Consider the following 57,671-nt stretch of genomic DNA (forward strand, 5'->3'; position numbering starts at 1 on the left):
CCGGCGCATGAGGCCACTCAGCCCGGCCAGCGTTTGAGGCCACTCAGCCCCGCCGGCGTTTGAGGCGAACCCAGCCCGGCCGGCGCATGAGGCCAAGCCGACCAAGACCACCCGTCAGCTCGCCAGCGACTCCGCACGAAGCGCGTCCAGCAACCGCTGCGCCTTGGCCGCGACATCGGCCGGCCCGTGCGCGACCGCCGGCCCACACCAATGCTCCGCATCGGCCAGGTCCCCACGCCGCAGCGCCAGCACCACCAGCCGCAGCGCCGCCCGCCCGTGCCCACCACTCGCGGCCACCTTCAGCCACGGCTCCGCGCCGTCCGGATCCTCGTGCCGCAGGTGCAGCAGCGCCAGGTTCCACGCCCCGGACACGCTGCCCGCCTCGGCCGCGACCTTGAACCGCCGCGCCGCCGACTTGTCCTCACCACGCCGCGCGCACAACACCCCGCACCGCAGTGCCGCCGTCACGTGCCCCGCGTCCGCGGCCACCGCGTACCAGCGCTCCGCCTGCTCGGCCGCCCCCGCGTCGGCAAGCATCGCCCCGAGCCGGAACGCCGCCGTCGGCCGATCAGCCCGCGCAGCCGTCTCGTAGGCGCGCGCCGCCCCCTCGGCATCCCCCCGGCGCTCCAGCAACAGGCCCATCTGCAGCGCCGCGTCCGCGTGTCCGGCCTCCGCCGCCCGCCGCCAGCACGTCTCGGCGGCATCGTCGAGACCGCCGCGCGCGTGCAGGATGCCCAGGTTGTACGAACCGTCCACGCTGCCCGCCTCGGCGGCCCGCGCGAACCATATCCGCGCCTCCTCGTCGTCCCCGCGCTCCAGGAGCAGCCCCGCCAGCGCGTTGGCCGCGTCCCCGTGACCCGCGTAGGCGGCCATCCGGAACCAGCGCTCCGCGCCCGGCGCGTCCTCGTGCTCGGCGTGCAACAGGCCGAGGTTGAACGCCCCGTTGCACTCGCCGGCCGCTGCGGCCCGCTCGTACCACCGGGCCGCCTCGCTCGATCGCCCGCCGGCCGCGAACCACGCCCCGAGCGCGTTGGCCGCCGTCCCGTCACCGGCCTCCGCGGCGACCTGCCACCACCGCACCGCGCCCTCGACGTCGCCCGCGTCCTGCAACAGGAACCCCAGCGCACGCGCGCCCTCGGCGTCCCCCTCCTCGGCGGCGAGCCGGTACCACCCGATCGCCTCGGCGGTGTCCCCCGCCCGCTCCAGCGAGGTCGCCAGCCGTACCGCGGCCCGCACGTGCCCGCACGAGGCCGCGCGCAGGAACCACGTCGACGCCGCACGCTCGTCGTCGCGTTCCTGCCCCATCCGGCCGAGCCGATAGGCCGCCTCGGGGTGCCCGGCCTCGGCCGCCCGGCGATACCACCGCTCGGCCCCGGCCCGCCCGGTCAGCTCGAAGAACTCGCCCAGCGTGAGCGCCGCCCGCACATGCCCGGATTCGGCCGCGTTGCGCAGCCAATAGACGCCCTGTCCGGACAGATCGTGGTACGCGTCCATGCTCGCGCCGGCTCCCGCACGCGCCGCGTCGGCCTGATCCAGCAGCAGCGCGCCGAGCGAGAACGCCGCGATCCGACTGCCCGCCTCGGCCGCCCGGTGCCACCACAACGACGCGGCGTCGTCCCGCCCCTGACGGTGCATCAATACGCCGAGATTGGTCGCGGCACCGCGATGTCCCGCCTCCGCGGCCCGACGCAACAGCTCGGCGGCCTCGTCCTGTTCGCCGCGCTCCAGCAACATCAGCGCGAGGCTGTTCGCGGCGGAGGGGCTGCGGCCGGCCCGCTCGCGATAGCGTCGTTCGAGTTCGGCCGACTCGTGCCGATCCAGCGCCTCGTGTCCTTCGACGCTGCCGCTCGGGCTGCGCCGACGCGGCCGGAACGGGACCAAGACCGCATAGTCGTCGGGGTGCGCGGGGCTCGTGGCGGCGGCCGCCCGGCCGCGGTCCAGGACCACCGTGTCGGGGCCTTCCGGCACCGCTTCGAAGACGTCTGCCTCCGGCGGTGGGTCGTCCCCCCGCCGTCCGCGATGTCCCTTCCACGCCCCCATGAGTCCATCGTGGCATCTCGGGCCACATCCATGCAGTCGCGATTCGGCAACAACGGGCCCGACTCCGGGCGAATTGTGGTGGAACACGCCTTGTCGAGGCATGCACGAAGGGCCCGGTCACAAAGACCAGGCCCTTCGATGTGGTAGCGGGGACAGGATTTGAACCTGCGACCTCTGGGTTATGAGCCCAGCGAGCTACCGAGCTGCTCCACCCCGCGTCGGTGAACACAACTGTACGGCAGCGCCCGGGGGCAGGCAAATCCGCTCGGCCCGTCCCCCGAACCGCCGCGCCCGATCGGCGGATCCGCGGGCGGCGCGCGGACCACCCGGGAGAGCGGCCGAATTCAGACCATGGAGTGAACCGGTTCGATCCGACCCCGATCCCGAATCCGATCCCCTTTGATACCAATTACCCCTGCTTGCACGGGAGTTCATTCCCGCCACAACGGGGTTCCCGGCCAATCGGGGACACGATCGAGTCTCGACATGGGGCCGGAAGCCGTCACGGCGTGCCCCCGATGGGGTACGGTCTGCGTCGTGGTCATATCAGGAATGGACCATCCGAGCATGCCGCGTCGAGTCCCGGTTCCGCCGATGGACGTCGGCCGAAGCGGCGTGGGCGAGCGCCTCGAGAGGCACCTCGCCCTCATTGGTCACGCCTCCACGCAGGAGACGGCGAACAGCCTCGAATCGGCCGCCATCATCCAGAGCCTGGCTCCGCGCAACGAACCGCGCGGCACCCACCGGCTGGCGCGCGTCACCCTGATGGCCCCGCTGCGCGCCAAGCGCCGCCGCCAGATCGCGCTCTAGTCCGCCACGCCCTCAGCCCGTGCGCCACACCCGACTCGCCGAGTCGGGTCACGCCCCGAACCGGGCGACATCCGGGTCGAGTGCGCCGAGCAAAGCCGACGCGTGAAAATGCACGAGAGGCCCGGTTCCGAAGAACCGGGCCTCTCGCGTATCTCCAAGTAGCGGGGACAGGATTTGAACCTGCGACCTCTGGGTTATGAGCCCAGCGAGCTACCGAACTGCTCCACCCCGCGATGCGTTGTGTCTTGAGCTTACGTGACCCGACGTCGCACACCAAATCGATAACGCGACGGGCCCGCCCCCCGAGAGGGACGGGCCCGTCGCGTACGTCACGCGCCGGCGATCACGGCTTGGGCGGCGTGGAGGCCCCCGGCGTCCCGGTCGCCGGTGGCGTTCCGTTCGCCGGCGGCTTGGTGCCCGCCTGCTCGGCCGCGATGGCCCTGTTCACGGCCGCCTGAAGCCGCTTCTGCGCCTCGCCGTACTTGGCGAAGTCACCCGCCTTCAAGGCCGCGTCCGCTTCCTTGAGCGCCTGGTTGGCCTCTTCCAGCGCCTGCTTGACCGTCGGGTTCTCGGTCGTCGGCGGCGGCGTGGTGCCCGTCGTCGGCGGAGTGCCGGTGTTCGGCGGAGTGCCGGTCTCCGGTGGCACCGTCGTGGTCGGCGAACCGCTGAACACCTTGCTCAGCGCCAGATCGAGGGTGTCCTCGAAGGCGATGCTGCCGCCGTAGGAGACCAGCACCTTCTGCAGGACCGGATACGAGCCGGGCGCATTGGCCCGGACGTACACCGGCTCGACGTACAACATGCCGCCGCCCACGGGCAGGCTGAGCAGGTTGCCGTAGACCACCACCGAGTCGCCGCGCTGGAGGATGTTGATCACCTGCGCGACCGCGGCGTTCGACTTGAACTGGTTCTGCATCTGGTCCGGGCCCAGGATCGCGGTGTTCGGCGGCAGACTCAGGAGTCTGATCTTGCCGTAGCCGGGTGATCCGGGTTCGGAGTTCACCGCCATGAAGGCGGCCAGGTTCTGCCGTTCCTTCGGCACGAAGGTGCTGGTGAGCTGGAACGACTGCTGCGCGTCGGGAGCGCCGCCCGGCGTCGCGGACGGCATCTTCATCGACAGGTAGTACGGCGGCTGGTCACCGGAGCCCGGTGCCTGGCCCGTCGGGTCCTTCGGGACCTTCCAGAAGTCCGAGCCGTTGAAGAACGTCCGCGGGTCGGTCACGTGGTACCGGGTCAGCAGATCGCGCTGCACCTTGAACAGGTCCTGCGGGTAGCGCAGGTGCTCCATCAGGGTCGGCGGGATCGTGTTCTTCTTCTTGACCGTGTCCGGGAAGGCCTTCATCCAGGTCTTGAGGACCGGGTCCTTCTCGTCCCACTGGTAGAGCTTGACCGAGCCGTCGTACGAGTCGACCGTCGCCTTCACCGAGTTGCGGATGTAGTTGACGTTGCCGGTGTTGCCGACCGCGCCGCGGGCGCGGTCCTCGGCGTTGAGCGAGTCCGCCGTGGCATCGCCCAGCGTGGTGCGCGTCGCGTACGGATACCCGTTGCTGGTCGTGTACGCGTCGACGATCCACTGCACCTTGCCGTCTATCACGGCCGGATACGGGTCACCGTCGATGGTCAGCCACGGCGCGACCGCCTCGACCCGTTCCTTGGGCGTGCGGTTGTACAGGATTCGCGAATCCTTGTTGATCGTGTCGGAGAGCAGGATGTTGCCCTCCTGGAACTTCGTCGCGTACAGCAGCTTGTTGAACATGCCGCCGATCGGGACGCCGCCCTTGCCGTTGTACGTGTAGGTGGCCTGACCGGACGCGGTGTCGGTCGGGTAGTCCACCTCCGTCGGCGTGGTGTTCTTCGGCGCACCCACGATCGAGTACTCGGTCGTGGACTCGCCGAAGTAGATCCGCGGCTGGTACGGCCCGAGCGCGCTGGGCGTCTCCGCCTCCTGCGCGTCGGTGCGGATGTCGCCCTCGATGTAGACGGGCTTGCCCTCGCGGTCCACCCGGGTGCCCTCGGCCGCGACGACGCCGTAGCCGTGGGTGTACTTGGTGTGGTCGTTGACCCAGTTGTGGGACTGACCACCCTTCGGGTTCAGCTCGCGCAGCGCGATCACGGTGTCCTGCATCTTGCCGGCGATCATGTAGCGGTCGACGTCAAGCGTGGTCTGGAAGCCGTAGTACTGCCGGAGCTGCTGCATCTGATTGAACGTCGGCGAGATGATGTTCGGGTCGAGCAGTCGGATGCTGGCCGTGTTCGCGGCCTGGTCCTTGAGCTCGGGCTTGGCCTCGACGTTGCCGTCGTACTTCTCCGGCTCCACCTTGTCGATGCCGTACGCGTCGCGCGTCGCCTGGATGTTGCGCTCGATGTACTTGGCTTCCTTGGCCTGCTGGTTCGGCTTGACCTGGAAGCGCTCGACGATCGCCGGGTAGAGCCCGCCGATGAGCACGGCGGACAGCACCATCAGGCCGAAGCCGATGATCGGCAGTGCCCAGGTGCGGCGGAAGACGTTGACGAAGAACAGCGTCGCGCAGATCAGCGCGACGATGAACAGGATCGTCTTGGCCGGCAATACCGCGTGCGCGTCGGTGTAGCGCAGACCGGTGAATTGCGAAGCCTGCTTGAAATCACCGGAGGAGACCGCGAGCGAATAGCGGTCCAGCCAGTACGCGACAGCCTTGAACAACACGAAAAGGCCGAGCAGCAGCGAAAGATGCGCCTGTGCGGCCGGTGTCGCCCGCGACCCCGGACTCTGGACCCGAAGCCCGCCGTAGAGGTAGTGCGTGATCACCGCGAGGACGAGGCCGACGACGACCGCGACGAACGCGAAATTGATCAGGAATCGATAGAACGGCAGGTCGAACGCATAGAACGACACGTCCTTGTGGAACTGCGGGTCCTTGGTTCCGAACGAGACGCCGTTCACGAACTGCAGCCACGTCTTCCACTGCCCCGACGCCGAGGTGCCGGCGATGATGCCGATGACGACCGAGAGGCCGATCAGCAACCACGTGCGGAACGGGGTGATGGCCGACCGGTAGCGGTCGAGACTCTGCTGCTCCAGCGACATCCCGCGGAACGCCGGTCGCAGCCGATAGGCGACATACACGTTGGCGCCGACGGCCGCGGCCATGAGCAGACCGAACACCAGGAACAACCCGATGCGCGTCCACAACTTGGTCGTGAATACGTTTCCGTAGCCGACCGACTTATACCAGAGCCAATCCGTCCAGAAATTCGCGAACAGCACCCACGCGACAACGATCACCACGAGGATGGCCAGCGTCAGGAGCAGGGTTCTGGACCTGCGGGACGGAGCTCCCATTCTGATCCGACGGCCACCTGAGCCGCCTCGTTCGGGCATCTGAAAAACCAAGGGTGCGCACCTCGATCATTACCTGGACGCGCCCGGTCGGCGCTCGATGGGTCAACTTACCGAGACAGGACGTGGTTCCCCACCGACACGGCCGATACAGGGTCGTGATCCGCCGTGGGGCGAAGACGGGAAGATGGGGTCATGACCGTTGCACTCACCCAGGCCCTCGTCGAGATCGAACGTCACGTGGCGGCGTACGGCTGGGACCAGCAGGCCCGCCTCTACGCGCTCGTGGACACCGCGGAATTGGCCCGTACCGAACCCGACCTCGCGGCACAGCTCGGCTTGTCCGCCGACCGTGACGCGCCCATCGACACCCTCACTCCGATCGAGCAGGAGGAAGTCCCCGAGAACGTCGCGATCGACGAATTCCTGGCGAGTATCGCCTGGCCCGAGGCCGTGCTCGGCTGCGCGCTGGTGGTCGAGCGGCTGATGTTGCCGCCGTCCGCCGAGGCGACCCTGCCCGCGGTGGGCACCGATCGCGAGATCCACGAGTGGGTCGCGTCGCACCCGCAGCGCCAGGAGGTCCGCCTCGCCGTCGGCGTGCTGCGCGACGGCTCGCGCGAGTCGGCCGTGCGGCTGCGGGACAAGGACGACGACTCCGAGGTGCTCTCCGGCGCGGATCTGGTGCCGGGGCTGGCCGAGGCGCTGCTGGCCACGTTCGGCGAGGGCGACGAGGAGTAGTCCTCGCCGCTGGGGTCCGCACCGGTCACGCATGACATTCCGTCAATGTGCCCTGGCCGGTGCGGATCGTCTCCAGCGCCTTGAGTGCGTCGTCCAGCGTCTCCACCTGGACCAGGGTCAGCCCGCCCGGCTTGGTCTGCGCGGCGGCGGCGCAGTTGGCCTTGGGCGTGAGGAAATACTTGGCGCCCTGGCGGCGGGCCCCGATGGTCTTCATCTGGATGCCGCCGATCGCGCCGACCTTGCCCTCGTCGTCGATGGTTCCGGTGCCCGCCACGAACTTGCCGCCGGTGAGGTCGCCGGGGCTGAGCTTGTCCACGATGCCCAGCGCGAACATCATCCCCGCGCTCGGGCCGCCGACGTCCTCCAGGTGGATCTCCACCTTGAAGGGGAACTTGGGCAGGATGCCCGGCGTGATGCCGACCAGGGCCCGGCCGTCGTCCTCGGCCTTCCCGGTGACCACCTGCACGTCGCGCCGGGTGCCGCGGGCGTCGGCGGGGTCGACGGTGAGCGTGACGGTCTCGCCGGCCCGGTGCTTGGTGATCGCCGCGGCGACGTCCTCGGCCTTGGTGATCGGCGTGCCGTCCACGGCCAGGATGATGTCGCCGGCGTGCAGCTTGCCGAGCGCGGGCGCGTCCTTGGCCACCGTGGCCACGATCACCTGCTTCTCGATCGGGATGCCGAGCGCCGCGAAGGCCGCCACCTTGGCGTGCTCCTGCGACGAGCTGAACTCCTCGGCGTTCTCCCGCTCGACCTCGGCCGCGGACTTGTCGTCGGGGTACAGCGACTTCTTGAGCACGACGTCCGCGTCGCCCTTGACCCAGCCGGCGAGCGCGTCGAGCAGCGGCATGTCGTAGGACTTGTTGGTCACCGACACGGTGGTCATGTTCAGGTGACCGCTCGTGGGATACGTCTCGTGGCCGGAGATCTCGATGACCGGCTTGCCGCCTTCGTCCCCGAGCGTGTTGTACGTGGGCCCGGGACTCAGCTCGGCGTAGGGCACCGGCGCGAACAGGACGGCGCAGGCCAGGGCCAGCAGCAACAGCCCCGAGACGACCAGTGTGGCGGTGCGGCGCGACATGCGCCCGACCCTACGGCACCCGGGATTTCCCGGTGCGGGCCGGGCCGTCACGGGCTTTCGAAGCCCGGTTCCGGGGCCGGTTCGGCGGTGGCGTCGTCAGCGGGTTCGGGCCGGACCGGGGTCGCCGCGCGAACCCGGTCCAGGGCCGCGCTCCATTCCGCGAAGGCGGACATCGAATCGTGCATGCTCGGCGTCCGAAACGACCGGCAGGTCCACGCGGCCCAGCTCACCGCGAGCACGAGCGCCACCCCCGGGATGGCCCACCACCATGCGACAGCCGCCATGACGTACTCCGTCCACAGAGGGGGAGACTCACGAGCCTAAATCATATGTATGGGGTTGAAATACTGCATTTCTGCGCTTCGCGGCGGGTGTGACGGGTGGCGGATGGAGCCCGCGTGGTGGTGGGGTGGATCTCAGCAGGCGCCGACCCAGTCCGAGTCGCCGTCCACGAAGTGCTGGAGCTTCCAGATCGGCACCTCGTGCTTGAGTTCGTCGATCAGCCGCCGGCACGCGGTGAACGCCTCCGCGCGGTGTGGGCACGAGACGGCGACCACGACGGCGAGGTCGCCGATCTCCAGCCGGCCGACCCGGTGTACCGCCGCCATCGCCCGCACGGGCAGGTCGGCCGCGATCTTCTCCATCACCCGACGCAGCTCGGCCTGAGCCGACGGGTGGGCGGAGTACTCGAGCGCGGTGACCGAGCGCCCGCTGTCGGCGTTACGGACCGTGCCGACGAACAGGTCCGTACCACCCGCGGACGGGTCGCCGACGGCGGCGAAAACCTCGTCGACGGACAGCGGCGTGTCGCGGATCTCGGCGATGCGGATGACGTCCATACCGGGCAGTATCGCGCGCGGCGGACCGGTGCCGAGCATCCCGGTCCCCCTTTCGCCCGAGTCCGCGACGCGCGGGCCCGCGAGTGCCGGCCTGTCGCCGGACGCTCGCGGACGGTGGCTCAGAAGCCGCGGCGCCGGCGCCGGACCTTGCGCACGATCGCGGCCGTGCCCACCAGGGCCACGGTCGCGCCCGCCGCACCGAGTGTGGTGGCGTCCTTGCGGCCGAGCCGGCGGGCCACCAGCGCATGCCGTCCGTCGACGTCCTCCAAGAGCACCGCGAAGGCCGCCTCGTTGGTCCACGCCGGACGCCAGCCCGCCGCGCGCAGCCGCTCGGAGGAGACCACCCAGCCGTGCATCGTGTACGCCAGGTCGCCCGCAGGGGCGGGGGTGATGCCCAGCCGGTGCAACCGTTCGGCGGTGCCCAGCGCCAGCGACGCGGGCAGCTCCATCCGGCGCATCCCGGACAGTTCCTCGATCTCCTCCTGCTCCAGCCAGCCCTCCGAGCCGACGGTGACCACACCCTCGACTCGGCCCAGCGCGGCGAATTCGAGCGCGGAGGCGAGGTCGTCCAGGTGGCAGAACTGCCAGCGGGGCTGCCCGCCGGAGACCACCAGCAGGCGCGGCGCCTCGAAGTGCCGGGTCATCACGCTGTCCGCCTCGGGCCCGCCGACCAGGGTCGCCGGGCGCACCACGGTGACCTTGACGTGCGGGTGGGCGCGCGGGGTGCGCTCGGCCAGTTCCTCGATCTCCAGCAGGTCGCCGACCAGCGAGGCGTCCGCCGTCGCGCGCAGCGGCGCGTCCTCGGCGAGCGGTACGGCATTGTCCGGCAACGCTCCGTAGACCATCGCCGAGGTGCACAGCACGACCCGGGGCACCCGGGCCGCGGCGGCGGCGGTCAGCACGGTCTGGGTGCCGCGCACGTTGCGCGCGCCGCGGGCGCGGGCCTCGGAATCGAGCGACATGTCGAGCGCGAGGTGCACCACCACGTCCACGCCCTCCAGCCGACCGGCCAGCGCGGGATCGCGGACGTCCATGATCCGCCACTGTGCGCCGGGAATCTCGCCGCGCCGCTCGTCGATCGCGATCAGACGTTTCACCTGGTCGTTCGCGGCCAGAAGCGAGGCGACGCGATGACCGAGCCCGGCCGCGGCGCCGGTGACCGCGACGACCGGGCGCACCTTGGGCACACTCTTGTCCGAGGGCTGGTCCGAGGCCGAGGCGTTGGGCTCCGGAGCGGTCTTTGAGGCATCGGTGCCGGTGCCATCGCTCGTGCTCTCCCGCCCGCTCCGCCCAGAGCGAACGCGTGGGGGCTGGGAACTCACTGGCGGTCTCCCGTGGTTAGTTTGGTACGAGCGGTTCGTCAAGAAAGGTACGCGCGACTGCTTGCCTTTCCTGTCAGTGTCCGCGATCCATCCTGCCGGAGGTGCTGTTGTGATCTTCACGCCAGGCGCGAATCGGCGCTCCTGCGGCGTTGCCTCCGGCCGGGACGGCGGGCAGGCCGAGCGAGACGAGGTAACCGTGAGTCAGCATCGAGTGGTCGGGCCCGAGGGCACCGCACACGTGGACAACGTAGAGGGGCCCAACCATGGCTGACTTCCCCTTCGGCTTCGGAAAGCCCTCGGGCGACGACGATCCCAATCGCCCCGGCGGCGGTTCCGGTGGTTCGAATCCGGGTAACCCGTTCGGCTTCGGCGCGGCGGGCGACCCCAACAATCCGTTCGGCGCGCTGTTCGGCCAAATGAACCAGGCCGATCTGGGCGCCGCGTTCCAGCAGCTGGGCAAGCTGCTGTCCTACGAGGGCGGCCCGGTCAACTGGGACCTGGCCCGGGACATCGCCCGGCAGACCGTGTCCCAGCAGGGCGACGCGTCGATCGGCGCGGTCGAGCGCGGGGGCGTCGAGGAGGCCGTGCGGCTGGCCGAGCTGTGGCTGGACGAGGCCACCTCGCTGCCCTCGGGCGTGAGCACAACCGCGGCCTGGAGTCGCTCCGAGTGGATCGAGGCGACGCTGCCGCAGTGGCGCGCGCTGGTCGAGCCGCTGGCGACCCGGGTGGTCGCGGCCATGGGCGAGATGATGCCCGAGGAGATGCAGAGCATGGCCGGGCCGCTGCTCGGCATGATGCGCGGCATGGGTGGCGCGATGTTCGGCGCCCAGGTCGGGCAGGCGCTGGGCGCGCTGGCCGGCGAGGTGGTCGGTTCGACCGACGTCGGGCTGCCGATCGGGCCCGCGGGCAAGGCCGCGCTGTTGCCCGCCAACCTGACCGCGTTCGGCGAGGGTCTGTCCCTGCCGCAGGACGAGGTCCGGCTGTATCTGGCCCTGCGCGAGGCGGCGCACCAGCGGCTGTTCGCGCACGTGCCGTGGCTGCGGCAACACCTGTTCGGCGCGGTCGAGGCGTACGCGCGGGGCATCAAGGTGGACATGAGCCGGCTGGAGGAGGCCGCGGGGCGGATCGACCCGAGCAACCCCGAGGCGCTCCAGGAAGCCTTCTCGCAGGGTTTGTTCGAGCCCGAGGAGACGCCGGAGCAAAAGACCGCGCTGTCCCGCCTGGAGACGGCGCTGGCGCTCGTGGAGGGCTGGGTGGACGCGGTCGTGCACAGCGCCGCCGAGCCCCGGCTGCCCTCGGCGGGCGCGCTGCGCGAGACGCTGCGTCGGCGGCGTGCGACCGGCGGCCCGGCCGAGCAGACGTTCGCCACGCTGGTCGGCCTGGAGCTGCGCCCGCGCCGGCTGCGCGACGCGGCGCGCCTGTGGGCCTCGCTCGCGGACGCGCGCGGGGTCGACGGCCGGGACGCGGTGTGGCAGCACCCCGACCTGCTGCCGACCGCCGACGACCTGGACGACCCGGACGGCTTCGTGCACCACGCCGAGCTGGACCTGTCCGGTCTCGACGCCGAGCTGGACGCGGACCTGGACGAGCTGGAGACGACCGGCGACAAGCCGAGCGGCGAGAAGCCGACGGGTGACAAGCCGGCCGACGAGCCCGGCCGCGGCGACGAGCCGGAGGGCCGGGACGGCGGGAAGGGACCCGACGCGTGAGCCTGCGGCTCGACGCGGTCGACATGCTGTCGAAGTGGGAGGCGCCCGACGACCGGGCGGACCGGCTGCGTCGGGCCTATCTGACGCACCTGGCCGCGCACGAGGACGGCATGCTCAAGGCGTGTCCGCAGGCACACGTGACGGCGAGCGCGGTGATCGTGGACGCGGCCCGGGAGCGGGTGCTGCTGACGCTGCACGCGAAGATCCGCAAGTGGTTGCAGACCGGCGGCCACTGCGAGCCGGTGGACCGCACGCCGGCCGAGGCGGCGCTGCGCGAGGCGCGCGAGGAGTCCGGGATCACCGGCCTGACCCTGCTCGCCGGCGGCGCGCCGGTGGGCCTGGATCGGCATCACACGCCGTGCGCGCTGCACCTGGACGTGCAGTACGTCGCGCTGGCCCCGCCCGGCTCGACCGTGCTGATCAGCGAGGAGTCGCTGGACCTGCGATGGTTCGCGTTCGACGCGCTGCCCACCGAGACGGACGACTCGGTCCGGGCACTGGTGGCCCGGGCCCGCGCGGTGCGCTGAGCGCGGCGACACCACGACCGGCACCACGAGGGGCGCCCGACCGATCGCCGGTCGGGCGCCCCTGGGCGGTGTGCGGCTGCCGACTACTGGCCCCAGGTGTTGCCCCGGACGCCGCCGTCCTGCCCCAGGCCCCGGTTGGCCAGGTAACCGCCGGCCGAGATGAACTCGGCGGGCGGCAACATCTCGCTGGGCTGGACCACGACGTAGCCCTCACCCATGAAGGCCATGTTCCAGCCCTCGCCGGTGCCCCGGCGGCGCCGGTAGATCCGCGCCGAGTTGGTCTGCGCCTGCATGCTGATCGACAGCCGGGTGCTCCACGCGATCACCGCGTCGGCGTCCGCGAACACCTCGGCGCCGTGGGTGACCCGCATGATCAGCGGCTTGCCGGAGGTCATCAGCGCGATCTTGCCGTTGCCGCTGATGTCCAGGTTGTAGGAACCGGCACCGGCGACCGACTGCGCGCTCTCGATCGCGACCACGTTCCAGCTGAGCGTGCTGTCCAGGGCCAGGACGTACTGCCCGTCCACGGTCAGGCCCTCGAAGTCGAGGTCGAGCACGTGGATCGACTGGGCCATGTTGGCCAGCCACATGGTGCCCGTGCCGTGGGCACGCATCAGGTTGAGCTGTTCGCCGGTGGCCGCGGCGGCCTGCTGCTCGGCGCCGGAGCGCATGTTTCCGTCGAAGTCGATCGCGCCCTGGTAGGCGACCATCGAGCCGACCCGGGCCAGGCAGTGGTCCGGCAGTCCGTTGCCGAGCTGCACCTTGAGCATGTGCGCGTTCTGCAGACTGAACCGCTCGGGCGTCTGCACGGGTGCGTGACCGAAAAGCGAGCTTTGCATGGTATTCCTCCTTCGCTCGCGGTCAGCCGCGCACGTGGAAACGGTCGGTGGCGTCCTCGGCCGGCTGCACGACGACGAAGCCGTTGCCCTTGAAGGACACCTGCATCGCCTCGCCGGAGCCGCGCCCCACGATGCCGCCGAGCCGCATCGAGCGCTTGGTGCCGACCTTGAGGCTGGTGCTCCAGGCGACCAGCGCGTCCGGGTCGACGTAGGTCTCACGTTCGGACGGGTTGAGCACGACCGGCGTGCCGCGGGTGGTGATCGCCACCCAGCCCTGGCCGGACAGTTCCATGTTGAACAGGCCGTTGCCGCTGAACTTCGCGGTGACCCCGCTCACCATCTTGATCCGGTGTTCCAGGTTCTCGTCGAACGCCAGGATGTTGCTCGCGTTGACCGACAGCCCCTCCCCCGGGTTGAGCTGCATGATGGCCACGTCCGCGCCGTAGTCGGCGAAGTACACGTCGCCCTGGCCGGTGCAGCTCATCAAATGCATGCGCTCGCCGGTGATGCCGCTGGTCACCCGGCGCTGCGCGCCCTGGCCGTGACCGGCGAACCGGATGTAGCCCTCGTAGGCGATCATCGCGCCCTGCTTGGCCAACACGCCGGGCGCGCCGGGCTGGATGTTGACCCGACAGATCTTGTTGCCGTGCGCGCTCATCCGAGCCTGAGGGGCGGTCTGCCCGTACGCGGCGATCAGTTGCTGATCCATGTTCCCCTCACACCTCGTAGGGCTGGACGACGATGAAGTTGTTGCTGCCCGGCGGGCAGCGGAACTGCAGGTTGACCGTCTCGCCGCTGTGCCCGGGGAAGGCGGTCCGGCGCAGCCGCATCTGGGTCGTGGTGGAGACGTCCATGTCGGTCCACGCCACGATCGCGTTGCTGTCCGCGAAGGTCGGCCCCTGGACCGGGAGCACCAGCGGAATGCCCTGGGTCTTGACCACCACCGTGCCCTGACCGCTGAAGGTCTGCGCGAACAGCGCGCCGCCGGGGATGCCCACACCCTCGACCCGGGCCGGCTCGATGGTCAGGCCCTCGTCGAAGGCGAGCACGTTGGCCACGTTGACGAACAGCTTGTTGCCCTGGAGTTCGACCAGGTGCAGGTGGGCCGCGTCCTCGGCGAAGAACACCTCGCCGTTGCCCTCGCAGCGCATCAGTTCGAGCGACTGGCCGGTCTGCCGGTTGTCGTACCGGCTGCGCAGGCTCTGTCCCTGGAACTTGAACTTCACGTCGCCCTGGTAGGCCACCATCACGCCCTGGCGGGCGATCACCTTGCCGCCGGATACGTCGACCCGGACCATCTTGGCGTTCTGCTGGGCCCAGCGACCGCCGGCGGGCACCTCGCGGTACTGCTCGATGCCGTACTGGAAGGCCGGCTCGGGCGAGGCGATGCCCACTCCCTGCATGCCGGGCGGCGGGCCCTGCATGCCGGGCGGCGGTCCGGGCGGGCCGCCGGGCACCGGCATCTGGAGCGTGGGCTGCATCTGGCCGGGCCCGCCCGCTCCCGGATAGCCGCCGGGGCCGGGCGGCGGCGGGTAGCCGCCGGGCTGACCCATGCCGGGCGGTGCGGGCGGCGCCATGTGGCCCTGGTGCGGCGTCTGGTTCGGGTAGCCGCCGGGGCCGGGCGGGCCGGGCGGCGGCGGGTAGCCTCCCGGCGCGCCGTGCGGCGGCGTGCCCGGGTGCTGGTTGTACTGCGGCGGGCCGGGCGGCGGCGGATACCCGCCGGGGGCGCCGTGCGGCGGTGTGCCGGGCTGGTTGTACTGCGGCGGGCCGGGCGGCGGGCCGCCATGGCCCGGCATCGCGCCGACCGGCTGGGGCGCGCCGGGCGGCGGGCCGAAGTGGGGGGTGGGAGCGGGCGGCGGCGGACCGCCTCCGGGCGGGCCGAACGAGGGTGCGGGCTGCTGCGGCGGCATCCCGCCGCCGCCCGGTGGGGCGAATCCGGGGGCGGCGCCGGAGGGCACCTGGTCCGGCTTGGGCGCCTCGTCCGGCTCGTCCTCGGCGACCTCGCCGCCGAAGTTCTCCAAGAGCGCGCGCAACCCGCCGTCGAAGCCCTGTCCGACGGCGGAGAAGCGCCAGACGTCCTTCTTGTAGATGTCCGCGATCATCACGGCACGCTCGGTGCTGAATTCGCGCCCGGTGAACGAGTAGCGCGCGACCTCCTGGCCGCCCGCGACTATCCGCAGGTAGCCGGAGGCGACCTGGGACATCACGCCGTCGCCGTCCACGGTCGCGGTGAACGCGAGCTTGTTGACGTTCGGCGGGACCCGGTCGAGCGTCACCCGGAAGGACTCGGTGTCACCGGCCTGCGCGCCCAGGAGCTGGATCGACTCCTCGGGCGACTTGGGCTGGTTGAAGAAGATGAAGTACCGATCGTCGGACAGCCGTTCGCCCGCGTCCAACCCGAAGCACGCGATGTCGAACGTCAGCCCGGGGCTGTCCAACTGCACCCCGACATACAGATCGGTCCCCGCGGTCAGGTCGGACAGCTTCGACTTCTGTCCCTTCCTGAACTCGACCACTGTGTGGCTCCCTTCCCCGCTTCTCCGCCACCGGCGGTGCGGGCGCCCACCACCTGGGTCCCCGCCGCGCTCGGCACGCTACAACATCGGATCCGCCCCGGTCCGGGTACGGCACAACGCTCGACGGCGCTCTCGTAGCGCCGACGAGCGATTCCCCACGACCGGTTCCCGGCTGCGTACGCGCCTCACGCTATACGCCCGAATCCGGCACCGCGACGACTCCCGAGAGCCGGATCCGGGTCAGCCGCGCGGCTTGCGACCGGTGCGATCGCGCGTAGTTCCGGCGCGCGTACCGTCCGCAGCGGCGGTGCCCTTTCGGGCTCCGCGGGTGGCCGGTGCGGGGCCTCGGCCGCGAGGGGTCGGCGCCGGTTCCGACTGCACCGCCTCCGGGGTGTCGGCCGCGGTTTCCACATCGTCCTTGTCGTCGCTCATCGCCAGGCCGCTCGCGGTCGCGACACCCTCCAGATATCCCCGCGCGCGTTCGGTGCGCGGATATGCGGCAAGCAGGGTCCAAAAGCGCGGCCCGTGACCGGGCACCAGCAAATGCGCGAGTTCGTGCAGCAATACATAGTCGACGACATACGTCGGCATGCCGCGCAGCCGGGTGGAGAGTCGAATCGTGCCGTCGATCGGCGTGCACGAACCCCAGCGGGTGTTCTGGTTGCCCACCCAGCGCACGCTCGCCGGCTGCGCGCGTGCGTCCAGGTAGCGGGCGGAGAGCTCCCGGGCCCGGACCGCGAGGTCCTCGTCGCTGGGCCGCCGGCGGCGCTCCTGGGCGGCCAGTCGCTCCAGCATCACGCCGACCCAGCGTTTCTCCTCGGTCTGCGTCATCCGGCCGGGGAGCAGGACCACGGTCCGATCCCCGTCTCGATAGGCCGACACCGTTCGTTTCCGTCGGGCGCTGCGACGCACCTCGACGGCACCCTGATAGGGGGCCCCGGACAGCATGTCGTGTCCGGCCCCGGGATCCGCGACCACAACCAGGACGTTAACCGACCGCACCGACAGGGCGCCCCCGCTTCGGGCCGGTCGGGGATATTCGCCGCCGCCGTTCTCATGCCGCAGCGCGGGCATAAGCACTATTCGTTCGATAACCCCCATTCCATTCTTCTCGGCCTAATATTTCCAAATAGCATATTCATACGCCACCTGTGGACGAGGGAATACCCGACGATCCGCGGCCGGGCACGCTGGAGCCGGCCGAGCCGTTCCCGCGGATCTCGGTCGCCGTTCCCGTTCCCGGTGTACCGCTCCTCGGAGGCCACCCATGCGCCCGCTCCTCAAGCCCGCCCTGCGTCGGTTGTGGCGCGATCGGCAGACCCTGCAGTTGGGCCTGGATCCGCACCGGGCGGTGCTGCTCGGCGGGCTGGACCCGACCACGACGCGCTTCGTCGAGCAGTTGGACGGCACCCGCGATCTGGACCGGACCTGGGAGCTGGCCGAACGGGTGGGGCTGGGCCGCGCGCACGCCGAGGCGGTGCTCGACCTGTTGGCCCGCGAGGGGGTCCTGGAGGACGCCTCCGGGCGGCCCACCCCGGTGCCCGCGCTGCCCCGCGAGCGGGCCCGGCTGGGTCCCGACCTGACCTCGCTCGCCCTGGTGCACGGCAGCGGCGACGCGGGTCTGGCCGCGCTGGAGCGACGAGCCCGGGCAGTGGTGGCGGTACACGGTGCCGGCCGGGTGGGCGCGGCGGTGGCCGGCCTGCTCGCCGCCGCCGGGGTGGGCCACGTGGTACCCGCGGACCGTCGGCCGGTGCGCCCGGGCGACGCGGGACCGGTGGCGTTCGGCTGGGACGAGGAGCGCCCGCGCCGGGAGACCACGGTGCGGGCCGCGCTGCGCCGGCTGGCTCCGGGGGTGCGATGTGCGCTGCCCGCCGGGCGCGGTACTCCCGACGTCGCGGTGCTCGTACCGGAGGGCCGCCCCGATCCGGCGCCGGGCGCCCGGCTGGTCCGCCAGAAGGTGCCGCATCTGTACGCGGACATCCGTGAGACGACCGGGGTGATCGGACCCTTCGTGCTGGTGGGGCGGTCGGCGTGCGGGCGCTGCCTGGATCTGACCCGCAGCGACCGCGATCCCGGCTGGCCGAGGCTGCTCGCCCAACTGGCGGCGGCGCCCGCGCCCGGCGACGCCCCGTGCGACGTGGTACTCGCCACCGAGGTCGCCGCCCGGGCCGCCCTGCAGGTGCTCACCTTCCTCGACGGCGCGCTGCCCACGACCGTGGACGGCACGGTGGAGATCGAGCTGCCGGACGGCCTGACCCGGCGCCGGAGCTGGTCACCGCATGCCCGGTGCGACTGCCGGGCCACCCGCCCGGCGCAAGAGGTGGGGCCCATCACACATGCCGGGGCGCCGAGTCGGACACAATGGTTCGCGTGAGCGATCTTCCGCGTAGGGCCGTGACCCGCACCGCCAAGCTCGCCTCCCTCCCGTTGGGGGTGGCCGGTCGGGCGACACTGGGCCTGGGCAGGCGCATCGGCGGCAGACCGGCCGAGATCGTCGCCGCCGAACTCCAGCAGCGCACCGCGCAACAACTCTTCAAGGTGCTCGGCGAATTGAAGGGCGGCGCGATGAAACTCGGGCAGGCCCTGTCGGTGTTCGAGGCCGCGCTGCCCGAGGAGGTGGCCGGGCCGTACCGCTCGGCGCTGACCAAGCTCCAGGACGCGGCGCCGCCGATGCCGGCCCGTACCGTGCACAAGGCGCTCGCCGACAATCTCGGCGGCGACTGGCGCTCGCTGTTCGAGGAGTTCTCCGAGGCCCCCGCCGCGGCCGCCTCGATCGGTCAGGTGCACCGGGCGGTCTGGCACGACGGGCGCACCGTCGCGGTCAAGATCCAGTACCCCGGGGCCGGCGACGCGCTGATCTCCGACCTCAACCAGCTCGGGCACGTCGCGCGCTTCGCCGGCGCGCTGATCCCGGGCATCGACGTCAAGCCGCTGATCGCCGAGCTCAAGGCCCGGGTCGCCGAGGAGCTGGACTACCAGCTGGAGGCGGAGGCGCAGACCGCGCACGCCGTGGAGTTCGACGGCGACCCGGACATCTTCGTGCCGCACGTGGTGCACCAGACCGAGCGGGTGTTGATCACCGAGTGGATGGACGGCAAGCCGCTGTCCCAGGTGATCGACAAGGGCAGCCAGGAAGAGCGGGACCGGGCCGGGCACATGCTCAGCCGCTTCCTGTTCTCCGGCCCCGCGCGCACCGGCATGCTGCACGCCGACTCGCACCCGGGCAACTTCCGCCTGCTCGCCGACGGGCGGTTGGGTGTCCTGGACTTCGGCACGGTCAACCGGTTGCCCGAGGGGCTGCCCGAGCCGATCGGCCGGGCGTTTCGACTCGCGCTCGACGGCGACGCGGAGAGCGTGATGCAGGTGTTGCGCACCGAGGGCTTCGTCAAGCCGTCGATTCGGCTGGACGCGGCCGAAGTGCTGGACTACCTGCTGCCGTTCCTGGAGCCGGCCGATGCCGAGGAGTTCACCTTCACCCGGGCCTGGATGCGCGAGCAGGGCGCGCGGGTCGGCGATCCGCGCAATCCGGCGTCCGCGCTGGCCCGGCAACTGAATCTGCCGCCGAGCTACCTGCTGATCCACCGGGTCACCCTGAGCACGATCGGCGTGCTGTGTCAGCTCGGCGCGACCGCGCCGTTCCGCGAGGAACTGGCCACGTGGTTGCCCGGCTTCGCCGAAGAGGACTTCGAGGCAGAGGAGTTCGACTTCTCCGTCGAGGATGTCGAGGGTGTCGAGGACGCCGAAGAGGCCGAGGAGACCGACGGGATCGGCAACTCCGGGGGCGCCGGCGGGCGTTAGCAACCCCGAAACGCCGAAGGGCGGGCACTCCCCTGGGGGAGTGCCCGCCCTTCGGCGTGCTGCGCACCGGCTCTGCTACATCACCGCGATGGCGAGGGCCCGGCGGGCGCGCATGGAGGCGACCTCCGCCCGGCGACGCATTTTTCGCGCCATCCGGACGTGGTACGCCCTGCGTTGGAGCTCCGCTTCACGGAGCTGTTGATCCATCTGAGCCCTCGCGAGGGCTTCGTTGATGAGATGCAACTCCCTGCTCCTGTCATTGGGCAAAACGGCGTTCGTATCGTGGATGTGCTTCATGGGTTCCTGCGCGTACGTGGTGCGTCGGGTGCTCGTGTGTCGGGGTCCTGCGGGCGGGGTCACGCGGCGACCTCCGTCTTGCGCGGACGGCCACGGGGACGCTTGCGGGCGACGACGACGCCCTGCACGAAGAGCTCGCCACCCCAGACGCCCCAGGGCTCGCGGCGCTCGAGCGCCCCCTGGAGGCACATCTCGCGCACGGGGCACTCACGGCAGAGGGCCTTCGCGTACTCGACGTCCTCGGGAGACTCGGCGAAGAAGACCTCCGGGTCGTAGGAACGGCAGGGGATCGTCGACTCGAGCTGCTCGACGTCCTCGAAAGCGGTGAGGGTCATCAGGTCTACCTCCGATGTCGCTGTGGCTGTGCTGCCGGGTGCGGGGGGTTTGCCGTGGGGCACGTGGTGCTCCTGTGATTCGTGGGACTCGTGTCCCCGGTGGTCGCTACTCGGTGCTGCTGACAGCCGACAAAAGACAAGGGCCGCGGATCCCGGTGTTCGGGATTCCGCGGCCCTGGAGGGTGCCGACCTGACGACTCGTCAGGTCCTGTTCCTCCAGGACGGATACCCGTTGTTACCGGCAAAACCGGCCATGGTCATTCCATTGGCCTGCTGCGTTTCCTGCTTCTGCGCCTGCTCGCAGACTGCCGCGCTCGACGGTCGCTCACTGCGACGCGTCGCGGCTGCCTGCTCGCCTTGCCACGGACCCTCGGCGCTGCCCGCCAGACCGACGAGACCTGAGGCACCCGCTGCTGCGGACACACCACTGCCGTTGCCGCGCAGTCGCGCGGAGGCGGTGATCAGGGCATCGGTCCCGGCATAGGACAGATCCACGGGGAGCCCGGCCAGGCCGGACTTGGGCAGGGAGAGATCGGCATGCGACAGCTTGGCGGAGCCCACCGACACCACGACCGAAGCGGCGGCGAACGCCTGACGCTGGGCTTTCAAGTTCCTGGTAATCACGACGTTCACCTCCTTTCGAGAGGGCTTCGGGGCAACACCGCAGGGGTGCTTCCAAGTTTCATGGACGAGCACGGTCGAACGTTCCGACCGTGCTCGTGAGCGTAGATGCGGTTTGGAGCGAGACGCAAACGATTTATTGCATGGCCCTCGTCACTTGAGGGAAACCCCTCGGAACTCACACCCCGTCAGGAGCATCCTCGTCCTCCGGGATGTGCTCGATCTCGTCCGGCGCGGGCTCGATGGCGAGGTCGTGACCGGCACACAGCGCGAGCACGTCGTCACCGAACCGTTCCAGTTTGGTTCGGCTCACCCCCGGGATCGCAGCCAGTTGGCGCTCGTTGAGCGGCCGGGTCTCCGCGATCGCGGTCAGCGTCGCGTCGGTGAAGATGACGAACGCGGGCTGGCTCTGTTCCCGGGCCCGCCCCAGCCGCCACTCGCGCAACTGCTCGAACAGGAACTCGTCGACATCCGAGGGGCAGTCCAGGCAGCGGCCGATCTTGCGCTCGGCGGCGTCCTGGAGCGCCCGCGCGCAGACCCGGCAGCGCACCGGTCCCACATTGCGCCGGAGCCGGGTCGTGCCGTCCGGACCGCGGCCCGGGCCCGCGGCGGCGCGGAACGCGTCGGGCCGCCCGGACCCGGTGCCGGCCGAGCCGCCGACACCGCGCAGGCCGTCCAGGAAACGGGAGACCTTGCGCGCACGCCCGCCGGGGGTGCGGGCCTGCGCCCAGGACAGGGACAACCGCTCACGAGCGCGGGTGACCCCGACGTAGAGCAGCCGGCGCTCCTCCTCGATCTTGTCCGGGGTGTCCGCGTAGGCGATCGGCATCATGCCCTCGTTGAGACCGACCAGGAACACCGCGTCCCACTCCAGGCCCTTGGCCGCGTGCAGCGACGCGAGCGTGACCCCCTCCACGGTCGGCGCGTGTTGCGCGCTCGCCCGCTCGGCCAGCTCGACGGTGAAATCGCGCAGCGTCGCCTCCGGCCGCTTGATCGCGAACTCCTCGGCGAGCCGCAACAACGCGGCCACCGATTCCCACTTCTCCCGAGCCTGGCCGGAGCCGGCGGGTGGCTCCACGCTCCACCCGGTGTTGCCCAACACCGCGCGCACCTCGCCCGCGAGCGAGCCGGTCTCCGGCTCGGATCCGCCCGAGATGGCGTGCGCGCGCAGGAAGTTCATCGCCTGGCGAACCTCGGCGCGCTCGAAGAATCGCTCGGCGCCCTTGAGCAGATACGCCACCGATCGCTCGGCGAGCGCCTGCTCGTACGCCTCGGACTGCGAGTTGGTCCGAAACAGCACGGCGATCTCGGCGGGTCGCACGCCGTCCTCGATCAGCGCGCTGATCTGCTTCGCGGTGCTCTCCGCCTCGGCCTGTTCGTCGGCGTGCTCGACGAAGCGCGGGGCCGGGCCCTCGCCGCGCTGCGAGATCAGTTTCAGCCGGTGCTTCGCGGCCTCGCCCGAGGCGTGTGCGAGCAGCCGGTTGGCCAGGCCCACCACCTGGGGGGTGGAGCGGTAGTCGCGGACCAGCTCGACCACCTCGGCGTCCGGATACCGGCGGCGGAAGCCGAGCAGGTAGGCGGGCGTCGCGCCGGTGAACGAGTAGATCGTCTGGCTCGCGTCGCCGACCACGCACAGGCTGCGCGCCTCGTTCGCCCACAGGTCCAGCAGCCGCTGCTGAAGCGGGTTGACGTCCTGGTACTCGTCCACGGTGAAGTGCCGGTATTGCGCCTGGACCGCCTCGCGCACCTCGGGCCGCTCGTCCAGCAGTCCGATGGTGAGCAGCAGCACGTCCTCGAAGTCCATCCGGCCCTTGCCGGACTTGAGCTTCTCGTAGGCCGCGTAGATGTGCGCGATCTCGGCGGCCGCGCGCGGCGGCTTGCGGCTCGCCGCGAGCACCGCGCGCGGATAGTCGTCCGGGGCGGTCTGGGTGGCCTTGGCCCACTCGATCTCGCCGGTGATGTCGCGCAGCTCGGCCCGATCGGCTCGCAGTCGGCAGTGCTGCACCGCGTCGCGGACCAGCATGATCTTGGTCTCCACCAGCTGGGGTGGCGCGCCGCCGAAGACTTTCGGCCAGAAGTAGGACAACTGGCGCAGCGCCGCCGCGTGGAACGTGCGCGCCTGTACGCCGGGCACGCCCAGGTCGCGCAACCGGCCGCGCATCTCCCCCGCGGCGCGCGCGGTGAAGGTGACCGCCAGGGTCTGGCCGGGCTGCATCGCGCCGGTCAGCACGCCGTACGCGATCCGATGGGTGATCGCCCGGGTCTTGCCGGTGCCCGCGCCCGCCAGCACGCACACGGCGCCGTCGACGGCCTTGGCCACCCGCCGCTGCTCGGGATCGAGCGCGTCCAGGACGTCGTCGGGGGAAGCGATCATCGACCCATCCTCTCAGGCATCCCGGCGACGCGAGGCCGGTTGTGCACAGGCGCCCGGGTCGTGCACCGGTGTGGAATCAAACCGATCGCACGCACGTTGTGCCGGTGTCGAAAGCCGTTCCCGGACCGGGCGAACAAAGGAGTGCATGACGATGTCGGCCCCCGTGACGATGTACAGCACGACGTGGTGCGGCTACTGCCGCCGGCTCAAGAGCCAGATGGAGCGCGAAGGCATCGCCTACACCGAGGTGAACATCGAGCACGACCCCGCGGCCGCCGACTTCGTGATGAGTGTGAACGGCGGCAACCAGACGGTGCCGACGCTGGTGATCCTGCCGCCGGACGGCGGGGAACCGCTGTGGACCGCGACCAACCCCAGCCTCGCCCAGGTCAAGGCCGCCGTCGCGGAGCTCGCCGCCTGAGCGCGAGCGACCCGACGAGTGCCGCGGCCCGCGACGCATTCCCGTCGCGGGCCGCGGCACGTGCGGGCGGGGATTACCAGTGGTTGCCCTCGTCCAATGTCTCGCCGTACCACTTCTCGATCAGGTATCGGGCGATGGAGAGCGTCCCGGGCAGCAGCACCTCACCCGTGTCGATCGCCTCCTTGAGCTGTGTCCGCGAGTACCAGTGCGCCTCGGAGATCTCCTCGCCGTCCACCCGCACCCGGTCGTCCTCGGCATAGGCGAAGAAGCCCAGCATCAGGCTGGAGGGGAACGGCCACGGCTGGCTGGCGTGGTATTCGGTGGACGCGGTGACGACCCCGACCTCCTCGTGCAGTTCGCGCGCGACGGCCTGCTCCAGCGACTCGCCGGGCTCGACGAAGCCGGCGAAGGTGGAGAACCGCCGGTCCGGCCAACTCGCCTGCCGGCCGAGCAGACACCGGTCGTCCCGGTCCAGCACCAGCATGATCACCGCCGGATCGGTGCGCGGATAGTGCTCGGTCCCGCAGGCCGGACAGCGGCGCACGTGCCCGGCCGCGGCGATCTCGCTCGGCCGCCCACAGCGCGCGCAGAACCGGTGGGTGCGATGCCAGTGGTGCAGCCCGGTGGCGTGTACGAGCAGTCCCGCGTCCCGGTCGTCCAACAGCGTGCCGAGTTCGCGCAGCGTGCCCTCGCGCACATCCGCCGCGGGCTCCGCCAACTCCTCCACCGTGACCGCGAAGTAGCTCACTCCGGCCGGGTCGACGCCGAGCAGGTAGCGCTCGCCCGCGGGTGCTCGGGCCGGTTCGACCAGGACCAGACGCGGCGCGCCGGTGTCGCCCGTCCACTGCGTCCGGCCGTGGGCCAGGACCAGGACGCGCGTATCGGGCCTGCGCCACGCCTGGTCCAACCAGACCTGGTCCAGGCGGTGTTCGGCCGCCCGGTCGAGAGTGGCTCGGGCCAGCGCCTGCCCGGCGACAGGCTTGGGGTGGATCAACTGACGTCCCTCCCGGATCGTGCTTCGTGCCAGGTCGCCGCGAGATCCGTCCAGAGGTACGCGGCGGCCTCCGCGCCCTTGAGGAGCAGCGGCTTCTCCACCTTCTCATCGACCGAATGCCAGCCGTCGTCGGGCAGCGAGACGCCCAGGAAGACCACCGGTGCGCCCAGCACCTCCTGCAGGTCCGCCTCCGGCCCGGAGCCGCCCTCGCGGGTGTACAGGATCTCCGTGTCGAACGCGCGGCCGAGCGCGCGGGCCACCGAGCGCAGCGCGGGATGGTCCAACGGCGTCAGGCACGGCCGTACGCCGGTGCCGAAGTCGAGTTCGCAGCGGATCCCGGCGGGCACCCGCCCGGCCACCCACGCGCGCACGATCCGCTCGATGTGCTCCGGGGCCTGCCGGTCCACCAGCCGGAAGGAGACCTTGGCGTGTGCGGAGGCGGGCACGATCGTCTTGCGGCCGGGGCCGGTGTAGCCGCCCCAGATGCCGTTGACCTCGGCGGTGGGACGGGCCCAGACCCGTTCCAGCGTGGTGTAGCCGGCCTCGCCGCCGGCCGCCGCGGACTTGGCGTTGTCCAGCCACGCGGCCTCGTCGAACGGTAGCTTGCCGAACAACTCCCGCTCGCGGTCCGTCAGTTCGCCGACCCCGTCGTAGAAGCCGGGAATCGTGACGTGGCCGTCCTCGTCGTGCAGCGCGGCGATCAACCTGGCGAGCGCGGTGGCCGGGTTGGGCACCGCGCCGCCGAAGGACCCGGAGTGGATGTCCGCGGTGGGGCCGAAGAAGTCGATCTGCACCTCGGCCAGGCCGCGCATGCCGGTGCAGGTGCTGGGTGTGTCCGCGCCCCACATGCCGGTGTCGGAGACCACCACGACGTCGCACGCCAGGCGATCCCGGCGCTCGCGCAGCAGCGCCGGCAGGTGCTCCGAGCCGGACTCCTCCTCGCCCTCGACGATCAGCTTGAGGTTGACCGCGGGGCTGTCCCGTCCGGTCGCGGCCAGATGCGCCCGCACCCCGAGCAGGTGGAAGAGCACCTGGCCCTTGTCGTCCGCCGCACCGCGTGCGTACAGCCGGTCGCCCTGATCGGTCGGCTCGAACGGCGGCGTGCTCCAGCCGTCGGCGAGCGCCGCGGGCTGCACGTCGTGGTGCCCGTAGACCAGCACGGTGGGCGCGTCCGGGTCGGCCGAGGGCCACTCGGCGAACACCGCCGGCAACCCGCGCGTCTCCCACACCTCGACGGTGGGGAAGCCGGCGTCGCGCAACGCGCCGCCCAGCCACCACGCGCTGCGCTCGACGTCGGCCGCCGCGGCCGGGTCGCCGGAGATCGAGGGGATGGCCAGCCAGGTGCGCAGGTCGGCGAAGAAGTCGGCGGCGTGCGCGTGCACGTAGGCGGAGATGTCGTGGTCGGGGATGCTCATGGATTCGACCATATGCCCGCCGCGCGGGCGGGCGGCGCGTGGTGCCGGAGCGTCGATCGGTCCGCGCCGGGACCGCCCCGGCCGGCCCGGTGGGGTTACCGTCGGTCGATGACGACGTTGCGGATCGCGACCTTCAATCTCCTGCACGGCATGGATCTGGCCGACGGCGAGTCCGATCCGGACCGGCTGCGCGCCGCGTTGGCCGACCTCGACGCCGACATCGTCGCCCTCCAGGAGGTCGACCGGCATCAGGAGCGCTCGGGTGGCGCGGACCAGGCGGCGATCGCGGCCGAGGCGCTGGGCATGTCGCAGTGGCGCTTCCTGGCGTCGGTGCACGGCGTGCCGGCGCCGGTGTCGGGGTGGACCGAGGACGAGCCGGTGCCGGGCGAGCGACGGGTGTACGCGGCGGACGAGCGGGGCGAGGGCGGGCCCGGGTACGGCATCGCGCTGCTGTCCCGGCTGCCGGTCTCGCACTGGCGCGTCCGGCGCTTCCCGGCCGCGCCGCTGAGCCTGCCGCTGCGGGTGCAGGGGCGGCCCGGTCTGACCCGCGTGCCGGACGAGCCCCGAGGTGTACTCGCGGCGGTCGTGGAGGGCCCGCACGGGCCGTTCACCGTGCTCGCGGCGCACCTGTCCTTCGTACCCGGCTGGAACATCTCACAGCTCGCCCGGATCCGCCGCTCCACCGCCGACCTGCCCGGCCCGCAACTGCTGCTCGGCGACTTCAACCTGCCCGGACGCATCCCGCAGGCGGTGGTCGGCCGGCGCCGGCGCGGTGCGGGCGCGGTGCGCTGGCGCTCGCTGGCCCGGGTGCCCACGTACCCCTCGTATCACCCGCGGGTCCAGTTCGACCACGTGCTCGGACACGGCATCGGTCCCGAGGCGGTCCGACGCACCGAGGCGGTCCGGTTGGGCGTCTCGGACCACTGCGCGCTCGTGGTGGAGTTGAAGGTCGGCTGAGCGGCCCTCGCGGCCTCAGGCGGTCAGCTGCGCGCCGCGCAGCCCGTCTTGCCGGGCGACCACGGGCCGGTAGCGCAGCAGCACCATCGCCGCGTCGTCCTGGAGCGGATGGCCCACGTGCCGCCGGACGTCGGCCTCCAGCCGGTTCAGGGTGTCCTCGACCCCGGGCAGGCTGTCGGGCGCGCGGTCCGGGAGCGGGTAGAACTCGCCGGCCGGGTTGCGCGCCTCGATGATCCCGTCGGTGTAGAGCAGCAACCGGTCCTCGGGCAACAGCGGCACCCGCAGCACGGGCAGATCCAGTTCGCGCAGATCCACGATGCCCAGCGGCGGGGTCGGAGTCGGCGGTTCCAGCGGCTCGGCGCCCACCCCGCGCAGCAACAGCGGCGCGGGATGCCCGCAATTGAGCACGTCCACGCAGGCGTTCTCGCTCGGGAAGCCGAGCAGGATCAGCGTGACGAACTCCTCGTCGTCCTCGCCGAGCCGACGCTCCAGACTGGCCGACAACCGTCGGGCCACGCCCGGCAGGTCCGGCTCCTCGTACGCGGCCTCGCGAAACGCGCTGAGCACCGCGGCGGCGGTCCGCACCGCGCCCAGCCCCTTGCCGCGCACGTCCCCGATCGCGACCCGGACGCCGAACGGGGTCGGCACCACCTCGTACAGGTCCCCGCCGATCCGCGCCTCGGCCGCCGCCGCGCGGTAGCGCACGCCGACGGTGAGCGGACCCATGGACCTGGGGACCTGGGGCAGCAGCACCTCCTGGGCCGCCTCGGCGACGCTGCGCACCTCCTCGATGGTGCGCTCCTGACGCATCCGCACATGTACGCCCGCCCACGCGGTGGTGGTCACCAGCGCGATCGAGACGAGCGTGATGAAGGGCTCGCCACCGCCTCGGCCCTGCCCGACCGCGGTCAGCGCCACCGCCACCACGGCCGCGACCGCACCGGTGACCAGCGGTCCGCGCGGGGCCGTCTGGGTGAGTCCGGACAGCGCGGGCGCGACCGCGAGCAGCGGTGCCACGTGTACGTTCTCCGGCGTCGCGGCGGCCAGCACCACGACCGCGAGGATCACCAGGAACGGCAGCAGGCGCAGGAACAGGTCGATCGCGGGCAGCAGGGGACGGTCGCCCGCAACGCCGACGAGCCGCAGTGCCCGTCTCGTTTGTGCTGTTCCGCGCACCGGTGCCGTATCCCGTCCCGTCGAAGTTCGCCGTACCGCCGATCCTGACTAAACGATACGAGCGTCGGAAACACGCCGCATCGGGCCCATCGTCACCCGGCCCGTGTTTCCCGGAGATCAAGGACCTTGGTCCGGACCCGATTCGTCGGCTTCCGTGAACAACTGTTCCAGTTCGTCGCGACCCGGCAGTCCCCTGGGCCGGACGAGTTCGCCCGTCCGCACGTACAAGAACGCGGCCGAGACGTCCTCGATCGGCACGTCGGCGTATTCGGCCCAGGCCAGCCGGTAGACCGCGAGCTGGAGCGGGTCCGCGTTCTGCACCCGGTTGGTCTTCCAGTCGACCACCTCGAAGCCCTCGCCCTCGCGGTAGACCGCGTCGATTCGACCGCGCACGATCCGACCACCGAGGAAGAGCTGAAAGGGTGCCTCCACCCGGTACGGGGCGCGCTGCGCGTAGGGCGTGCGCAGGAACGCCTCCTGGAGCGCGAGCAGGTCGGCCTCGTCGGTGATCTCCTCGTCGGCCGCGCCCGGCAGGTCGTCGGGTTCGAGCAGCGGCCGCTCGCCGAACAGCGACTCGACCCACGCGTGGAAGCGCGTGCCGCGCCGGGCCGCGGGGGCGGGCGGACGCGGCATCGGTCGGGCCAGCTCGCGGGCGAGGCCGTCCGGGTCGTTGGACAGGCGCAACATCTGGGACGCGGACAACGTCGGGGGCAGCGGCACCTCGCGCACCCCGGATCGGCCGCGGCGCAGTTCCTCGGCCAACCGGACCAGGTCGCGGTCCCACGACTCGATCAGGGCCAGCTCGTCCGGCGTGGGCTCGACGGCGGCGCCGGCCGCGGGGCCCTCGACCGGGGGGTGCCCGGCGCGCACCTCGTCGGAGGGGCCGCGAACCTCGGCCGAGTGCCCGCGCGGGTCCTCGTGTTCGCGCGCGTCGTCGTGCTCGGGCACGGGCTGCTCGTGGTCGGGCGGCCCGAAATCGTCCTCGGGCGGCGGCGCGTCCTGCTCCGGGTCCGCCGGGACGTGGGCGTCGTAGACCTCGACCGGCACCTGCTCGTCGTCGGCCGGCCCGAAACCGGACCCGGACTCGCGCTCGGGCTGGGGCTCGGGCTCGGACTCGGGCGCGAACCCGTGCTCGTGCTCGGACGTGTGCTCCGACCCGTGCCCGGCCCCCGCCCCGGACTCGGGCGCGCGTCCGAACCCGGCGTCGCGTCCAGGCTCAGGGTCGCGCCCGGGCCCGGTTTCGGCCTCGACCGAAGGATGCTGCACCGCGTGGTCGACCCGCCGGGCGGCCTCGCGCCGGGCGAGCTCGGCGAGCACCGCGTCGGCCGCCCGGCGACGCTCCATCAGCGCGGTCGCGTCCAGCGGCAGCGGCCAGGCGTGCTCGACGGTGTTCGCGAGATACGGGTTGACCGGTTCGGCGGGCTCGGGCGTCCAGACCTCGACGGTGCCGTTGCCGGCCAGGCAGTGCTCGCGCAGGCGGCTGAGGAACTCGGAGGGGCCGCGCCGCTTCTTCTGGGTGGGTCCCCACCAGTGGCCGGACGCGATCAGCAACTGCTTGGGCCGGGTGAAGGTCACGTAGCCCAGGCGCAGTTCCTCGGTCGCCTGATGCTCGCGCATCGAGGCGTCGAAGGCCTTGAAGCCCTTGGGCGTCAGGTCGGGCAACACCGCGAGCGCGGCGGCGTCGCCGCGCAGCGGGTGCGGTAGCGCCTTGCCGTTGGTGATCCACTTGCTCTGCGTACGCACGCTCGGGAAGACGCCCTCGATCAACCCGGGGACCGCGACCACCTCCCACTCCAGGCCCTTGGACTTGTGTGCGGTGAGCACCTTCACCGAGTCACCGGCCGTGGGCAGGCTGCCGTCCAGGCCCTTGTCGTGTTCGGCGGCGGTGCGCAGGAAGGCGAGGAACGCGGTGAGCGAGGGGTCGCCGTCCAGGTCGGCGAAACCGGCCGCGACATCCAGGAAGGCGTGCAGCGTCTCCCGGCGGCGGGCGGCCAACGCGCCGGGCGACGCGGACAACTCGACCTCCAGACCGGTGCCGGCGAGCACCCGGTGCAGCAGGTCCATCAGCGGTTCGCCCAGGTGTCGGCGCAGGTCGCGGATCTCGGTGGCCACCCGGGCGAACCGGCGGCGCGCCTCGGCCGAGAACGCGTACTCCTCGCCCGGGTCGGCGAGCGCGTCGGAGAGCGAGACCACCTCGGTGGGGTCGATCCCGGCCACCGCCTCCTCCAGGCGCGCGTCCGCGTCGTCGGCGCCGGCCCGGTCGACCCGGACCAGTTCGGCCGCTCGGCGACCCAGCAGGGCCAGATCGCGCGGGCCGATCCGCCAGCGCGGCCCGGCCAGCAGGCGCACCAGCGCGGAGTTGGCGGTGGGATCGTCGAGCACCTCGCACACGGCAACCAGGTCGGCCACCTCGGGCAGGTGCAGCAGCCCGGACAGGCCGACCACCTCGACCGGGATGTCGCGCCGCACCAGCGCCGCGTGGATGTCCGCGAAGTCCGCCGCGGTGCGCGCGAGCACGGCGACGTCGCCGGGGGTGATCGGGTCGCCGTTCTTGTTCAGGACGGTGTCGATCGCGGTCTTGATCCGGTCCGCGAGCCAGTCGATCTCCGAACCGTGGGTGGGCAGCAGCGCGGCGACCGCCCACCCCTCGTGTTCCGCGCCGGGGCCCGGGCGCAGCGCCTCCACTCCGCTCTCGGGGGTGCGCAGCGGTGCCGAGAGGTCGTTGGCGAAGGCCAGGATGCGGCCGCCGCTGCGCCGGTTCTCGGACAGCGCGTAGCGGGCCGCGGGGGTGCCGTCGCGGCCCGGGAAGTGCACCGGGAAGTCGTGGATGTTGGCGACCGAGGCGCCGCGCCAGCCGTAGATGGCCTGGCACGGGTCGCCGACCGCGGTGACCGGGTGGCCGTGCCCGAACAGCCCCTGTAGCAGCACGCGTTGGGCCACCGAGGTGTCCTGGTACTCGTCCAGGAGCACGACCCGGTAGGTGTCCCGCAGGATCTCGCCGACCTCGGGCCGCTCCCCCGCGATCCGGGCCGCGTAGGCGATCTGGTCGCCGAAGTCGAGCAGGTCGCGGCTGCTCTTGGCGTGCCCGTACGCATCCACCAGGCGGGTCAGGTCGAGCCGGTTCCGGGCCGCTTCGGCGGCCTTGCGGGCGGCGGCGGAGGGCTTGGCGGCGGCCTCGACGTCGGCGACGAAGGCCCGGTCCCATTCCTGGAGCCGCTCGGGGAACACCAGGTGTTCGGCGAGTTCACCGCCCAGGTGCAGGACCGAGGCCACCACGTCCGGCAGCCGGCCGGTCAGCGTGGGGAAGGGACCGCGTGCGGTGCGGGCGGCCCGGGCCGCGAGCTGGTAGCGGGTCGCGTCGGCGAGCAGCCGGGCGGAGGGTTCCAGCCCGATCCGCAGGCCGTGCTCCTGGAGCAGCCGGCCCGCGAACGCGTGATAGGTGGACACGGTCGGCTCGCCCGCGTCCTCGTCGGCCGGGATCTCGCCGCCGCGCAGTTGTCCGATCGCCTTGCGCACCCGCTGCGCGAGCTCGCCGGCCGCCTTGTTGGTGAAGGTGAGGCCGAGCACCTGGTCGGGGCGTACCGCGCCGGTTCCCACCAGCCACACCACGCGGGCGGTCATCACCGTGGTCTTGCCGGATCCGGCGCCGGCCACGATCACCCCGGGGCTCAGCGGTGCGAGCACGGCGTCCAGCTGCTCGGGCGTGAAGGGGATCCCGAGGAGGCGACACAGGTCGTCCGGGTCGGTCAGTACGGCGTGCACCGGAGGAACAGTAGTGCCGTGGCCGGACACGTGAACGTGGCCGGCCACGGCACCGCCCCGCACGGCGACAGGGACGGTTGCGGTGCGGGGCGGTGCCGTGCGGTGGATCGGGCACTCGAATCGGGTGTCCCGATCAGGCGTCCTGGAACCCGCCCTTGAAGTCTTCCTTGGTCACCGACTCGGCGGGCGCGACGGGCAGGCACTTGGCCTTGCCCTTGGTGAACTTCACCGTGGCGTTGCCCTTGCCCTCCGACTTGATCATGAACGGGTAGGGCTTGCCCTTCTCCTGCACGAAGAGGGTGGTCGTCTCGCCCTCGTCGTCCTTCTTGCTGAGCGGGATCACCTTCACGCCGTCGATCTTGACCGGCTCACCCTTGGTCACCCCGTCGGTGGAGCCGTCGAAGAAGTCGGTCATGTTGCCGAACGAGTCGTCGTCGTCGACCGGGGTCTTCATGTACTTGCCGGCCAGCTTCGCCACGACCTGGTCCAGGACGGCGGGCGGGACGCTCTCCCCCATCGACTTCTTCCAGAACGCCGCGTCGGCCTTCATGTACTGGTCCTTGCCGACGATGATCATCTCGACCGGGTTGCCGTCGATGACCATCTTGCCCTGCACGTCCACACCGTTGCGGATGCACAGGTCCCACTCGATCTTGGTCTCCTCGTCCTGCCCGCCGCCGACCATCTTGTAGTCGGCCACCGACTTGAGCAGCTTCTGCGCCTCGTCGGCCAACACCTTGGCGTCGGTGCCGGCGTTCGACTTCTCGTCCGAGCCGCCACAGGCGGTCAGCCCGGCGAAGGCGAGGGCAACGACGGGAACGATCATGGCCATGCGTGAAATGCGCACGAAACTCCTTGATTGGGGACTGGAGTTGCTTGCATTGAGTATGGCTATGGCAAAAAACGCATGATCAACCGCCCTGATAACGACGGTTTTGCGGGGAAATGCCGACCGAAGGACACGCCGGAATCAGCCGGGGGCACCGACTAGTCGACCGTCATCCGTCCCTCCGGACGCGCGCTGCAACACCTGCGGAAGTCGCACCGGTCACAGTGCGAGCCCGTGCTCGGGGTGAAACGCTCGCCGAGGATGCGGCCGGCCACGTCGGCGAGCAGGCCGCCCACCCACGTCCCGCCGTCCGGGCCGGGCAGCGGCGGGTCCTGGGCCAGCACCAGCGGCTGCCCGGCGTCGCCCTTGTCGGCCGAGCGCAACTGGATCAGCTCGGCGCCGCCGGAAGCAGGCCGGCCGCCCTCGAAACCGGGCACCTCGTCGAGCGCGCCGGCCGCGACCGCGACCTGGTACACCGCGAGCTGCGGATGCTCCTCGATCTCGCTCCGCGTCGGCGGCCGGCGGCCGGTCTTGAAGTCCACCACGTAGGCGAGCCCGTCCTCGCCGCGCTCCACCCGGTCCATCGACCCCCGGATCTGCACCCGGTACTCGCCCGCGGTGAGCTCGACCTCGAAGCCGTGCTCGGTCGCCGCGACCACCCGGTGCCGCTCGTGGGTGTGCCAGGACAGGAACCGTTCCAGGGCGGTCCTGGCCTCGTCCTTCTGCTGCTCGGACTGCCACGGCGCGTCGAACGCCAACGCGTCCCACACCCGATCCAGCCGGTCCATCAGCACCGGCAACTCCGCCGAGGTGGCGCCCGTGCCCACCTCGTCCGCGAGCGCGTGCACCACGTTGCCGAAGCCCAGCGCCGCCGAACGCGGCGAATCCGCGTGCACCTCGCTGCCCAGGAACCAGCTCAGCGCGCAGTCGCGCACCTTGGCCACCGAACTGCCGGACAGCCGCACCGCGCTGCCCGGATCCCGGATCGGCACCCCGGGATCGGTCGGCTCCACCAGCCCCCACCACCGGTCCGGGTGCGCGGCCGGCACCAGCGCATGCCCCTCGTCGTCACGCAGGTCCGCGAGCGCGGCCAACCGGCGCGCGGCGGCCCGGCGCAGCACGGCCGGAGCCAACGGATCCACCGCCGCCGAACGCAGCTCGGCCACCAGCGCGGAGGTGGACAGCGGACGCCTGGGCCGCTCCTTGACCTCCACCGGCGGCACGCCCAGCTCCTCCAGGAACCGCGAGGGCTGATCGCCGTCGTCGTAGCTGGAGTCGACCGCGGTCACCACCAGCCGCTCCTTCGCCCGGGTGACCGCGACGTAGAACAACCGCCGCTCCTCGGCCAACAGGGCGCCCGGCGACAGCGGCTCGGCCAGTCCGTCCGAGCCGATCCGGTCCGCCTCCAGCAGCGAGCCGCGGCGGCGCAGGTCCGGCCACAGGCCCTCCTGCACCCCGTGCACCACCACCAGGCGCCACTGCAGTCCCTTGGCCCGGTGCGCGGTCAGCAACCGCACCGACTCACCGCGCAGCGCGCTGTCGTCGAGCCGGTCGCCCGGGATCTGCTGGGCCTTGAGCTCGGCCAGGAAGTTCAGCGCGCCCCGGTGGCCGGCTCGCTCCTCGGCCTTGGCGGCCACCTCGAACAGCGCCACCACCGCGTCCAGGTCGCGGTCCGCGTTGCGCCCGGCGGTACCGCCGCGCAACACCGCCCGCTCCAGCCGCCCCGGCCACGGCGTGCCCTGCCACAACTCCCACAGCGCGTCCTCGGTGCTCCCGCCGCCCGCCAGCACGTCGCGCGCCTTGCGAATCAGCATGCCCAGGCGCAACGCCCCACCGCCGACCCGCTGTTCTATCCCGACCAACTGTCCCGGCTCGGCCAGCGCGTCCCGGATCAGCTCGGCCGAAGGCCGGGTGCCGGTCACCGCCGCACCCGACGCGGCCCGCTCCTCGGCCCGCAACGCCCGCCCCAGCAGCCGCAGATCGCCCGCGTCCAGGCCACCCAAGGGGGACTGCAACAACGCGCGCGCGGTCTCCGCGTCCAGCACGCTCGGCTCCGCCGCCACGTGCAGCGCGGTCAACAGCGGCGACACCGCCTGCTCGGCGGCGATCGGCAACTCGTCGCCGGCGATCTCCAGCGGCACCCCGGCGGCCGACAGCGCCCGCCGCAGGCCCGGGATCGAACGCGCGCCGGAGCGCACCAGCACGGCCATCTGCCCCCACGGCACCCCGTCCTCCAGGTGCGCGCGGCGCAGGATGTCGGCGGTGTTGTCCAGCTCGGCGCCGGGCGTGGGATACGTGTACACCTCGACCCGGCTCGGGTCCTCGGCCCCCGACACCGACGGGATCAGCTCGCGGTGCGCGCGTACCCGGTCGCCGGGCAACCGGCTCAGCGGCATGCGCTGGGTGACCACCCGCGACGCGGCCAGCAAGCCGGCCGGTGCCCGGCGCGAGGTGCGCAGCACGACGATGTCGGCGGGCTCGCCGTCGGCCCGCGGGAAGCGGTGCGGGAAGTCGAGGATGCCGTTCACGTCGGCGCCGCGGAACGCGTAGATCGACTGGTCCGGGTCGCCCACCGCGATCAGGTCCCGACCGTCCCCGGCCAGCGCCGCCAGCAGCCGCACCTGCGCCGGGTCGGTGTCCTGGTACTCGTCGACGAACACCGCCTTGTAGCGCCCGCGCAACACCTGTGCGGTCTCCGGCCGTTCGGCCAGCAGCACCGCGCGGTGCACCAGTTCGGCGTAGTCGACCACGCCCTGCGCGTCGATCACGTCCAGGTACTCGGCGAGGAAGTCGGCCGCGGCCCGCCAGTCCCGACGCCCGGTGTCCTGGGCGAACCGGGCCAGCGCGTCCGGGTCGAGCCCGAGTTCACGGCTGCGGGCGATCACCGCGCGCACCTCGTCCGCGAATCCCCGGGTGCCCACCGCCGCGCGCAACTCGGCGGGCCAGCTCTGGCTGCCCTCCTCGACCCCGCCCGCGAGCAGTTCACGAACGAACACGTCCTGCTCGGGACCGGTGAGCAGGCGCAGCGGATAGCTGAACAACTCGGCCGGTTGGTGCTCGCGCACCAGCGCGTAGCAAAACGAGTGGAACGTGGTCGCGGTCGGCACCGCCGCGGTGCGCGCCCCGGCGGCGCGCAGCCGCGCGGTCAGCCGGTCGCGCAGTTCGCCCGCCGCCTTGCGGCCGAAGGTCAGGACCAGGATCTCCTCCGGCCGGATCCCGCGCGCCACCCGCTCCGCGACCGCCTCCACGAGCACGGTGGTCTTTCCGGTGCCGGGACCGGCCAGCACGAGCAGCGGCCCGCCTCGGTGCTCGACGACGGCGCGCTGGTAGTCGTCGGGGATCACGGGCGCGGGCGGGGCCACGGGGGTGCGCCGCAGGCGGTACGCCGGGGTCGGGGTGGTCATCTGGCCGAGAGTGCCTTCGGGTCGCCGTCGAATCCTGAGGTGTGCACGGGCCGGGCCGGCGACAAGCGGATCACGCGGCCCCGGGCGCGGTGGGTCGATCCGGGTGGGTCGGCCGCGCCCCGGTCGGCAGGGCGCGGCCGATGCCCATCAGATCACACCCGGCCCGATCGCCCCGCAGGCACACGGGAGCGCGCTGTCGCACCAGGGCGCGTCCACTGTGGCTCGGCCCGCCCCCGACGGTCAGGGGTTCGGCGGAATGTCCCGGTCGCCGGGTACCTCGTCGGGCTCCGGCACCCAACGCGCCCGACCCATGTCCACCCGCTCACCGCCGGAACGCAGCGGCGTGCCCTCGGCCCGGTAGTGCCCGGGCGCGCGCACCGCGTGGCTCTGCGGCAACGAGCCGTCCGCGCGCACCACCCGCCACCACGGCACCCCACCGCCGTACAGCGCCATCACGCGGCCGACCTGTCGGGGTCCGCCTTCCTGGAGGGCCTCGGCGACGTCCCCATAGGCCATCACCCGCCCGGGCGGGATGCGCTCGACCAGGTCGAGAACCCGCTCGGCGAAGGGGTTAGGGTCACTCATCCGGACATGGTGACAGAGTCCTCGGACACGAGGGCGGGCGCGGGCCGAACACCTTTCGCCCGCACTTCGGCGCGGCCGGCCGCAATCCCGGGCGCGGGTCGTGGCACCATCGACGCGGTGGTGACGGGTGATACGAGACCATGACGCAACGATCGCAACGGGTGCCCCCGGGAACGGGCGCGCCCTCGTAGTCGAGCCCTCACAACCGCTGCGCGTGCACCGATCGTCCGATTTGATCCGAGTCCTGCTCGGTGTACTCACCCTCGGCGTGGTCTTCTTTTTGGCCAGCATCGCCCGACAGACCACCTCGGGCCTGGAGTCGGACATCGTCCGCGGCGCCCAGAACAGCACGCCGCACCTGCTGCTCAACCTCTCCGGCGGGGTGTTCGCCGTCGCGGTGCTCGTGGTCCCGGTGGCCTACGGGATCGAACGCCTGATCAGCCGGGACGGGTTGCGGGTCGCCGACGGGGTGATCGCCGCCGCGGTGACCTACCTGGCCTCGCTCGGCCTGGACTGGTGGATCACCGGCCCCGGCCCCGAGGCACTGCGCGACGCGCTGACCCGCCCGCTGCCGCTGCCGCGAAGCGGCTGGACCGACCCGGTGCACGGCTACCTCGCGCCGATCGTCGCCTACGTCACCGCGGTCGGCCTGGTCCGCCGCCCCCGCTGGCAACTCGTGGTGTGGACGCTGCTCCTGCTGAACGCGGCGACCGTCCTGGTCGGCGGCTACACCACGCCCGTCGCGCTGCTCACCAGCGTGCTGTTCGGCCGCACCATCGCCTACGCGACGCTGTACGCGGTCGGCCTGCCCAACACTCGGCCGCCGGCCGAGTCGGTGGTCGCCGCGCTGCGCCGGTTCGGCCTGGTCGCGCTGTCCTGCGTACGCACCGACGACGGCCCCGAGGAGACCCGCCGCTACGCGGTCCGGCTGGCCGACGAGCGGCTGCTGGACGTGACCGTGCTCGACCGCGACCAGCAGGCGTCCGGCGCGATCTACCGCTTCTACCGCCGACTCGTGCTGCGCGGGGTCACCCAGCGCCGCACCGTGCTGTCCACGCGCCGCGCGCTGGAGCAGGAGTCGCTGATGGCGTACGCGTGCGCCGATGCGGGCGTGCGCGCGCCGCGCCTGGTGGCCACCACCGAGGTCGGCCCGGACGCCGCGCTGCTCGCCTACGCGCACGTGCCCGGCCGTACCCTCGACACCCTCGACGACGACGAACTCACCGACGAACTCCTGGCCCGGCTGTGGGAGCTGCTCGGCCTGCTCCAGGCGCATCGGCTCACCCATCGGCGGCTGGTGGCCGAGAGCATCCTGGTGGACGGCACGGGCCAGCCGTGGCTGATGGACCTGCGGGCCGGCGAGATCGCCTCCGGCGACCTGGCACTGCGGATCGACACCGCGCAACTGCTCACCACCGTCGCACTGCGGGTGGGCGAGGAACGCGCCGTACACACCGCTGCGGAGGTACTCGGCGCGGACACCGTCGCGGCCTGCCTGCCGCTGTTGCAAAAGGTCGCGCTCAGCCGCAGCACCCGCTCGGTGCTGCGCAAGGACAAGAACCTGCTCTCCCGGATCCGCGAGCAGATCCTGGAGCTGCGCCCGCAGGCCGAGGTCGAGCCGGTCCGGCTGGAGCGGGTCCGGGCCCGCACCCTGGTCACCGTGGTCGCCGGCGCGTTCGCGGGCTACTTCCTGCTGTCCCAGCTCAGCCACGTCGACCTGGGCGAGATCTTCAACAGCGCGAACTGGGGCTGGGCGGCGATCGGCCTGCTGGCCTCCTCGCTCAGCTACGTGTGCGCGGCGCTGATGCTGCTGGGCTTCGTCCCGGAACGGCTGTCGCTGTTTCGCACCACCATGGTCCAGCTCGCCGGTTCGTTCGTGAAGCTGGTCGCGCCACCGGCGGTCAGCGGTGTCGCGCTGAACACGCGCTATCTACAGAAAGCGGGCATCCCGCCCACCCTGGCCGCCGCGAGCGTGGGCGTGTCGCAGTTGGGCGGTCTGGTCTTCCACGTCGGCCTGCTGGCGTTCTTCGGCTACATCGCCGGTACCGCCGAGACGCCGTCCTTCGCACCCTCCGGCGCGGTGATCGCGGGTCTGTTGATCCTGGCCCTGGTGAGCCTGTTGGTGATGGCCGTACCGCCGCTGCGGCGCTGGATCGTCAAGCAATTGCGGCAACTGTTCTCGGGCATCGTGCCGCGGCTGCTGGACGTGCTCCAGACGCCGACCAAGCTCGCGGCCGGGCTGGGCGGCACGGTGTTGCTGACGCTGTCCTTCATCCTGTGCCTGGACGCCAGCGTGCGGGCCTTCGGCGGCTCGGCCAACTTCGCCGCGATCGCGGTGGTCTTCCTGGCCGGCAACGCGATCGGCTCGGCCGCACCCACTCCGGGCGGCATCGGCGCGGTCGAGGCGGCCCTGATCGCGGGCCTGACCAGCACCGCGCGCCTGCCGTTCGAGACCGCGACGGCGGCCGTGCTGCTCTACCGCTTCCTGACCTTCTGGCTCCCGGTCCTGCCGGGCTGGCTCGCCTTCGCCCACCTGCAACGCAAACAGGCGATCTGAGCACGATCGCGCGGGCCGAGGACAGCGCCGTTCCCACAGCCGAAAGCGCCGGGCGGGCCGAAGGAATCGGCCCGCCCGGCGCTTGAGGACACCTCGGCCGAAGGCCGGGTCGATGCCCGGCCTTCGGCCGCCGAAACCTAGTAGACCGGCTTCTCCGGTTCGATCTGGTTGACCCACCCGATCACGCCGCCACCGACGTGGACCGCGTCGGCGAATCCCGCGCTCTTGAGCACGGCCAGCACCTCGGCCGAGCGCACGCCGGTCTTGCAGTTGAGCACGATCCGCTTGTTCTGCGGCAGGTCCTCCAGGGCGCGACCCATCAGGAACTCGTTCTTGGGGATCAGCCGCGAACCCGGGATCTTGACGATCTCGTACTCGCCCGGCTCGCGAACGTCGATCAGATCGATGTTCTCGCCGGCGTCGAACCACTCCTTGAGCTGCCGCGGGGTGATGGTCGAACCGAGCGCGGCCTCCTGGGCCTCCTCGGACACCACACCACAGAACGCCTCGTAGTCGATCAGCTCGGTGACCGTCGGGTTCTTGCCGCAGACCGCGCACTCGGGGTCCTTGCGGACCTTGACCGTGCGGTAGGTCATCTCCAGCGCGTCGTAGATCATCAGCCGGCCGACCAGCGGCTCGCCGATGCCCATCAGCAGCTTGATCGCCTCGTTGACCTGGATCGACCCGATCGACGCGCACAGCACGCCGAGCACGCCGCCCTCGGCGCACGAGGGGACCATCCCGGGCGGCGGGGGCTCCGGGTACAGGCAGCGGTAGCACGGGCCGTGCTCGGACCAGAACACGCTGGCCTGGCCGTCGAAGCGGTAGATCGAGCCCCACACGTACGGCTTGTTCAACAACACGCAGGCGTCGTTGACCAGGTAACGGGTGGCGAAGTTGTCCGTGCCGTCGACGATCAGGTCGTACTGCCCGAAGATCTCCATCACGTTGTCGGCCTCGAGCCGCTCTTCGTGCAGGACGACCTCGGTGTACGGGTTGATCTCCTTGACCGAGTCGCGCGCGGACTCCGCCTTGGATCGCCCGATGTCGCTTTGCCCGTGGATGATCTGGCGCTGCAGGTTGGACTCGTCCACGGTGTCGAACTCGACGATGCCGAGCGTGCCGACACCGGCCGCGGCGAGGTACATCAACGCCGGGGACCCCAGGCCACCGGCGCCGACACAGAGCACCTTGGCGTTCTTCAGCCGCTTCTGCCCGTCCATCCCGACGTCGGGGATGATCAGGTGGCGCGAATAACGACGGACCTCGTCGACGGTCAGCTCGGTGGCCGGCTCGACCAGGGGTGGTAGCTGCGACACGGAAACTCCGATGGTCGGACTGTCTATCTCGGCTCTTTTCCTATCGCAACAGTGCCACGCTCGTCCCGATTCCCGGGCACCGGGTCCGGTCCGTGAGATTCGCGCGCGCGAGGGCCGCCGGGCGCCTTCGAGGCGGCCCGGCGGGCGCGGATCCGTCCTACTTGGTGAGCTTGCCCGACGGGTACGGCCACGGGTTGGCCTCGCAGGTCTCGCCCTTCATCGCGCCTTCGCTCGCGACCCGGGTCTTGGTCTGCTGCATCATCACCGGGGCGAGGCCCGCTCCGATGCCGCCCGCGCCACAGGACTTCTCGTGATTGTGCCCGAGCCGGTGGCCGACCTCGTGGTTGATCAACATCTGCCGGTAGCCGACGATGTCGTCGCCGTAGGCGGTCGAACCCTGGGCCCAGCGCCAAGCGTTGATCATCACGTAGCGAGTGCCGTACGCGTCGCACGAGACGTTGTCCGTGCTGGTGTCGCCCACGATCGGGGTGCAGGCCTTGTGCACCGATTCCGGACTGGCCAGGCGCACCACGAAGTCCGCCTTCGGGGAGTTGTCGGTGCGCTCGAAGGTGAGCCCGCCGCTGGCCCAACTGCGCTTGTCGTTCAGGGTCTTCTGCACCGTCGTGGCGAACAGTTCGCCGTCCAACTGAAGGCCCTGTTCGATCTCCACCGCGTACGTGTACTTGCGGCCGGGGCCGGGCGCGGCCTCCTTGCCGGACACCGTCTCGAACTTGCCGCTCAGGCCGAGCTTGGGGTCGAGCGGGAAGCGCAGGGTCAGCTGGTCGGTGGTGACCGGCGACGCGGGCGTCGGCAGCGGCAGCGAGGAGGCGCCACCCTGGGTGACCGGGTCCCGGTCCGAGGAGCGCGACGCGGCCTGGTCGGTGGGCCTGGTGGCACCGCCCGGCGTGGCCTGGTCGTCGCCGGCCGCCTGGCTGGAGGAGCCCTCGTCGGGCATCTGGAGCACGACCGCGCCGGCGAGCACCGCACCGGTGACCACCGCGCCGCTCGCCGCGACCAGGGTGCGCCGCCCCTTGCGCGGCGCGGGCCGGTTCGCCTTCCGGCTCTGCGCGCGTCCCCGGGGCGGGATGCTCCCGGTATCCGGCTCGAAGCCGTGCTCCGTCTCCTTGGCCGAGTGCCCGGGGCCCGGGTGGTCGTCGGTCGGCTCGGTCGCGAACGAGAGTTCTTCCAGGTCGAGTTCGGGGGCGGACGCGACCCACGGCTCGGACTCCATCGGGTACTGCCCGGCCCCGGGACGAATCGCCGGCTCCGGCTCGGCGGGCAGTTCGTACAGCGCGTCCGCGAGCGGATCCTCCATCGGAACCACCGCCGGGTAGCCGCCCGAGGCGTCGTAGCCGTAGCCGACGAAGCTCTGCGGCTCGAACGTGGTGGTGTCGTACGTCGGCGCGGCGGGCGGCTCGATGGTCGCGTGCATCCCGCTGGGATAGCCGTCCGCGGCGTACAGGTCGTTCGCCGCGCTCGTCGCCGGGTAGCCGCCGGTGGCATAGGCATCCGCGCCGAAGGTGTCCGTGCCGAAGGCTTCCGTGCCGAACGAGCCGGTGACGAACGAGCCGGTGTGCAGGGCGCCCGTGCCGAAGGCGTCGACACCGAACGTGTCGGTGCCCATGGTGTCGGTGCGGAAGGCGTCCGGGACGTGGCCGACCGTGCCGGCCTGCGCGCCGTACGGCTCCAGCGGGTCGTCCCAGTGCGCGGGCTCGCCGGGCATCGTCCCGGTCACCGACCAGGTGCCGGAGCCGACCTCGGGCGCGGGGTGCTCCCAGCCGTGCTGTTGCCCGCCGTCGTACCCGTGGCTCCCGGTGTGTTGCTGCGCGGCCGGGTAGGCGCCGTAGCCGGGGTCCACGGGGTAGCCGTGGTAGCCGGTGTCCTGCTCGGGATAGCCGCCACCGTACGAGGTGTCGGTCCAGCCGCCGCCGTAGCCGTCGTCGTGCACCTGCCCGTACGCGGCCTGTTGCGGCACCGCCGCGTAGCCGCCCGAGAGCGCGTCGTCCGGCAGGCCCTCTCCGCCGTACTGCACGCTCGTCTGCGTTCCCGAGTGACGTCCCATGAGTCTGCGTTCACCCCACCACGTTCGACGGCGATAGGGCCCCGTCGAGAAGTTCGCGGAAACCCCGGGCCACCACGCGGGGGTGTTCGAGCATGGCCACGTGCCCGGAATCGGGCACCACCAACAGTCGCGCGTCCGGGAAGGTCTCGGTCGCGCGCTTGGCCATACGCGCGTCGACCAGCTTGTCCCGGCGTCCGTAGACGAGCAGCGTCGACGCCCGCACGTCGGCCGCCTGCCGCCACAGCGCCCGCTCGCCACGCTCCAGGTAGGCCCCGATGACCGACCGGGTCGAGTGCGAGAACGCGTCCATCATGTACGGGAGTTCGAGCCGACGCCGATACTCGGCCGCGGCGTCCGCGAAGGCTTTCTCGCCGACCGCGTCCGGGCTGCCGTACATCATCGCGATCGACATCCTGGTGCGGTCCTCGGGCGTCATGTTGCGGCTGAGCCGCAGCAGCGCACGGCCCACGCCGGGCACTCCGAGAGCCGCGGTCGGCAGCACCGACGGGCGCACCCGCAGGTCCGGCAGCGCGGGCGAGATCAGCGTCAGCGTGCGGACCAGGTCCGGCCGGCGGGCGGCGAGCCGCGTGGCCACCGAACCGCCCATCGAATTGCCGAACAGGTGCACCGGGCCCTTGCGCAGCGACAGGATCGCGCCCTCGACCGCACGACAGTGCGCGGAGATCGAGTAGTCCCGGTTCCGCGGCGGCGGCGAGTGCCCGAAGCCGGGCAGGTCGATCATCTCCACGGAAAGATCCGACCGCAGTTCGGCGGCCAGTTCCGTCCAGTTCAGCGAGGAGCCGCCGAGGCCGTGGATCATCATCGCGGGCGGCAGATCGCGGTCGCGGAGCGCGTCGTGGCGCACCACGACCTCACTGCCGGTGGCGACTTCGACCGTACGCGCAGGCCAAGGCGTCGCGTCGGCGTCGCTTGCGGGGCTGAGGGTCGTCACGGTGGGCAATATTACGAGATGATCACTGAGACGGAAGAGCGGATGCCTCGACCGACTTCGTCGCACCGGGTGGTCTCGGCTCTTATGCCCTGGTTCATGACGCCACTGTAAACGCTCCGCACATCACGTTTCGACATCGATCCCCGAAGTGCGGCAACGGAATCGGGGGGATCATGGACTTACGGGAACGCCGCATGGCGGCGAACCACACGGGCAGGGAGGGCGTATGCACCGAAACGACGACACCCCCGAGTTCGAAGACGTCACCATCGGTGACGCCGCGGTTTCCGAAGACACGACCCAGGACCCCGAAATTCCCGTGCCCGACGCGGTGGAACAACGCACCGCGGTGGAAGTGGAGGACGGTGAGGGCGACGCGGTGTGGGAGTCGGTACCCGACGGCGTGGATCCCGCGGACGCGACCGAACAACGCCGCGGGGTCGGGCGCCGGGGGGACGACGACTATCGCTGAGCACCGTCGTGGAAGCCGCCCCAGGGCGCTCGCAGCGACCTTTCCGCGCACCTCACGCGCCCCCTTGCGGGGGTTACCGGAAGCGCGGGATCCTGTTTCGTTGCGCCACGAAACTTACGCCCTGGGTTACCCGAAAGTAGTATGACGTGGTGGAGAAACTCGCCGGATCACCGAATCATCCGGTGCCCGCGACACGTTGAGCGACACCTTGAGGAGTCCCGTGACAGCCATCCAGGATGCGGATCCCCGTCCTCGCGGTACCCGGCTGCCCCGGCTCGCGCGCAGGACGCAACTCCTCGGCGCCGCCCAGGAAGTCTTCGTCAAGCAGGGCTACCACGCGGCCGCGATGGACGACATCGCCGAATGCGCCGGGGTCAGCAAGCCCGTGCTGTACCAACACTTCCCCGGCAAGCTGGAGCTGTACCTGGCGCTGCTCGACCAGCACTGCGAGGCCCTGTTCGCCGCGGTGCAGCGGGCGCTGGAGTCGACGCACGACAACAAGTTCCGGGTGGCCGCCACGGTCGACGCCTACTTCGCCTTCGTGGACGACGACGGCGGTGCGTTCCGGTTGGTCTTCGAGTCCGACCTGACCAATGAGAGCGCCGTGCGCGAGCGCGTGGAGCGGGTCAGCGAGATGTGTGCCGAGGCGGTCAGCAAGATCATCGCCGAGGACACCGGGCTGGGCCAGGAGGAGTCGATGCTCCTGGCGATCGGCCTGACCGGCATGGCGCAGGTCACCGCGCGCTACTGGATCGCGCGCGGCGCGACCATCCCGCGCGACACCGCCTCGTTGTTGGTCTCGTCGCTGTCCTGGCGCGGCATCTCCCGGTTCCCGCGCAAGGACGACCCGCCGCACTGACCGCGCGGACCTGTTCGGACCTGCGGCTACGGGCATGGGGGCGATCTTGTTCCCGTCCGGCGTTCGCGTTGGGCGTACCTGTCATGGCGTTCGGTGACCCCGGCTCTCGACTAGCCTGCTGGGGTAGGTACGGCCCGCGGGTGTCGCGGCGCCGATCTCCAGAATTTCAAGGCCGGAGGGACAGCCGTGGAGATCAAGATCGGCGTACAGCACGCCGGGCGGGAGCTGGTGCTGGAGAGCACGGACAACCCGGAGGACGTCGAGCGGGCCATCGCCGACGCGCTGTCGGGCACGTCCAAGCTGCTGTCCCTGACGGACGAGAAGGGCCGCCGGGTGATCGTGCCCGCCGACCGTCTCGCCTACGTCGAGATCGGCGAGTCGTCGGCGCGCAAGGTCGGCTTCGGCGCCAACGCCTGAGCAGCCGACGCCCGACCGCCGGTGCCGGCATCGGCACCACGAAACCCGAGGGTGGGTGGCTCCGCACGCGGAGCCACCCACCCTCGGGTTTCTTCTTCGGGGCCTTCGCCCGCGGGCGGGTCCTCGGGTCAGGACGCCAGGCCGAGCGCGGCCATCCGCTGCTGATGTGCCTCGGTGATCCGGTTGAACATGCGCCCGATCTCGGCCAGGTCGAAGCCGGGGCCGGCGCCGCCACCGATCAGCATCGTGGACAACGCGTCCCGCTCCGCGGCGACCCGCTGGGCCTGGCTGAGCGCCTCGCCCATCAGCCGCCGACCCCACAGCGCGAGCCGGCCCGCCACCTTGGGGTCGCGCTCGATAGCCGAGCGCACCGTGTCGACCACGAAGGCCGTGTGCCCGGTGTCGCGCTGCACCTCGACGATCAGATCCCGGCTGACCTCGTCCAGGTGCGCGGCCACCTCGCGGTAGAAGTCGGCCGCGATGCCGTCGCCCACATACGCCTTGACCAGGCCCTCCAGCCAGTCGGAGGGCGCGGTGTGCACATGGAACTCGTCCAACGGCGCGATGAACGGGTCCATCGCCTCGGCCGGATCCGCGTCCAGCGCGGCGATCCGGTCACGCAGGAGTGTGTAGTGGTGGAACTCGGCCACCGCCATCGCGGCCAGCGCCGCCTTGTCGTCCACCGTCGGCGCCATCTTGGCATCCTCGGCGAGCCGCTCGAAGGCGGTGATCTCGCCGTACGCGAGCACGCCGAGCAGTTCGATCACGGCGACCCGCATCTCCCCGGTCGGCTGCGCACCCTCGCTCATGTCCACCCCTTCGTTCGTCCCGCCGCCGCGGCGTCCACCGGTGCCGCGATGTTCACAAGTACGCAGCGTAGTGAGCGCATCGCGGCCACGGGGGCACCACGTCCGGGCGGAGTCGCCCATCTCCGGACAAGCAGTAATGAGCATCACCCCACCGGCCGCACGCCGCCGGGTACAGTGGTAGTGAACGCGGATGCCCGGTCGGAGGACGACTGGCTCCGACCGACCCGCTCGGGTGGCCGCCCGAAGGCGAGAGGTCCCGTGCAGCGCCCCGCATTTTCGTGGGCGCCACGGTCTCGACCCGCTTTCGGTACGGACGGCCCCCAACCACACAGAAGAGGCTGGACCCCTGACAACTTTTCGCGAACTCGGAGTACTTTCGGAGACAGCCGAGGCACTTGAGGCACTCGGCATCATCGAGGCTTTCCCCGTCCAGGAGATGACCCTTCCGGTCGCCCTGTCCGGCAACGACGTGATCGGCCAGGCCAAGACCGGAACGGGCAAGACCCTCGGCTTCGGCATCCCGCTGCTGCAGCGGATCACCGTCGCGGCCGACATCGAGGCCGGCCGCGCGCCCGCCGGCACGGTCGCCGGCCGGATGCCGCAGGCCCTGGTCGTCGTCCCCACCCGTGAGCTGTGCGTACAGGTCACCAACGACCTCCAGGCCGCGGGCAAGCTGCGCAACGTGCGCGTGCTGGCCGTGTACGGCGGCCGGGCCTACGAACCGCAGATCGACACCCTCAAGAAGGGCGTCGACGTCGTCGTCGGCACCCCGGGCCGGCTCCTCGACCTGGTCGGCCAGGGTCACGTGAACCTGTCCGAGGTCAAGATGCTCGTCCTGGACGAGGCCGACGAGATGCTCGACCTGGGCTTTTTGCCCGATGTCGAGAAGATCGTCGAGCGCCTCCCGGCGCGCCGCCAGACGATGCTGTTCTCGGCCACCATGCCGGGCCAGATCATCACCCTGGCCCGCCGCTACATGAGCCGCCCCACGCACATCCGCGCCTCCGAGCCGGACGACCTGGGCGCCACCGTCAAGTCGGTCCAGCAGCGTGTCTACCGCGCGCACGGTCTGGACAAGCCCGAGCTGATGGCCCGAGTGCTCCAGGCCAACGGGCGCGGCCTGGTGATGGTGTTCTGCCGGACCAAGCGCACCGCGGCCGACCTGGCCCAGGGGCTGGCGGAGCGCGGCTTCGCCTCCGCCGCCGTGCACGGCGACCTCGGCCAGGGCGCGCGCGAGCAGGCGCTGCGGGCGTTTCGCAACGGCAAGGTGGACGTGCTCGTGGCCACCGACGTCGCGGCCCGCGGGATCGACGTCGAGGGTGTCACCCACGTGGTGAACTACCAGTGCCCCGACGACGAGAAGACCTACCTGCACCGGATCGGCCGGACCGGCCGCGCGGGTGCCTCGGGCACCGCGGTGACGCTGGTGGACTGGGAGGACATCCCGCGCTGGAGCCTGATCAACAAGGCACTGGACCTGGGCTTCGCCGACCCGGTCGAGACCTACTCGACCTCGCCGCACCTGTTCACCGACCTGGACATCCCCACCACCGTGGGCAGCGTGCTGCCGCGCGCCGACCGCACCCGTGCGGGCCTGGGCGCGGAGGACGTCGAGGACCTGGGCGAGACCGGCAAGAACAGCCGGGGCAACTCGGGCCGCAAGGGCACCGCCGGCCGCAGCCGCAGCGGTCCCGCCGCATCCGGTCCGGCGGAGTCGGGCCCGGACTCGGCCGACGCCGAGGCGAGCGACCCCAGCCGTCGTCGGGCGCCGGGCTCGCGGCGCCGTCGTCGGGTGAACGGTGAGACCGGCGAGGCCGTCGTGATCGCCCCGACCGTCGCGACCTTCGTCGAGCCTTCGACCGTGCCCGCCCAGGCGGCTCCCGTCGACGGCCCGGCCGTCGCGGGGGACGCGGACGCGGACGGCGAGCGCGCGCCGCGCCGTCGCCGCCGGCGTACCCGTCGCCGTCCCGAGGGTGCCGAGGCCGGCGCCGTCGCGACCGACGAGGGCTGACAACCGCGCCATCGGGCCAACGGCCTCCGGTGTGGAGTGTGGACGATCACGTCCGCGCTTCGCGGCGGGGGCCGTTGTCGTACCTGCGGGTAAGTAGGCTCGAAGTGTGAGCACGCCACGCTTTTTGACCTTGCCCGGGACCGTCCGCTCCCGTCGCCTGGCGACCGGGCGCGGACGATTCGCCGTTTTGGACTCCACCCCGCCGAGCGCCGTGCCGTACCTGGGCACCGCCGTGCTGGTGCCCGGGTTCACCGGCAGCAAGGAGGACTTCATCGCGCTCGGCGACCCGCTCGCGCGACGGGGTTTCCGTACCGTGTCCGTGGACCAGCGCGGCCAGCACGAGACCGCGGGCCCGGCGGACCCGGCGGCGTACACCCGCGACGCGCTCGTGGCGGACGTGCTCGCGATCGCCGACGCGGTGGCCCCGGGCGAGCCGATCCATCTGGTGGGGCACTCCTTCGGCGGCCTGGTGGGCCGCTCGGTGGCGCTGCGCGCGCCGGACCGAATGGCCTCGCTGACCCTGATGAGCACGGGACCGGCGGCGATCTGCCCGGACGAGGTCACCCGGCTGCTGATGCTCGAAGAGGTGCTCCCGGTGCTCACCCGCCAGGAGGTGTGGGACGCGATGCGGGCCGTGGAACTGGAGGCCGGCCTACTGCCGCCCACCGACCCGGCGATCGCCGCGTTCGTGCACGCCCGCTGGCTGGGCACCACGCCCGAGGGGCTGCTCGGCATGGCCGAACAACTGCGCACCGAACCCGACCGGGTGGCCGAACTCGCCGCGCTCGTGGCCGCCGGCCTGCCCGCGCTCGTGGTCTCCGGTGTCGAGGACTATGCGTGGCCGCTGCCCTGGCAGGCCGGGATGGCCGACCGGCTGGGCGTTCCGCACGTGGTGATCCCGGACACGCACCACTCCCCGAACGTGGAATCGCCGGACGCCACCGCCGCGGTGCTGGCCGACTTCTGGGCGAGCGTGGCGGCATACCCGGATCGGACCTGAACGGTGGCGGGACCTTCGCCGTCGCGAGGTCCGGGGCCGGGGCCGGTGTCGACCGGTCGGCTCGCAAGATCGCACCCTGGCGCTGATGGGCGAGGTCGAGCAGCCGGTCGTGAACGCGTTCCGGCAGGGCGGCGGCGTGCCGTACTCGGCCTACCCGCGCTTCCAGGCGCTCCAGGCCGAGGAGTCCGGCCGGGTCCGGGACGCGGCGCCGGTGGACGGCGTACTGCCGCCGGCGCCCGGGCTGACCGAGCGGCTGACGGCCGGGATCGACGTACTGGACGTGGGCACGGGCCGGGGACACGCGATGAACGTGCCGGCCCGGGCGTTCCCGCGCAGCCGGGTCCGCGGCGTGGACATCTCGACTCGGGGAATCGCCGCCGCACGCCGCGAGGCCGATGAACTGGGCCTGGAGAACGTGGAGTTCGCCGTGGTCGACGCGGCCGAACCGCTCGGCTCGTACGACCTGATCACCGCGTTCGACGTGATCCACGACCTGGCCCGTCCCGGTCGCACACTGGCCGCCGTGTCCGACGCGCTGCGCCCGGACGGGGTGTTCCTGATGGGCGAGATCGCCGCCTCCAACAAGCTGGAGGAGAACTCGGACCACCCGCTGGGACCCGCGCTGGATACGTTCTCGGTGTTCTACCGCATGACCGTCTCGCTGGGCGAGGGCGGCGAGGGTCTGGGCACGGTCTGGGCGAACAGGCCGCCCGAGCCGCGCTCACGGAGGTCGGCTTCACCGACATCCGGACGCACTCGCTGGAGGGCGACTTCCTGAACGTGTACTTCGTGGCGCGCAAGGATTGACCGGGCGTCGCCGGGACCGCACGCCTCCTGCGGCCGGTCGGGCCGTCGCCCTACGCGAATCCGCCCCCATCCGTCCATGACCCACGTCACCGACCGCCCACTACTGTCGCGGCCCGTCGGCTCCCTATCCTCGAACCCATCCGCCGACGCAGTCGTCGAGCCGTCGTCACCCGACCCATCAGGGCGGGTACCCGACCGGGGCTCGGCGGTCGTCGGGCGCGAACGTCCTGTTCGATGTGCCACCAGGTGAGAGGGGACCGAAATGCAGTTCGGCCGCTACTACGAGGAGTTCGAGGTCGGTGCCATTTACAAGCACTGGCCCGGGAAGACCGTGACGGAGTACGACGACCACCTGTTCTGTCTGCTCACGATGAACCACCACCCGCTGCACATGGATGCCAACTACGCCGAGAACACCACCGATTTCGGCAAGAACGTGGTTGTGGGCAACTACATCTACTCGCTGCTGCTCGGCATGTCGGTGCCGGACGTCTCCGGCAAGGCGATCGCCAACCTGGAGATCGAGTCGTTGCGACACGTGGCACCCACGTTCCACGGGGACACCATCTACGGGCAGACCCTGGTGCTGGACAAGTGGGAGTCGAAGTCCAAGGACGACCGCGGCGTCGTGTACGTGGAGACCAAGGGCTACAAGCAGGACGGCACCCTCGTGTGCGTGTTCAAGCGCAAGGTCATGGTGCCCAAGGAGAGCTACGGCGAGAAGCGTGGCGGCGAGCAGCCCGGACGCCCCGAGTTGATCGAGGGCTGATCGGGCGCTGACCGGGGTCCCCCCGGAATCGAGCGCGGGCGGGTCGCCCAGGGACGGCGCGGCCCGCCCGTCTTTTCGCGTCGAACGGCAACCGTCACGGTCTGCCCGGCCGGCCCTGCGGCAGTCTTCGTGACCGTCCCGCTCGCTACGGCAGCTCGTCCGCCGTCGGATACGACGACTGGGCACCCGCGCGCCGAACCGCCGCCGCGCCCACCCGGACCGCGTACCGGGTCGCCGGGACCGGGTCGTCGCCGACCGCCAGCCGCCACGCGAGCGCGCCGGTGAAGGCGTCGCCCGCGCCCGTGGTGTCGACCGCGGCCACCTTCGGCGCCGCGACGTGCACCACCTCCGCGTCGCCGTCGGCGACCAACGCGCCGCCGCCGCCCAGCGTGAGCACGATCGAGCGCGGACGCGCGTCGAGCGAGCGCAACAGCTTCAGCACCGCACGCGCGTCGCCGCCGCCCGCGGTCGCGCGCGCCTCGTGCTCGTTGAGCACCAACGGATCGCACGCACCCGACACCGACGCGGCGATCGACACGTCCCTCGGCACGACCGGCGACAGGTTCAGCACCACCCGGGTATCCGCCGCCACACAGCGCCGGACCACCTCCGACACCGTGTCGAGCGGGATCTCCAACTGGAGCGAGACCACCGCGGCGGCCTCGATCGCCGGCGCCAGGTCGACCACGTCCGCCGGCCCGAATCGCCCATTCGCCCCGGGCGCCACGGTGATGGTGTTCTCGCCCGCGTCGTCCACCGCGATCAGCGCCACGCCCGAGGCGCCGGGCACGGTCCGCATCGCATCGGTACGCACGCACTCCCGACGCAGCGTCGCGAGCAACATCCGGCCGTGGTCGTCGTCGCCGACCCGCCCGGCGAGCGCGACGTCGGCACCCAGTCGGGCCGCCGCGACCGCCTGATTGGCGCCCTTGCCACCCGGGTGCACGGCCAGGTCACCGCCCAGGACCGTCTCGCCCGGTCGCGGATGTGCCGGCACCCGGACCACCAGGTCGGCGTTGATCGACCCGACCACGAGCAACCGCGCGTGCTCCCCCCGCGCTCCGGTCCCGCTCGCGACACTCCCGCTCACGACACCCCCGGCACGTTCCACTCGCGCAGAGCGTCGAGCAGTCCGTCGACCAGATCGAGCCGACTCAGCGCGCCGGTCGCCACCCACCGCACCGCGTTCGCGTCGTCGCCCGCGCGCAGCGCCCCGCCGTGCGGCGTGCAGGCGTAGTCCCTGATCTCGTACATCCCACCGTCGGGCGCGGGTCGCGACACCGAGCCGACGAGCGGTCCGACGGTCACCTGAAGTCCGGTCTCCTCGGCCATCTCGCGGGCGAGCGCGACCGCGTCGGTCTCACCCTCCTCGACCCGCCCGCCGGGCAGCGACCACTGTCCCTCGCCCGGCATTTTCGCGCGTTGCACCAGGAGCACCCGACCCTCGGAGTCGAGGACGATCGCGCCGACGCAGGGAATGAGCCGCATGCCTGCCGAGCCTAGTGCCCGGCGCCGACGCGCAACGGGAGATCGGCTGCCGACCGCGCGGCGCCGGCAGCGCGAGGGCGCGCGGATCCGGCGTGCGCGCGCTCCCCGTACGCCGGTCGGCGGTGTGAACGCACCGAAGGAGTGATCGTCCTTGACGCGAAGCCCCGGGCAGTGGACCGTCTTGTCCTATGAAGGGCGAGCCGAGCTGCCCCCGCTGCGGCGGCCGGGTCCGCGCTCCGGGTCTGTTCGCACAGACGTGGGAGTGCGAGATCCATGGAGCCGTTCCTCCGCTGCAACCTGTCGTGCCGCCCAGCGTCGAGGCGCTGGATGCGGTGGTGCGCCGCTCGCGGGTCCCGGTCTGGTTGCCCTGGCCACTTCCGGTCGGTTGGTTGTACACCGGCGTCGCGCACGCGGGCGACGATCGGGACGGCTCGCGGGCCGTCGCGGTGGCGTGTACGGGTCCCGCGCCGCTGGGCGGACGCGGCGAACTGCTGCTGATCGCCGAGGAGGTGGGCGTCGGACTCGGCGCCCGGTACGCCGGGTTGCCCGGCCACGACCCGGGCGGCGACTTCGTCAAGTCCGCACCGGCGAAGCTGATGGCGGGCGGTCGACCGACCCCGCTGTGGTGTGTGATCGACGCGCCGCCCGACCGCGCGGTGTACGCGGGCGAGGCGATGGGCCTGTGGTTGTGGGCGATCCTGTGGCCGGGCAAGGCGGGCCACCTCGTCTACGACGACGTGGTGCTCACCGATCTGCGGGAAGCCGGCGCCGAGTTGCAGTTGTTGCCGTGCGGCGCGCTGTCCCCGCAACTGCTGGCGTTCTGACCGGACCGCCACCGGAGCGGGCGACGTGTGGATCGCCCGGCGGGCGCACGGTCCGGACGGGCTGCGCGAACCGGCCGCAGGGCTTGCGCACGGACCGGCCGGACGGCCCCACGAACGCGCTCGATCAGGGTCGTTAGGGTCGGGAGCGTCCATCGACCCTCCCGGCAGACGAGGTCAGCGTGCGCATCGACCTGCACACCCACAGCACCGCATCCGACGGCACCGACACGCCCGCCGAACTGGTCGTCAAGGCGCGCGCGGCCGGTCTCGACGTGGTCGCGATCACCGATCACGACACCACCGCCGGCTGGACGGCCGCGGCGGAGGCGCTGCCGCACGGGTTGACCCTGGTCCGGGGCGCGGAGATCTCCTGCGTGGCCGAGGACGGGATCAGCCTGCACATGCTGGGCTACCTGTTCGACCCGACCGAGCCGGAGTTCGCCCGGGCCCGCGAACTGGCGCGCACCGACCGGGTGCGCCGGGCCGAGGCGATGGTCGAGCGCTGCCGCGAACTCGGCGCGCCGATCACCTGGGACCGGGTCCGGGAGATCGCGGGCGAGGGCGCGGTGGGCCGGCCGCACGTGGCCACCGCGCTGGTCGAGGCGGGCGTGGTCGCGGACGTCTCCGGCGCGTTCACCGCGGAGTGGCTGGCGGACGGCGGGCGGGCGTTCGTCAAGAAGTACGAGATCCACGCGGTCGACGCCGTTCGGCTGATCGGCGCCGCGGGCGGGGTCGCGGTGTTCGCGCATCCGGGTGCGGTCAAGCGCGGTCGGACCGTCACGGACGCCACGATCGCCGAGCTGGCGGAAGCCGGCCTGGCCGGGATCGAGGTGGACCACATGGACCACGACGACGCGATGCGGGCACACCTGCGTGGGCTCGCCGGCGACCTGCGGCTGATCACCACCGGTTCGAGTGACTATCACGGCACCCGCAAAACGATCGATCTCGGAGAAAACACCACAGATCCGGAGTCGTACGGGGCCATCGCGGAACTGGCGACAGGAGCAGGACCCATCACCCCATGAACCGGTTCGACGTCACCATCCTCGGCTCGTCCTTCGCCGCGCTCCTCCCGCTGTCCGCGAGCGCCGTACAGCTGAGCGCGGACGGGGTCCGGGGCTTCGTCGAGGCGAAGCCATAAGGTGCGAAGCGGAGCATCCAGCGGTTGGGGAGAGGCGGAGGACATGAGCAAGTCGGTACGCGGCGTCGTCGCGCGCAGCAAGGGCGCACCGGTCTCGATCGAGACCATCGTGGTGCCGGACCCGGGTCCGGGCGAGGCGCGTGTGCGGGTCCGGGCGTGCGGCGTCTGCCACACGGACCTGCACTACCGCGAGGGCGGCATCGGTGACGAGTACCCGTACCTGCTCGGCCACGAGGCCGCCGGTGTGGTGGAGTCGGTCGGCGAGGGCGTCACCGAAGTGGCCGTGGGCGACTTCGTGATCCTGAACTGGCGTGCGGTGTGCGGCGATTGTCGTGCGTGTCGACGCGGCCGTCCGCAGTACTGCTTCGCGACGCACAACGCGAAGCAGAAGATGACCCTGGAGGACGGCACCGAACTGAGCCCCGCGCTCGGCATCGGCGCGTTCGCCGAACTGACGCTGGTCGCCGCCGGACAGTGCACCAAGGTCGACCCCGAGGCGGACCCCGCCGCGGCCGGCCTGCTGGGCTGCGGTGTGATGGCCGGCCTGGGCGCCGCGGTGAACACCGGCAACGTCGGGCGCGGCGACACGGTCGCGGTGATCGGCTGCGGCGGCGTCGGCGACGCGGCCATCGCCGGTGCCCGGCTCGCGGGCGCGGCGAAGATCATCGCCGTCGACCTGGACGACCGGAAGCTGGAGTGGGCGCGCCGGGCCGGCGCCACCCACACGGTGAACTCGAAGGCGGGCGACCCGGTCGAGGCGATCCGCGAACTGACCGGCGGGTTCGGCGCGGACGTGGTGATCGACGCGGTCGGCCGCCCGGAGACCTACAAGCAGGCGTTCTACGCCCGCGACCTGGCCGGGACCGTGGTCCTGGTGGGTGTGCCCAACCCGGAGATGACCATCGAGCTGCCGCTGCTCGACGTCTTCGGCCGCGGTGGCGCGCTCAAGTCGTCCTGGTACGGCGACTGCCTGCCCTCGCGCGACTTCCCGACGCTGATCGACCTGTACCGCCAGGGGCGCTTCGACCTGGACGCGTTCGTCAGCGAGCGGATCACCCTGGAGGACGTCGAGGCCGCGTTCGAGAAGATGCACCACGGCGACGTGCTGCGTTCGGTGGTGATCCTGTGACGCGGATCGATCACGTGGTCACGTCGGGCGTCTTCTCGCTCGACGGCCAGGACTTCGACGTGGACAACAACGTGTGGATCGTCGGCGACGACCGCGAGGTGGTGATCGTGGACGCCGCGCACGACGCGGCCGCGATCGTGGCCGGGGTCGGCGACCGTACGGTGACCGGCATCCTGCTCACCCACGGCCACAACGACCACATCAACGCCGCCGCGGAGTTGGCCGAACGCACCGGCGCGCCGATCCACCTGCACCCGCGGGACCGGATGTTGTGGGACGCGGTGTACCCGGACCGCGCGCCGGACGTCGCGTTGGCCGACGGCGAGGTGATCACCGTCGCGGGCACCGAGCTGCGGGTGGTGCACACGCCGGGCCACGCACCGGGCGCGGTGTGCCTGTACGCGCCGGAGGCCGCCGTGCTCTTCTCCGGCGACACGCTGTTCAAGGGCGGCCCCGGTGCCACCGGGCGCTCGTTCTCGTCCTTCCCGGTGATCCTCGACTCGATCAAGGGGCGTCTGCTCGCGCTGCCCGAGGGCACCCGCGTGCTCACCGGACACGGCGACGAGACGACGATCGGCGCGGAGGCGAAGGACTACGACGCGTGGGTGGCCCGAGGGCACTGAGCCGTCGGGCCCGAGGGCCCCGAGCCGCCCGGCCCGGGCGCGGGCGCGCCGAACCCGGCCCGGTCCGGGCGCACCGGGCCGGGCGAACGGGGTGCCCGCGGACATGACGAGGGCGCTTCCCCCAAGCGGGGAAGCGCCCTCGGTTTCAATCGCAAATCAGCCGGCGTCCGCCACCTTGACGGGGCGGATGTACAGGCGCTCGCCGAATGCCTCGGCGCGCTTCAGGGCAGCCTGCACGGTGTCGATATCGGCGCAGTTGACCGGGTTGACCCCGGTCTTTTCCTGGGCTCGGCTGAGGTTGGTGATTCGGTAACGCATACGCGTCTCCCTTCCCTCCGGTCCGAAGTCGCACGGGATCGCATGGTCCACGACCCCGTCTACAAAGAGTGGGTGCCGGGATCCAGATGGATCACCCTGACCCACACGGGTCACTACCGGCACCGATCTGAACAACAGCAGTCACACCGATAGCATTCCCGTGACTGAAATGTTCCTTTCCTGACTTTCCTCGACTTACACGTGACGCATGACGCGACATCGCACGCGAGGCAAGCGAGGACGTGACGGCGACCGGCATAGGACAATGCCGGTCTGAACACATCGACACACATCGACCCGCCGCCGAACGCGCAGCCGCCATGGGAGGACGAGAGACTTTGCACGATCCGGGAGAGGACGACGTCCGGTCGGGCGCGACGGCCGTCTTCGGCGCCGTGGTGCCCGAAGCCGGCGGGGACCTCGGCGCCGAGCGGGGCGGGCCGCTGGAGGACCATCCCGTCGCGGGCTTCGAAGACACACCCGGAGCACTGCCCGAGCTGACGGAGCCGTTCACCCGACCGGCCGTACTGGTCCAGTCCGTCTCACCGCCCCTGCACTTCGGCACCCACGCGCTGTTCGTCGACGTCGGCTACGTGTACGCGGCGATGGGCCTGCTGGTGGCCGGTTCGGCCGAGCGCCGGGCCTTCCGGGTGGACGCCGAGCAACTGATCACCGGCCTGATCGACGAGGCACGTCGGGTCTTCCCGGAGGGCCGGCTGCTGCGGGTGTATTGGTACGACGGCGCGCGCGAGCGGGTGCACACCGTGGAGCAGCGGCAGATCGCCGAACTGCCCGATGTGAAAGTCCGGCTCGGCAACCTCAACGCGCACAATCAGCAAAAGGGTGTCGACTCGCTGATCCGCAGCGACCTCGAATCACTGGCGCGCAACCACGCGATCGACGACGCCGTGGTGATCAGCGGCGACGAGGACCTGGTGTCCGCGGTCGAGGCGGCCCAGTCCTACGGCGTACGGGTGCACCTGTGGGGCGTGGAGCCGGCCTACGGCACCAACCAGGCCGATCCGCTGGTGTGGGAGGCCGACGTCACCCGAATGCTGCACCGCGAGTTCTGCGAGACGTGCGTGACGCCGGTGATGTTGCCGCCCTCGCACGCCGGCGCGCTCGCGGTCCAGCCGGGCGGCCCGCCGACCGCCGACCAGGCGTGGCACATCGGCCAGGAGATCGCCAAACGCTGGCTGGTGGTGCGCGGCCGGGAGAACCTGGCCGACCTGATGCCGGGGCCGATGTTGCCGCAGGCGATCGACCGGGGCCTGCTCGTGGACGCGGAAAGTGTGCTGCAGTATTCGCTCCGCCCCCACGAGGACCTGCGCCGCGCGCTGCGCAACGGCTTCTGGGACCGCCTCAACCAGGAATTCGGCCTCCCGGGCACGGAGCTGACGGAGGGC

General features: G+C 71.6%; 48 protein-coding genes, 2 tRNA genes and 1 pseudogene (1 of these 51 running past the window's edge). 21 read left to right on the forward strand and 30 right to left on the reverse strand.

The window, feature by feature from the left end; all coding sequences use genetic code 11:
• Positions 1 to 114: 114 nt before the first annotated feature.
• Positions 115 to 2,040, reverse strand: coding sequence for a tetratricopeptide repeat protein (locus A3IC_RS0123745; RefSeq protein ID WP_245599411.1), 1,926 nt, complete (start codon positions 2,038 to 2,040; stop codon positions 115 to 117).
• A gap of 141 nt (positions 2,041 to 2,181) precedes the next feature.
• Positions 2,182 to 2,258, reverse strand: a tRNA-Met gene (locus tag A3IC_RS0123750).
• A gap of 349 nt (positions 2,259 to 2,607) precedes the next feature.
• Between A3IC_RS0123750 and A3IC_RS0123755 the strand changes: the two genes are divergently transcribed.
• Complete coding sequence (locus A3IC_RS0123755; protein WP_158696075.1) at positions 2,608 to 2,850, forward strand: hypothetical protein; 243 nt, start codon at positions 2,608 to 2,610, stop codon at positions 2,848 to 2,850.
• A 159-nt stretch (positions 2,851 to 3,009) separates the two neighbouring features.
• Here A3IC_RS0123755 and A3IC_RS0123760 read toward each other — a convergent pair.
• Both A3IC_RS0123760 and A3IC_RS0123765 read right to left on the reverse strand, forming a co-directional pair.
• Positions 3,010 to 3,083 (reverse strand) — tRNA-Met (locus tag A3IC_RS0123760).
• A gap of 110 nt (positions 3,084 to 3,193) precedes the next feature.
• On the reverse strand, positions 3,194 to 6,172 hold the full coding sequence (locus A3IC_RS0123765; RefSeq protein ID WP_020552561.1) for a UPF0182 family membrane protein: 2,979 nt from the start codon (positions 6,170 to 6,172) through the stop codon (positions 3,194 to 3,196).
• A 192-nt stretch (positions 6,173 to 6,364) separates the two neighbouring features.
• Here A3IC_RS0123765 and A3IC_RS0123770 point away from each other — a divergent pair, with 192 nt between their 5' ends.
• Complete coding sequence (locus A3IC_RS0123770; RefSeq protein ID WP_020552562.1) at positions 6,365 to 6,907, forward strand: PPA1309 family protein; 543 nt, start codon at positions 6,365 to 6,367, stop codon at positions 6,905 to 6,907.
• Between the two features lie 25 nt (positions 6,908 to 6,932).
• Here A3IC_RS0123770 and A3IC_RS0123775 read toward each other — a convergent pair whose 3' ends face one another.
• The 4 genes from A3IC_RS0123775 to A3IC_RS0123790 form a co-directional block, all read right to left on the reverse strand.
• Entirely contained in the window at positions 6,933 to 7,985 is a 1,053-nt protein-coding gene (locus A3IC_RS0123775; RefSeq protein ID WP_020552563.1) for a YlbL family protein, read from the reverse strand.
• A 47-nt stretch (positions 7,986 to 8,032) separates the two neighbouring features.
• Positions 8,033 to 8,269 carry a hypothetical protein gene (locus A3IC_RS68895; protein WP_026218647.1) on the reverse strand — a complete coding sequence of 79 codons (237 nt, stop codon included), beginning with the start codon at positions 8,267 to 8,269 and terminating at the stop codon, positions 8,033 to 8,035.
• 132 nt (positions 8,270 to 8,401) lie between these two features.
• Positions 8,402 to 8,863 carry a molybdenum cofactor biosynthesis protein MoaE gene (locus tag A3IC_RS0123785; RefSeq protein ID WP_020552566.1) on the reverse strand — a complete coding sequence of 154 codons (462 nt, stop codon included), beginning with the start codon at positions 8,861 to 8,863 and terminating at the stop codon, positions 8,402 to 8,404.
• Positions 8,864 to 8,943: 80 nt separating this feature from the next.
• Positions 8,944 to 10,146: an NAD-dependent epimerase/dehydratase family protein gene (locus tag A3IC_RS0123790; protein ID WP_079026637.1), complete on the reverse strand. Its 1,203-nt coding sequence runs from the start codon at positions 10,144 to 10,146 to the stop codon at positions 8,944 to 8,946.
• Between the two features lie 263 nt (positions 10,147 to 10,409).
• On the opposite strand from A3IC_RS0123790, the gene A3IC_RS0123795 reads away from it, so the two are divergent.
• Complete coding sequence (locus A3IC_RS0123795; RefSeq protein WP_020552568.1) at positions 10,410 to 11,855, forward strand: zinc-dependent metalloprotease; 1,446 nt, start codon at positions 10,410 to 10,412, stop codon at positions 11,853 to 11,855.
• Entirely contained in the window at positions 11,852 to 12,382 is a 531-nt protein-coding gene (locus A3IC_RS0123800; RefSeq protein ID WP_020552569.1) for an NUDIX hydrolase, read from the forward strand. Before A3IC_RS0123795 ends, A3IC_RS0123800 begins: the two co-directional genes overlap by 4 nt.
• Before the next feature lie 83 nt (positions 12,383 to 12,465).
• Here A3IC_RS0123800 and A3IC_RS0123805 read toward each other — a convergent pair whose 3' ends face one another.
• The 4 genes and pseudogenes from A3IC_RS0123805 to A3IC_RS56215 form a co-directional block, all read right to left on the reverse strand.
• Positions 12,466 to 13,221, reverse strand: a complete 756-nt coding sequence (locus tag A3IC_RS0123805; protein WP_026218649.1) for an AIM24 family protein — start codon at positions 13,219 to 13,221, stop codon at positions 12,466 to 12,468.
• Positions 13,222 to 13,243: 22 nt separating this feature from the next.
• Positions 13,244 to 13,930, reverse strand: a complete 687-nt coding sequence (locus tag A3IC_RS0123810) for an AIM24 family protein (protein ID WP_020552571.1) — start codon at positions 13,928 to 13,930, stop codon at positions 13,244 to 13,246.
• A gap of 7 nt (positions 13,931 to 13,937) precedes the next feature.
• Positions 13,938 to 15,737: a TerD family protein gene (locus A3IC_RS0123815; RefSeq protein WP_020552572.1), complete on the reverse strand. Its 1,800-nt coding sequence runs from the start codon at positions 15,735 to 15,737 to the stop codon at positions 13,938 to 13,940.
• Between the two features lie 435 nt (positions 15,738 to 16,172).
• Positions 16,173 to 16,685 (reverse strand): annotated as a pseudogene (locus A3IC_RS56215) (M48 metallopeptidase family protein); the annotation flags it as partial.
• A 319-nt stretch (positions 16,686 to 17,004) separates the two neighbouring features.
• Here A3IC_RS56215 and A3IC_RS56220 point away from each other — a divergent pair.
• Together A3IC_RS56220 and A3IC_RS0123830 are read left to right on the forward strand one after the other, a co-directional pair.
• The gene (locus A3IC_RS56220; RefSeq protein WP_020552574.1) at positions 17,005 to 18,111 is read left to right on the forward strand and encodes a hypothetical protein; all 1,107 of its coding nucleotides are present in this window, start codon (positions 17,005 to 17,007) and stop codon (positions 18,109 to 18,111) included.
• On the forward strand, positions 18,108 to 19,535 hold the full coding sequence (locus tag A3IC_RS0123830; protein WP_026218650.1) for an ABC1 kinase family protein: 1,428 nt from the start codon (positions 18,108 to 18,110) through the stop codon (positions 19,533 to 19,535). Before A3IC_RS56220 ends, A3IC_RS0123830 begins: the two co-directional genes overlap by 4 nt.
• A gap of 75 nt (positions 19,536 to 19,610) precedes the next feature.
• Here A3IC_RS0123830 and A3IC_RS71260 read toward each other — a convergent pair whose 3' ends face one another.
• The 4 genes from A3IC_RS71260 to A3IC_RS0123850 form a co-directional block, all read right to left on the reverse strand.
• A complete protein-coding gene (locus tag A3IC_RS71260) occupies positions 19,611 to 19,832 on the reverse strand; it encodes a hypothetical protein (protein WP_020552576.1) in 222 nt (73 codons plus the stop codon).
• 59 nt (positions 19,833 to 19,891) lie between these two features.
• Positions 19,892 to 20,230, reverse strand: coding sequence for a WhiB family transcriptional regulator (locus A3IC_RS0123840; RefSeq protein ID WP_026218651.1), 339 nt, complete (start codon positions 20,228 to 20,230; stop codon positions 19,892 to 19,894).
• A 138-nt stretch (positions 20,231 to 20,368) separates the two neighbouring features.
• Positions 20,369 to 20,800, reverse strand: coding sequence for a hypothetical protein (locus A3IC_RS0123845; protein ID WP_020552578.1), 432 nt, complete (start codon positions 20,798 to 20,800; stop codon positions 20,369 to 20,371).
• A gap of 166 nt (positions 20,801 to 20,966) precedes the next feature.
• Entirely contained in the window at positions 20,967 to 23,162 is a 2,196-nt protein-coding gene (locus A3IC_RS0123850; protein ID WP_020552579.1) for an ATP-dependent DNA helicase UvrD2, read from the reverse strand.
• 151 nt (positions 23,163 to 23,313) lie between these two features.
• Between A3IC_RS0123850 and A3IC_RS0123855 the strand changes: the two genes are divergently transcribed.
• Positions 23,314 to 23,583: a mycoredoxin gene (locus tag A3IC_RS0123855; protein ID WP_026218652.1), complete on the forward strand. Its 270-nt coding sequence runs from the start codon at positions 23,314 to 23,316 to the stop codon at positions 23,581 to 23,583.
• Positions 23,584 to 23,656: 73 nt separating this feature from the next.
• On the opposite strand, the gene nudC is transcribed toward A3IC_RS0123855, so the two are convergent.
• Positions 23,657 to 24,577, reverse strand: coding sequence for an NAD(+) diphosphatase (nudC, locus tag A3IC_RS0123860; RefSeq protein ID WP_020552581.1), 921 nt, complete (start codon positions 24,575 to 24,577; stop codon positions 23,657 to 23,659).
• Positions 24,574 to 25,992 carry a dipeptidase gene (locus A3IC_RS0123865; protein ID WP_026218653.1) on the reverse strand — a complete coding sequence of 473 codons (1,419 nt, stop codon included), beginning with the start codon at positions 25,990 to 25,992 and terminating at the stop codon, positions 24,574 to 24,576. Before A3IC_RS0123865 ends, nudC begins: the two co-directional genes overlap by 4 nt.
• Before the next feature lie 108 nt (positions 25,993 to 26,100).
• Here A3IC_RS0123865 and A3IC_RS0123870 point away from each other — a divergent pair, with 108 nt between their 5' ends.
• On the forward strand, positions 26,101 to 26,949 hold the full coding sequence (locus A3IC_RS0123870; protein ID WP_106668995.1) for an endonuclease/exonuclease/phosphatase family protein: 849 nt from the start codon (positions 26,101 to 26,103) through the stop codon (positions 26,947 to 26,949).
• Positions 26,950 to 26,964: 15 nt separating this feature from the next.
• On the opposite strand, the gene A3IC_RS56225 is transcribed toward A3IC_RS0123870, so the two are convergent.
• From A3IC_RS56225 to A3IC_RS0123895, 5 genes are all read right to left on the reverse strand, one after another.
• Complete coding sequence (locus A3IC_RS56225) at positions 26,965 to 28,125, reverse strand: PP2C family protein-serine/threonine phosphatase (RefSeq protein WP_020552584.1); 1,161 nt, start codon at positions 28,123 to 28,125, stop codon at positions 26,965 to 26,967.
• A 117-nt stretch (positions 28,126 to 28,242) separates the two neighbouring features.
• Entirely contained in the window at positions 28,243 to 31,887 is a 3,645-nt protein-coding gene (locus A3IC_RS0123880; RefSeq protein WP_020552585.1) for an ATP-dependent helicase, read from the reverse strand.
• A 133-nt stretch (positions 31,888 to 32,020) separates the two neighbouring features.
• Positions 32,021 to 32,734, reverse strand: coding sequence for a hypothetical protein (locus tag A3IC_RS0123885; RefSeq protein WP_158696076.1), 714 nt, complete (start codon positions 32,732 to 32,734; stop codon positions 32,021 to 32,023).
• A gap of 140 nt (positions 32,735 to 32,874) precedes the next feature.
• Positions 32,875 to 36,120, reverse strand: coding sequence for an ATP-dependent helicase (locus A3IC_RS0123890; protein ID WP_020552587.1), 3,246 nt, complete (start codon positions 36,118 to 36,120; stop codon positions 32,875 to 32,877).
• Between the two features lie 240 nt (positions 36,121 to 36,360).
• Complete coding sequence (locus tag A3IC_RS0123895) at positions 36,361 to 36,705, reverse strand: MGMT family protein (protein ID WP_020552588.1); 345 nt, start codon at positions 36,703 to 36,705, stop codon at positions 36,361 to 36,363.
• A gap of 214 nt (positions 36,706 to 36,919) precedes the next feature.
• Between A3IC_RS0123895 and A3IC_RS0123900 the strand changes: the two genes are divergently transcribed.
• Positions 36,920 to 39,262: a lysylphosphatidylglycerol synthase transmembrane domain-containing protein gene (locus tag A3IC_RS0123900; RefSeq protein WP_020552589.1), complete on the forward strand. Its 2,343-nt coding sequence runs from the start codon at positions 36,920 to 36,922 to the stop codon at positions 39,260 to 39,262.
• Between the two features lie 137 nt (positions 39,263 to 39,399).
• Here the strand turns inward: A3IC_RS0123900 and moeZ are convergent, their stop codons facing one another.
• The 3 genes from moeZ to A3IC_RS0123915 all read right to left on the reverse strand — a co-directional run bounded on the left by moeZ (position 39,400) and on the right by A3IC_RS0123915 (position 43,595).
• Complete coding sequence (gene moeZ / locus A3IC_RS0123905) at positions 39,400 to 40,581, reverse strand: adenylyltransferase/sulfurtransferase MoeZ (RefSeq protein ID WP_020552590.1); 1,182 nt, start codon at positions 40,579 to 40,581, stop codon at positions 39,400 to 39,402.
• Between the two features lie 157 nt (positions 40,582 to 40,738).
• Entirely contained in the window at positions 40,739 to 42,643 is a 1,905-nt protein-coding gene (locus A3IC_RS71265; protein WP_079026638.1) for a DUF3152 domain-containing protein, read from the reverse strand.
• A 10-nt stretch (positions 42,644 to 42,653) separates the two neighbouring features.
• Positions 42,654 to 43,595 carry an alpha/beta fold hydrolase gene (locus A3IC_RS0123915; protein ID WP_245599413.1) on the reverse strand — a complete coding sequence of 314 codons (942 nt, stop codon included), beginning with the start codon at positions 43,593 to 43,595 and terminating at the stop codon, positions 42,654 to 42,656.
• A gap of 226 nt (positions 43,596 to 43,821) precedes the next feature.
• On the opposite strand from A3IC_RS0123915, the gene A3IC_RS0123920 reads away from it, so the two are divergent.
• The 3 genes from A3IC_RS0123920 (at position 43,822) to A3IC_RS0123930 (ending at position 45,343) form a co-directional block, all read left to right on the forward strand.
• Positions 43,822 to 44,067, forward strand: coding sequence for a hypothetical protein (locus A3IC_RS0123920; RefSeq protein WP_020552592.1), 246 nt, complete (start codon positions 43,822 to 43,824; stop codon positions 44,065 to 44,067).
• Positions 44,068 to 44,287: 220 nt separating this feature from the next.
• Positions 44,288 to 44,926 carry a TetR/AcrR family transcriptional regulator gene (locus tag A3IC_RS0123925; RefSeq protein ID WP_020552593.1) on the forward strand — a complete coding sequence of 213 codons (639 nt, stop codon included), beginning with the start codon at positions 44,288 to 44,290 and terminating at the stop codon, positions 44,924 to 44,926.
• A gap of 186 nt (positions 44,927 to 45,112) precedes the next feature.
• Positions 45,113 to 45,343, forward strand: a complete 231-nt coding sequence (locus A3IC_RS0123930) for a DUF3107 domain-containing protein (protein ID WP_020552594.1) — start codon at positions 45,113 to 45,115, stop codon at positions 45,341 to 45,343.
• Between the two features lie 128 nt (positions 45,344 to 45,471).
• Here the strand turns inward: A3IC_RS0123930 and A3IC_RS0123935 are convergent, their stop codons facing one another.
• Complete coding sequence (locus A3IC_RS0123935; protein WP_052173753.1) at positions 45,472 to 46,152, reverse strand: ferritin-like fold-containing protein; 681 nt, start codon at positions 46,150 to 46,152, stop codon at positions 45,472 to 45,474.
• Positions 46,153 to 46,588: 436 nt separating this feature from the next.
• Here A3IC_RS0123935 and A3IC_RS56235 point away from each other — a divergent pair, with 436 nt between their 5' ends.
• From A3IC_RS56235 to A3IC_RS0123955, 4 genes are all read left to right on the forward strand, one after another.
• Positions 46,589 to 48,163: a DEAD/DEAH box helicase gene (locus A3IC_RS56235; protein ID WP_020552596.1), complete on the forward strand. Its 1,575-nt coding sequence runs from the start codon at positions 46,589 to 46,591 to the stop codon at positions 48,161 to 48,163.
• Positions 48,164 to 48,269: 106 nt separating this feature from the next.
• Positions 48,270 to 49,163: an alpha/beta fold hydrolase gene (locus A3IC_RS0123945; protein ID WP_026218656.1), complete on the forward strand. Its 894-nt coding sequence runs from the start codon at positions 48,270 to 48,272 to the stop codon at positions 49,161 to 49,163.
• A gap of 85 nt (positions 49,164 to 49,248) precedes the next feature.
• A complete protein-coding gene (locus A3IC_RS56240; protein ID WP_052173755.1) occupies positions 49,249 to 49,941 on the forward strand; it encodes a class I SAM-dependent methyltransferase in 693 nt (230 codons plus the stop codon).
• A gap of 291 nt (positions 49,942 to 50,232) precedes the next feature.
• A complete protein-coding gene (locus A3IC_RS0123955) occupies positions 50,233 to 50,739 on the forward strand; it encodes a MaoC family dehydratase (protein WP_020552598.1) in 507 nt (168 codons plus the stop codon).
• A gap of 145 nt (positions 50,740 to 50,884) precedes the next feature.
• On the opposite strand, the gene A3IC_RS0123960 is transcribed toward A3IC_RS0123955, so the two are convergent.
• Positions 50,885 to 51,829 (reverse strand): ribokinase, encoded by a 945-nt coding sequence (locus tag A3IC_RS0123960; protein WP_191864081.1) that lies wholly within the window; start codon positions 51,827 to 51,829, stop codon positions 50,885 to 50,887.
• Positions 51,826 to 52,227: an NUDIX hydrolase gene (locus tag A3IC_RS0123965; RefSeq protein WP_020552600.1), complete on the reverse strand. Its 402-nt coding sequence runs from the start codon at positions 52,225 to 52,227 to the stop codon at positions 51,826 to 51,828. Before A3IC_RS0123965 ends, A3IC_RS0123960 begins: the two co-directional genes overlap by 4 nt.
• 188 nt (positions 52,228 to 52,415) lie before the next feature.
• On the opposite strand from A3IC_RS0123965, the gene A3IC_RS0123970 reads away from it, so the two are divergent.
• From A3IC_RS0123970 to A3IC_RS0123990, 4 genes are all read left to right on the forward strand, one after another.
• Positions 52,416 to 53,051, forward strand: a complete 636-nt coding sequence (locus A3IC_RS0123970) for a DUF6758 family protein (RefSeq protein ID WP_079026639.1) — start codon at positions 52,416 to 52,418, stop codon at positions 53,049 to 53,051.
• 179 nt (positions 53,052 to 53,230) lie between these two features.
• On the forward strand, positions 53,231 to 54,079 hold the full coding sequence (locus tag A3IC_RS0123975) for a PHP domain-containing protein (protein WP_020552602.1): 849 nt from the start codon (positions 53,231 to 53,233) through the stop codon (positions 54,077 to 54,079).
• Between the two features lie 159 nt (positions 54,080 to 54,238).
• Complete coding sequence (locus A3IC_RS0123985; protein ID WP_020552604.1) at positions 54,239 to 55,324, forward strand: S-(hydroxymethyl)mycothiol dehydrogenase; 1,086 nt, start codon at positions 54,239 to 54,241, stop codon at positions 55,322 to 55,324.
• Positions 55,321 to 55,947, forward strand: coding sequence for an MBL fold metallo-hydrolase (locus A3IC_RS0123990; protein WP_020552605.1), 627 nt, complete (start codon positions 55,321 to 55,323; stop codon positions 55,945 to 55,947). Before A3IC_RS0123985 ends, A3IC_RS0123990 begins: the two co-directional genes overlap by 4 nt.
• A gap of 156 nt (positions 55,948 to 56,103) precedes the next feature.
• Here A3IC_RS0123990 and A3IC_RS68900 read toward each other — a convergent pair whose 3' ends face one another.
• Positions 56,104 to 56,265: a hypothetical protein gene (locus A3IC_RS68900; RefSeq protein WP_020552606.1), complete on the reverse strand. Its 162-nt coding sequence runs from the start codon at positions 56,263 to 56,265 to the stop codon at positions 56,104 to 56,106.
• A 320-nt stretch (positions 56,266 to 56,585) separates the two neighbouring features.
• Here A3IC_RS68900 and A3IC_RS56245 point away from each other — a divergent pair, with 320 nt between their 5' ends.
• Positions 56,586 to 57,671, forward strand: the 5' portion of a protein-coding gene (locus tag A3IC_RS56245) for an NYN domain-containing protein (protein WP_020552607.1). Its footprint extends 3 nt past the window's final position; the window shows 1,086 of its 1,089 coding nt (coding positions 1-1,086); it begins with the start codon at positions 56,586 to 56,588; its stop codon lies beyond the right edge, outside the window.

This window comes from Embleya scabrispora DSM 41855 (assembly GCF_000372745.1).
GTDB classification, from domain to species: Bacteria; Actinomycetota; Actinomycetes; order Streptomycetales; family Streptomycetaceae; genus Embleya; species Embleya scabrispora.

Bases quoted from the DNA above. Each gene is read 5' to 3' on its own strand.
- A3IC_RS68900 (WP_020552606.1), bottom strand. From the start codon at position 56,265: ATGCGTTACCGAATCACCAACCTCAGCCGAGCCCAGGAAAAGACCGGG.
- A3IC_RS0123920 (WP_020552592.1), top strand. From the start codon at position 43,822: ATGCACCGAAACGACGACACCCCCGAGTTCGAAGACGTCACCATCGGT.
- A3IC_RS68895 (WP_026218647.1), bottom strand. From the start codon at position 8,269: ATGGCGGCTGTCGCATGGTGGTGGGCCATCCCGGGGGTGGCGCTCGTG.
- A3IC_RS0123865 (WP_026218653.1), bottom strand. From the start codon at position 25,992: ATGAGCATCCCCGACCACGACATCTCCGCCTACGTGCACGCGCACGCC.
- A3IC_RS0123765 (WP_020552561.1), bottom strand. From the start codon at position 6,172: ATGGGAGCTCCGTCCCGCAGGTCCAGAACCCTGCTCCTGACGCTGGCC.
- A3IC_RS0123965 (WP_020552600.1), bottom strand. From the start codon at position 52,227: ATGCGGCTCATTCCCTGCGTCGGCGCGATCGTCCTCGACTCCGAGGGT.
- A3IC_RS0123855 (WP_026218652.1), top strand. From the start codon at position 23,314: ATGTCGGCCCCCGTGACGATGTACAGCACGACGTGGTGCGGCTACTGC.
- A3IC_RS0123955 (WP_020552598.1), top strand. From the start codon at position 50,233: ATGCAGTTCGGCCGCTACTACGAGGAGTTCGAGGTCGGTGCCATTTAC.
- A3IC_RS0123795 (WP_020552568.1), top strand. From the start codon at position 10,410: ATGGCTGACTTCCCCTTCGGCTTCGGAAAGCCCTCGGGCGACGACGAT.
- A3IC_RS71260 (WP_020552576.1), bottom strand. From the start codon at position 19,832: ATGAAGCACATCCACGATACGAACGCCGTTTTGCCCAATGACAGGAGC.
- A3IC_RS0123810 (WP_020552571.1), bottom strand. From the start codon at position 13,930: ATGGATCAGCAACTGATCGCCGCGTACGGGCAGACCGCCCCTCAGGCT.
- A3IC_RS0123770 (WP_020552562.1), top strand. From the start codon at position 6,365: ATGACCGTTGCACTCACCCAGGCCCTCGTCGAGATCGAACGTCACGTG.
- A3IC_RS0123745 (WP_245599411.1), bottom strand. From the start codon at position 2,040: ATGGGGGCGTGGAAGGGACATCGCGGACGGCGGGGGGACGACCCACCG.
- A3IC_RS0123755 (WP_158696075.1), top strand. From the start codon at position 2,608: ATGCCGCGTCGAGTCCCGGTTCCGCCGATGGACGTCGGCCGAAGCGGC.
- A3IC_RS56240 (WP_052173755.1), top strand. From the start codon at position 49,249: ATGGGCGAGGTCGAGCAGCCGGTCGTGAACGCGTTCCGGCAGGGCGGC.
- A3IC_RS71265 (WP_079026638.1), bottom strand. From the start codon at position 42,643: ATGGGACGTCACTCGGGAACGCAGACGAGCGTGCAGTACGGCGGAGAG.
- A3IC_RS0123850 (WP_020552579.1), bottom strand. From the start codon at position 23,162: ATGATCGCTTCCCCCGACGACGTCCTGGACGCGCTCGATCCCGAGCAG.
- A3IC_RS56220 (WP_020552574.1), top strand. From the start codon at position 17,005: ATGCGCCCGCTCCTCAAGCCCGCCCTGCGTCGGTTGTGGCGCGATCGG.
- A3IC_RS56235 (WP_020552596.1), top strand. From the start codon at position 46,589: ATGACCCTTCCGGTCGCCCTGTCCGGCAACGACGTGATCGGCCAGGCC.
- A3IC_RS0123870 (WP_106668995.1), top strand. From the start codon at position 26,101: ATGACGACGTTGCGGATCGCGACCTTCAATCTCCTGCACGGCATGGAT.
- A3IC_RS0123970 (WP_079026639.1), top strand. From the start codon at position 52,416: ATGAAGGGCGAGCCGAGCTGCCCCCGCTGCGGCGGCCGGGTCCGCGCT.
- A3IC_RS0123775 (WP_020552563.1), bottom strand. From the start codon at position 7,985: ATGTCGCGCCGCACCGCCACACTGGTCGTCTCGGGGCTGTTGCTGCTG.
- A3IC_RS0123890 (WP_020552587.1), bottom strand. From the start codon at position 36,120: ATGACCACCCCGACCCCGGCGTACCGCCTGCGGCGCACCCCCGTGGCC.
- A3IC_RS0123805 (WP_026218649.1), bottom strand. From the start codon at position 13,221: ATGCAAAGCTCGCTTTTCGGTCACGCACCCGTGCAGACGCCCGAGCGG.
- A3IC_RS0123895 (WP_020552588.1), bottom strand. From the start codon at position 36,705: ATGAGTGACCCTAACCCCTTCGCCGAGCGGGTTCTCGACCTGGTCGAG.
- A3IC_RS0123985 (WP_020552604.1), top strand. From the start codon at position 54,239: ATGAGCAAGTCGGTACGCGGCGTCGTCGCGCGCAGCAAGGGCGCACCG.
- A3IC_RS0123935 (WP_052173753.1), bottom strand. From the start codon at position 46,152: ATGAGCGAGGGTGCGCAGCCGACCGGGGAGATGCGGGTCGCCGTGATC.
- A3IC_RS0123785 (WP_020552566.1), bottom strand. From the start codon at position 8,863: ATGCTCGGCACCGGTCCGCCGCGCGCGATACTGCCCGGTATGGACGTC.